The sequence below is a fragment of the Escherichia sp. WS1118 genome, assembly GCF_046487695.1.
In the GTDB taxonomy this organism is placed as follows: Bacteria; Pseudomonadota; Gammaproteobacteria; order Enterobacterales; family Enterobacteriaceae; genus Escherichia; species Escherichia coli.
Window position 1 is genome coordinate 115,344 of the sequence record NZ_JBJQIZ010000008.1, and the last position, 57,671, is coordinate 173,014.

The window sequence follows — 57,671 nt, forward strand, 5'->3', positions numbered from 1 at the left end:
GGCTCCTCTGACTGGACTCGAACCAGTGACATACGGATTAACAGTCCGCCGTTCTACCGACTGAACTACAGAGGAATTGTGTGAACGGGGCGCATATTAATGGCAGTGCATGGTGATGTCAAAGGGTGAAATGCATTTTTTTGTTTGTTTGCTGCCAATTTCAACAAAGTGGTGAGCTTTCAATCTTATTGGTAATGAACCATCGTGGTGCATACCCTCCTTTTATAGGGCAGGTGAATGCGACTGCTGATAAAAAGAGCCAATGACGAATCTATCATAATCTCTTATTTGACAGTTGGTTAGCTTGCGTATCAACGCCAAAATAGAACTGGCAAGCATCTTGCACTCTGGTTGTAAGTAATGGCGGCACTTGGGCCGACTCTTAAAAACCGGAGGCAACATGAACTTCAGACGCCTGAAATACTTCGTAAAAATTGTAGATATTGGTAGCCTGACCCAGGCTGCTGAAGTATTGCATATCGCACAACCAGCGCTCAGCCAGCAGGTTGCCACACTGGAAGGTGAGTTAAATCAACAGCTTTTGATTCGCACAAAACGGGGCGTTACGCCAACAGACGCCGGAAAAATTCTCTATACCCATGCACGGGCCATTTTACGTCAGTGTGAGCAGGCCCAACTGGCGGTGCATAACGTTGGTCAGTCATTATCGGGGCAAGTCTCGATTGGCTTTGCGCCAGGAACCGCTGCGTCATCCATCACCATGCCCTTATTACAGGCGGTTCGCGCTGAATTCCCGGAGGTCGTTATCTATCTTCATGAAAATAGTGGTGCAGTGCTTAACGAAAAACTGATAAATCACCAACTCGATATGGCGGTGATTTATGAGCATTCCCCTGTGGCTGGGGTATCCAGTCAGGCTTTGCTGAAAGAAGATCTTTTCCTGGTAGGAACTCAAGATTGCCCGGGGCAAAGCGTTGATGTTAATGCTATTGCGCAAATGAACCTTTTTCTCCCCAGTGATTACAGCGCTGTTAGACTTCGTGTTGATGAGGCTTTTTCCCTACGGCGGCTCACGGCAAAAGTCATTGGTGAAATTGAGTCTATTGCCACGCTTACCGCAGCGATTGCCAGCGGCATGGGCGTTGCAGTATTACCTGAATCGGCTGCGCGTTCGTTATGTGGCGCAGTAAATGGGTGGATGTCACGCATTACCACTCCTTCAATGAGTCTCTCTTTGTCCTTAAATTTACCCGCCAGAGCAAACTTGTCACCACAGGCACAGGCAGTGAAAGAGTTGTTAATGTCAGTGATTAGTTCTCCAGTGATGGAAAAAAGGCAGTGGCAATTGGTGAGCTAAGCGTTATATCGGGATGGAATAAGATGCGGGTTTTTATTATTTGTTATGCCGGGCATTAGACTTTAACAATAACGGGATATCTGAACTGCCCGGAGTTTACCGTGAATTTCCAACAACTAAAGATAATCCGCGAGGCTGCACGTCAGGATTACAACCTGACAGAGGTTGCGAATATGCTTTTTACCTCACAGTCAGGCGTTAGCCGTCATATTCGGGAACTGGAGGATGAACTTGGCATCGAAATATTTGTTCGACGAGGTAAGCGACTGCTGGGCATGACTGAACCGGGCAAAGCATTACTGGTCATTGCAGAACGCATTCTGAATGAAGCCAGTAATGTTCGTCGGCTCGCAGACCTGTTTACCAACGATACGTCTGGCGTTCTCACTATTGCAACGACGCATACTCAGGCACGTTATAGCTTGCCAGAGGTCATTAAAGCTTTTCGCGAACTTTTCCCGGAGGTTAGGCTCGAGCTAATCCAGGGTACGCCACAGGAAATTGCGACGTTGTTGCAAAATGGCGAAGCTGATATTGGTATCGCCAGCGAGCGTTTGAGTAATGACCCGCAGCTCGTCGCCTTCCCGTGGTTTCGCTGGCACCATAGTTTGCTTGTTCCACTCGATCATCCCTTAACGCAAATTACACCATTGACGCTGGAATCAATAGCGAAGTGGCCGTTAATTACTTACCGACAGGGAATTACGGGGCGCTCACGCATTGATGACGCATTTGCCCGCAAAGGTTTGCCGGCAGATATTGTATTAAGTGCACAGGATTCTGATGTCATTAAAACCTATGTTGCTCTTGGGCTTGGGATCGGATTAGTTGCCGAACAATCCAGCGGCGAACAAGAGGAAAAGAATTTAATTCGCCTGGATACGCGGCATCTTTTCGATGCTAATACTGTCTGGTTGGGACTGAAGCGAGGGCAACTTCAGCGTAACTATGTCTGGCGCTTTCTGGAACTTTGTAATGCAGGACTGTCAGTTGAGGATATCAAGCGCCAGGTGATGGAAAACAGTGAAGAGGAAATTGATTATCAGATATAGCAAAAAGCCCGCTATAAAAGCGGGCTTTTCAGAAATTTGGCTCCTCTGACTGGACTCGAACCAGTGACATACGGATTAACAGTCCGCCGTTCTACCGACTGAACTACAGAGGAATCGCTGTTGAGGCACATCTTAACGGCGAAAAATATTTTGTCAAACCCGATTTTTAAATTTCCCAACTGTTTGCCGTTTCTATCAACAGTTTGTTGCATTTGCAGACAATTTGTTGGCGAAAATCTTTGCAGCTTTGCTGATTCTCCCTCATCATTTGAAATGTGGTTTCACTTTCTGCAATTAAGGTCGGCTTTGAATATCTCCTCTGCTTTACGCCAGGTTGTTCACGGCACTCGCTGGCACTCTAAACGCAAGAGCTACAAAGTGTTGTTCTGGCGCGAGATAACCCCGCTTGCTGTTCCTATCTTCATGGAGAACGCCTGTGTCCTGTTGATGGGGGTCCTGAGCACTTTTCTGGTCAGCTGGCTGGGAAAAGATGCGATGGCCGGCGTGGGGTTGGCGGACAGCTTCAATATGGTCATTATGGCTTTTTTTGCAGCTATCGATCTTGGTACTACTGTCGTTGTAGCATTTAGTCTCGGTAAGCGAGATCGACGACGAGCGAGGGTGGCGACGCGGCAGTCATTGGTGATCATGACGTTGTTTGCCGTACTGTTGGCAACGCTAATTCATCATTTTGGCGAACAAATTATTGATTTCGTCGCGGGTGATGCCACGACAGAAGTTAAAGCACTGGCGTTGACTTATCTGGAGCTGACCGTACTCAGTTATCCAGCAGCTGCCATCACTCTTATTGGTAGCGGGGCACTTCGTGGTGCAGGGAATACGAAAATACCGCTACTGATTAACGGTAGCCTGAATATTCTTAATATTATTATTAGCGGCATATTGATTTACGGCCTTTTCTCCTGGCCGGGACTGGGATTTGTCGGGGCTGGGTTGGGTTTAACCATTTCTCGTTATATTGGCGCAGTTGCAATTTTGTGGGTGCTGGCGATTGGTTTTAATCCTGCGCTAAGGATTTCGTTAAAGAGCTATTTTAAACCGCTGAATTTTAGCATTATCTGGGAAGTCATGGGGATTGGTATTCCAGCGAGTGTCGAATCAGTGTTATTTACCAGTGGTCGGTTATTAACCCAAATGTTCGTTGCCGGGATGGGGACCAGCGTTATTGCCGGAAATTTTATCGCGTTCTCAATTGCGGCTCTTATCAACTTACCCGGAAGTGCGCTCGGTTCTGCTTCTACGATCATTACAGGCCGAAGGTTGGGGGTAGGGCAGATAGCGCAAGCAGAGATTCAGTTGCGGCATGTGTTCTGGCTGTCCACTCTTGGATTAACGGCCATCGCCTGGCTAACGGCTCCCTTTGCCGGGGTTATGGCATCGTTTTACACCCAGGATCCACAGGTTAAACACGTCGTTGTGATTCTGATTTGGCTAAATGCTTTATTTATGCCTATTTGGTCCGCCTCATGGGTGCTACCCGCTGGATTTAAGGGGGCTCGTGATGCCCGTTACGCCATGTGGGTTTCTATGTTGAGCATGTGGGGTTGCCGGGTTGTAGTCGGTTATGTGCTGGGAATCATGCTTGGCTGGGGTGTGGTTGGTGTCTGGATGGGAATGTTTGCCGACTGGGCTGTGCGGGCCGTGCTGTTTTACTGGCGAATGGTTACTGGACGTTGGCTGTGGAAATACCCTCGATCCGAGCCGCAAAAGTGTGAAAAAAAGCCAGTTGTGTCGGAATAAACGACAAAATGCAGATTATTTCAGCAAACGATTTCAAATTTAAAAAACAGGCTTTGACATTGTGGGTGGGCATCGCTAATATTCGCCTCGTTCTCACGATTCCTCTGTAGTTCAGTCGGTAGAACGGCGGACTGTTAATCCGTATGTCACTGGTTCGAGTCCAGTCAGAGGAGCCAAATTTTAGTTTTGAGACATCTCTATGAGTCTCAGGACAGTTAAAAAAATAAAAATTATTTTTACCCGGTCACTTTGTAAAAAAAGTGACCGGGTTTTTTGATTTCTGTGTTTCGTTCGTTTAATCGAGTCTCACGCTTCAGTGAGCAAATTGCCCCCCAACAGACATCACGATTCGCAAGGTCAAAAACTCTGTTCCATGAAGCACCGTACAAAGATAAAGAGAAAAATGCCTTATGCGGGATGTTGCTGTCACGTCTTTATCGGGAAACTATACGTAATTGCCACTTTGCCTTCTGTAATCAGAAAAAGAAGGCCTGGAATTTTAATAAATATTATTTCTCTGGGAGCGTGGGTTTTATAATCAATATGACGAGCTGGATATTATATTCTTTATAAGAATTATATGAGATTAAAGAAATCTGCCATAAAGACAGATTTCTTTAAAATATCATTAGAGATTTGCGACGTTATGATAAACTTTTTGTACATCGTCGTCATCTTCAAGGGCATCAACAAGCCCTTCAAAGATTTCTAAATCTTCTGGGGAAAGCTCAACTTCAGATTGAGCAATCATTTCTAATTCTGTTGTTGAGAACTCAGTGATTCCAGCTGCTTTTAGAGCCGCGATTCCTTTATGAAGGTCGGTAGGTTCAGTATAAATAACAATGTTACCTTCTTCTTCAGTCACATCACGAACATCAACTTCAGCTTCAAGTAAAATTTCAAAAATATGGTCAGGGTCTGTTCCTTTAAATACAATCACACCCGTATTGTCAAACATATAGCTGACAGAACCTGCCGCTCCGATATTGCCGCCTTTTTTATTGAAAATTGTGCGAACGTTAGCAATCGTACGGTTAACATTTGAAGTCAATGTCTCAGCAATAATCATTGAGCCATTAGGACCAAAGCCTTCATAACGTCCCTGTACGAACGTTTCATCTCCGCCGCCTTTGGCTTTATCAATTGCTTTATCAATAACGTGCTTTGGAACTTGTGCCTGCTTTGCACGTTCAATAACGAATTTTAAAGATGTGTTTAATTCTGGATCGGGTTCACCTTGTTTGGCAGCAGCATAGATTTCTACACCGAATTTTGCATAAATTTTAGACGTTGCACCGTCTTTAGCCGTTTTTTTAGCAACAATATTGGCCCATTTACGTCCCACTGGAATGATCTCCTCGAAAATTTATTTACATTACTGGTAAATCGTTAACATGTGTTAATTCGGCATATTATATCATAACAGGAAAAATCTCGTCTATTAGAAATAAAAATATTCTAAATCCATAATTTTATATTTAATTTTATAAAAAATAATGTTGTTGGCGGGATTTTTTATAATTGTGTTTTGAAAGCATACTTGCTTTTAATATGTGGAAATCATTAAGACGATAATAAAACTCGCATCTGCCCAAGGAAGCAAACAGCCCGCGTTTATTGCAGGCTATTTGCCAGATGTCTTACTTAATCCTTCACATCTATTTCTGATAAGAAGGTTCATAACTTATTATCGGAACGGCGGCTCATTAAAGGTTCGTAATTTACGTGAATGCAGTCGGTCGCCTTCTGCGCGCAGCAAATCGATCGCCCGAATGCCAATTTGCAGGTGTTCGGAAATAGCGCCTTCATAAAAACGGTTAGCCTGGCCGGGAAGCTTAATCTCACCATGTAACGGTTTATCTGAAACACACAGTAGTGTCCCGTATGGCACGCGGAAACGATATCCTTGCGCGGCAATGGTTGCACTTTCCATATCAATTGCTACGGCCCGGCTTAAGTTAAAACGAAGTGCAGAAGCTGAGTAACGTAACTCCCAGTTCCTGTCATCTGTGGTTACCACAGTACCTGTACGCAGCCGCTGTTTGACTTCCTCACCAGGCCTGCCGCTGACTAACTTGGTAGCGTCATAAAGCGCACGTTGCACTTCAGCAATGCTCGGAATAGGAATATCGGGCGGCAGAACCGCATCAAGAACGTGGTCATCGCGTAAATAAGCGTGTGCAAGGACATAATCTCCAATGGCCTGGCTTTCACGTAATCCGCCACAGTGACCAATCATCAACCAGACATCCGGGCGTAGCACTGCCAGATGATCGCAGATGGTTTTAGCATTGGACGGTCCCACGCCAATATTCACCAGAGTAATACCCTGACCATCAGCGGTAATTAAATGCCATGCTGGCATCTGGTGTTTTTTCCATGCAAGGTCGGAAATGGCTTCTTCTGGCGCTTCGGTTTCGGCAGTGATCCAGTTCCCGCCAGCACAAGAAAGGGCAATGTAGGGACTATCAGGATCGAGGATCTGGCTGCATCCCCAACGAACGAATTCATCCACATAACGTGTGTAGTTGGTAAACAAGACGAACGGTTGAAAATGTTCTACTGGCGTACCGGTATAATGGCGCAACCGTGCGAGGGAAAAATCAACCCGGCGAGCATCAAAATGCGATAGCGGGGAGAATTCCGTTGGATGATAAATGCCGTCTGCAGTTTCATCGCCAATTTGCGCCAGTTCTGTTGTCGGAAAGTAGCGAGTTAAACCAGCGCTCATTGAGCGATCAAGTGTCAATCCAGAGCCATCGATGACATAAGGATAAGGGATTTCATGCTGCGAGGGTTGCACAGAGATATGCGCACCATAATCCTGATACAGCAACGTAAGTTGTTCATTGAGATACGAACGAAAGAGAGTAGGGCGAGTAATCGTGGTGGTGTAGCTGCCTGCGTGAGTAAAACGACCAAATGCGCGCGTTTTGGGGGGATTAGTTGTGCTACCGTCCCAGGTTACGGTCAGTGATGGATAGACAAAAAGACCTTGTTTGCGGGCGTTTTCATCAGGTAATTCGCCACTTGTAATATATTTGCCAATGGCGTTGCGTAAAGCAACTACAGATTGCTCATACAGCGCGTCGAGTTTATCCAGTGCCTGAGCTGGGGTCAGACCGGAGCCCTTATTATTCATGTGTGTCTCCTGTTCCATACAATTACCGCACATCCGATAGTATGTCACAGGAATGTGAAACAAAAGTATAAGGCGAAGATCGGATGATCTTCGCCAGGCTATCACGAGCGTTGATTGTCTTTCATCAATAAAGCGGTCATTGCAGAAATCAGGCATCCAGCCAGCAAATAAATGGCGACGCTATGCCAGTTCCCGGCAAAGTAAGTGATGAGTGCAGCGGCAATAAAAGGTGTAAATCCACCGCCAACCACACTGGCAACCTGATAACCGACTCCAGCACCACTGTAGCGATAACTGGCACCAAACATTTCGGTAAACATCGGTTGTTGCACACACACCACCATGTCATGCGCAATGTTTGCCAGCATTATGGAGAAGAAAACTATCCAGAAAATAGATTGTGCTTCAAGCGCCATAAAGAAAGGAAATGCGCTCAACGTTCCGATCAACGCGCCTGTAATATAAACCCTGCGCCGACCAAAACGATCGGCAAGCCAGGCAAAACAGGGAATTGTCAGGCAGCTTAATCCACCTACCAGCAAACCAATATTAAGGAAAAGTTCGCGCGGTAACCCCATATTCTGGGTTGAATAATTAAGTGCAAAGGCAGTAACAATGTACATCGTCAGCAACTCGCACAGTCGTAGTGCAATAATCTTCAGGAAAGCACCGGGATGTCGTAACAGAGCTTCGATAACCGGGATGCGTTTTTTCGCGGCCGCTTGATTATGTTGCTGTTGTTCAAATTCCGCGGACTCCTCCATGCCATTGCGCACCCACAATGCTCCCAGTACCAGTACGATGCTAAACAGGAAAGGAATGCGCCAGCCCCAGCTTAAAAACTGTTCGTCAGTCGTCATCATACTGATCAATGAAACCAGTCCGGTTGAAAGCAGTAAACCTACACCGTAGCCAACTTGTACACCGCTACTGTAAAAGGCTTTTTTATTTTTCGGCGCACTTTCAACGGAAAGCAACGCTGCGCCTCCCCATTCGCCGCCGACGGCAAATCCCTGAATGGCACGCAGTGTCACCAGCAAAATAGGTGCCCACCACCCAATGGTCGAGAATGAAGGAAGAATACCAATTAAGGCTGTCGCGATGCCCATCATCCAGACGGTCAGCATTAACATGCGCTTACGTCCCAGTCGGTCGCCAAAGTGACCGAAAATGACACCGCCGAGCGGTCGGAAAAGGAAGCCGACACCAAAGGTGGCAAATGCGGCGAGCGTTCCCATCGCCGGGCTTACTTGCGGGAAAAACTCGCGATTAAACACCAGTGCGGCGGTAATGCCATAGAGTAGAAAATCATACCAGTCGACGACGGCACCAGCGAAACTGCCTAACGCAGCTCGTCGGGCGCGACTTAACGAAAGCGTCCCTTCATCGGGACGAGTGGAGATGAGCGTGGAGTCCATAATGATCCTGTTTGTACTGTCTTTTTATAATTAGTATGGAAAAGGTAACTCACATTGCCGTCGATCTATAAACGAACCTTATGAGACTACCTCGACAGAGCGCATCTGCAAATGATTTTATGGTTGATTAACGGCAACATGAAAAATTCGATGGAAGATGAAAGCGCAGGAGTTGCTGGTGTTGTTTAAGGATTAAGCAGAGGGCCCACAGGTTCGAGATATGAAACATAAAAGTCCGCATATGCACAAAATTGCACCCTGATGATTCTGATAGACTGCATTGCATTATAACCAGTAGGGAGGCGAGGTTAGTTATGTTTTTAGTATCATTGTTGAGACGTATTGCATTTAGTTACTACGATTATAAAGCTTATAATTTTAATATTGAAAAAACAGACTTTGTTGTCATACATATTCCCGATCAGATTGGCGATGCTATGGCCATCTTTCCTGTTATTCGGGCGCTTGAATTGCATAAAATTAAGCATCTATTAATTGTTACGTCGACAATTAATTTAGAAGTCTTTAATGCGCTCAAACTTGAACAGACTAAATTAACATTAGTCACAATGACTATGCAGGATCACGCAACATTAAAAGAAATAAAAGATTTAGCGAAGAACATAACACTGCAATACGGTACGCCGGATCTTTGTATAGAGGCGATGCGTAAAAAGAACCTGAAAACGATGATATTTATCAGTCAGTTGAAAGCAAAAACGAATTTCCAGGTCGTCGATTTAACCATGAAGTGCTATTCCCCTTTGTGTAAGAACGCGTCCCGGATGGATCAGAATCTCCGGGCTCCTGTACCCATGACATGGGCATTTATGATGCGTGAGGCGGGTTTTCCGGCAGTCAGGTCAATATATGAATTGCCATTAAGCGATGATGTACTCGATGAGGTACGCGAGGAAATGCGATCGTTAGGATCTTACATTGCGCTCAATTTAGAAGGTAGCTCGCAGGAACGTACATTTTCATTATCGATTGCAGAAAATCTAATAGCAAAAATTCAAAGTGAAACAGATATGCCAATAGTGATCGTTTATGGACCCAAAGGGGAAGATAAAGCCAGGGCATTAGTGGATTGTTATAATAATGTCTACCGTTTATCCTTATCACCCTCGATTAAACGTTCAGCAGCAATCATAAAAGATGCTTATATTGCAATAACTCCTGACACCTCAATATTACATATGGCAAGTGCCTATAATACCCCTGTTGTTGCAATTTATGCTGATTACAAAACGCGATGGCCCGCAATGGCCGATGTTTCGGAGTCAGTCGTCGTTGGGCAAAAAATTGACAATATAAGTCTGGATGAATTCGCAAAGGCATTAAAAAGTGTTTTGGCGAGAATTTGAGGCAGTACTTATGCATAGTAATGCCGATCTGTTATGAACGGTGGTGTCATCAATACTCTGAGGCTGGTCAATCATCACAGAAAACCAGCCTTTGGATCAAAGCAATACTCACCGAAAATGATCATAGTCACACCGAACGCGATTCAGGAGGAACTGTTTGGTAAATAGCACCACCGGATCTTGGGGGCGCTGTGATTATTACAGTATTGCTATCACCGTCATTTTTGAATGTCACTTTACCAGTAGCATCAACGCCTACCCAGGAGGCCGAGCTTGAAAACGAATAATCAGCCGCCGTTTTTCCTGGTGCAAAGTTGTCATTATTCAACTGATAATACGCCCCGGTAAATCCCTGCGAAGGGAATGAAGCTGTCGGTAGGTTTGCACCATTCACTGACACTGTACCGGTCATTGGTCTGGTTTCCGCGCTAATGAATTCTATCGTGGTACTCAGGCCCGCCTGATGAACACCATTCAATACGGGGATCAGCGTTGCGATACCCTCTCCGTCTCCTGTAACAGTAGCTTTGTAATCACCGTTGATATTTTGACTGTAATCAATTGCGCTAATTTTCATATAGGGCACGTTTGTACCTGATTGCACAAATTCCATCCCTTCAGAAACTTTGATCGGATTGCCTGATATATCGTGCAGAACAAGATGTAGCTCAGCACTATCGGTAAAGTCCCCTTTCAGTGATGACTGGTTGTTCTTAAGGATGGACTGCGAGGCGTCTGCTGGGCCTGCCACTAGCGATATATCTACTGTTTGCATTCCACCTGCGCTTGTGACTGTGCTTACAGTGACGCTCCCCGTTATCGCTCCTTTCACGCTTGTTGTCGCGATTCCGTTTTGATCGATCACTGCTGTTAATGACGTTAATGTGGTGGAGCCGCTTTTTAAGGCGAAGTACACAGTGAGACCTTCGATCAGGTTACCACTGCCATCCTCAACCGTTGCCTTTAAGGTACTTAAATCACTGTTGGTGGCGGCGATAGTCGACGGATCAGCGATAAAGCTAGCAACATGTGCGGTGCTTGGGTTGCCAGTAACCTTCACGGTTGTCTGTGTCTGTATTGTGACGCCGTTATGGAACGATGCAGTCACCGTATATGTACCGACTTTATTGCTGGTCAGAACGACTGGAGCCTGACCTGAAGAGTTGGTTCTCACTTTTCCGCCACTTAACGTCGCACCTTCTAGCGTTACGCTAAAGTTGATGACCTGACCCTCCACTGGAGTGCCATTTGCAGAGGTTAGCGTTGCCGTCAGAGTAGCGCCTTTAGGAGCATTGACACCGATAAGCGGACTGGACGTGAGTGTTAGTTTTTCATCAATAGCCTCCAGTTGTTTCTCAAGTGAAGCTCCATTCGCTAGGGATGCTTTTACAGTATACGAGCCGTTTCTTTCAGGCGTTATGGTGACCTCGGCTACTCCCTGCGTATTAGTAGAGACCGTATTCTGGCTGATGATCATTTGCGAGGATGGCGCTGCACTGAATGTCGCGGGTTGATGCGTCACCGGGTTGCCAAACTGGTCGTTAACGTGAGCTTTAACTGCTATGTCTTGTGCGACCATGACCTGACCTTCAGGTATCTCCTGACTGGTAATCGTCGCAGAATTAACATCTACCTTGGCATTCAGTAATCGCGAGATGACTTCAGTAGGTTTATCTGCCAGAGAGGCTGAAACTGTTTTTAGTCCGACCTCGGTGCTTGTCACAAGAATTTCAGCGAAAACCTGATCATCCGTTTCAACGCTGGTGCTGCTTAGCGTGACGGAGGTTCCGCGGAAATTAACTTTTATACCTTCTACTGGGTTGCCGTTTCCATCAGTCACTGTTGCCTGTAGCCTGGTCATTCCAATGTTATTGGCGATGAAATTGTCCTCGGTAACGTTAAGATTAACCTGCGCAGTGAGCGTATCCGCAGTAAAGTTCACCACCAACTGCTCACTCTTACCGCCAACCATCGATGCTGTCACGGTATGAGCGCCTGCTTTTGTACCTTTCAGCGTGACTTTCGCTTTGCCATCGGCATCAGTAACCGCTTTGTCGCCATCGCTCAGCGTGAAGTTCGCCTTCACATCTTCCGGTAGAGTAAATGTTACCTCAGTGTTGGCTATCGCATTGCCCTCTGTATCAGCGACGGTGCTGTTAGTGTCGTGAGATCGTTATTGTCGGCAATCACCGGATCCTTCGAGGCTGCCAGCGTGATTTCAGCATTCGTGACGTTCGGCACATAGTTCACTGTTTGTTGCATCGAATCGCCATTTTCGAGGGTTGCCGTCACGGGAGTTCTTCAGGCTGAAATCTTCATCCACGCCCAGCGTGATTCTTGCGGTACCGAAGCGGCTTAACCAGTCTGTCATTACCCCTGAAGCCTGAGAAGAGGCCCATCCACGTGCTATGTTTGCCGCTTGCTCGCTGTTCATATCTTCGGCGAGCAGAGATCCAATTAGCTGTGAAGTACTGGCTATCTGTTGCTCAAGGTTGCCACTGCTGTTACCCGGCGGCGGGGTTAAATTTTTTTCACTAACTTGTGCCTGGACATCCAGTTCATCACCCGGGCGGACATTACGAACAAACGTACGAAACTGGTTGAGTTTGCGTAACAGGGGGGTATCTATAATTTGTTGCACAGGACAAATATATCTGGCTTCTGTACAGAGTCTTAAATTTTGACCATAAATAAAACCGTCCCTGTCAAGCATGCATAGTTTATCAAGTAGGTCTCCCACAAACTGCCTGAATTTTATTTTTCCATTAAAAGTTTGTATCTTCTTAAGTATCACAGGAGACTGGAAATAGACCGATAGTAGGATGTTGCCACTCAAGGCATGACGATAAATATCGCTAGGAGTAATTTTTTGTTTTATGGCTTTGGTAGTGATCTCAACTGCTTCCGTTATAGTGACCCATGTTGACATATAATGAGTTATAAGCAATGGCTGATATTTTTTTGACATAATATTATCTCCTTCTACACAACAATTCGTTCCGTTAAGGAAAAAGATTGGTGTCACAAGTATTTATTTATGATTAATCAGAGGGTTTATGACAGAGAAAAGGATGTATATTTCTGAGTAAACATGTACAGGCCTATGGGGTGACTATTTAATGAGTAAATGCCGAATGATTTTCGGGGTGATGATTATAACTTGAGGAAAAATCCCAGCGTGGTTTGAGTAGTGTACCTGAGTGATATTTGTGTTATGTATGCATTGATTGCAGCAGAATAAATATAGTTCAGGCTAGTATAGTTTATGGTAGCTATGAGAAGATATAATCTATTTTACCTATAAAATAATTTATATGTATGGGGTTGTTTTTTTAGGTTGTTTGTCTGTGCTTTTATATTCTGGAGATGTGCCTTGTATATAGGATTGTTTGTTGGTTGTATTTTTTAATGTTGCACTGTTGTGAATTTTTATTTTGATATGATTATTTCTTTAGTATAAGGAGAGAAAGGAACGAGAAAGTTAAATCTATTTATCCTAATCGCAATTTCATTGTTTAAATAATCACTATGGATTAATATTTTTTGCGACTCTGCTGAGTTACTGGTTTTAACTAGTGGTGTAAAAGGGATACCTTTTCGGTATCCCTTTTACAATAATCAGAAGAAATCAATTCGCGTATTGATACCGACGGTGCGACCCATATTGACCTGTGCGACGGCGCTGCTGCCGTTCATGTAGCCATAGGTACGGTAACGACGGTCGAACAGGTTATCGACATAGACGGAAATGTTCATCCGTTCAGTCGCCTGCCAGCCCAGGCTGCTGTCCAGGGTGGCATAGGTGCCTTGCCGCAACTGGTTGTCGCCATCGAAATAATGCGGCCCGACCAGATTAACCGCCAGTCGGGGCATCAGTGCGCCATAGCGCGTATCAATCACGCCGTTCACGCTGCTTCCCGCGCCATAACGTGGTACGAACGGCACCCGGTTACCGTGATACAACTCACTGTCATTGGTGAATTCGGAACGGATCACGTTGCCATTGATATCCCATGACCAGCCTGGCGCAAACCGCCACTTCGCTTCAAGCTCAACGCCGGTGGCGTCGGCTTTACCCGCATTGCTTAATGTCTGCATCCCGACCGGGCCAGAGTAAAGCTGCATGTCTTTGGTGTGGGTATAAAACGTCGCGGCTTGCAGCGTGACGTCAGCGGTTTCGTAGCGGGTGCCAAGTTCATAGTTGATGGATTTCTCGGCGACGAACGGTTTGGCATCAAGACCCGCAGTAGGCACGATGTTGTACCCGGAAGGTTTATATCCCTGGGCTACACGGGTATACACTCTCCAGTCATCGGTCAGCATATAGCCTGCGGATAGCTGCCCGAGCACCTGATCGTCATTGCTCTTACCCTGGTCGCCAAACGGGTTGCCGAGCATGCTCCCGTGATATTGTGTACTGGATTTATCATGCGAGAAGCGCACGCCGCCGCCGATATCAAAACGATCGGTTAAATGCCAGGTCAGGTCACTGTATGCGGCCAGCGTTTCAGCGGTGGTATAGCCGGTACTGCTTAAATAAGGCATTGTCGGCATGTCGTAGGCTGAATTTAACTTCTCGCGGGTGTTCTGCCGGTACAGCCCAAACACCATATCAACGGTACGCGCATCGCCCAGGGTTGCGGCGCGCAGCTCCTGCACATCCTGATTCCAGCGCTGAGGCATATTGACGATTAACGAACCGGAAGGGAAGGTGCGCGAATAATGCTGCTGCTGCCAGGCGCTGATCAGGTTGAAAACCCAGTCATCGGTGGTGTATTTCCCACTCAGGGTTTGGCTGTCAGTGCAGCGCCGCATGTACGGGTCTGGTGAACCATCGCTGATCGACAGCTTACGGCCCTTAATATCATTCCATCCCACATAGGCATCCTGGGTGGCGCGGGTACATTCGCGTGAGGCGGCAAAGCCCATTTCCCAGGGCTGATCGTCCGGCGCCAGACGCAGTTTCACATTCCCTATGCTGGCGCGGGTGCCGCCTAAGTCATCGCTTCCCGTCGCGGGGTTAATCATGTCGCCGTCATCAACCTGGCGTAACAGGGTGACGCTGCCGTACAGCAGGCCATCCTGAATGGGGCCGCTCAGGTTGAACTTACTTCGATAACTGTCGCGGCTACTGACGCCGCCTTCAATATAGCCGCGCGGCGTGCTGTCCGGCTGCTGGGTGACGATGTTGATGATCCCGCCCTGAGCGCTTTTGCCATATAACGTTCCCTGTGGGCCTCGCAGCAACTCCACGCTTTGCACATCGGTAAGCGCCTGGATGGTGTTGGTGGAAAGCTGAGGGACGCCATCGACATACAGGGTGACGGCGGGATTATAGAAGTCCTGCGCTGAAGAGACGCCGCGTAGCGAGATCGTCGAAAAAAGCATGTTGCCGCTATTTTCAATATTGAGCCCGGGCAAGACTCTGGGGAGTTTGTCGCTGGCGGTGACGCCGGCGTCGCTTAATTCCGGCGCGCTGACAACAGTAGACGAGACGTTGTTGGCTGATGCCGAGCGGGAAGATTGTTTACTGGCGGTAACCACCAGCGTGCTTTCGTCTTGCTGTGAAGTCTGGGCATTAGCAATGGCGGGGAGCAATAATCCCCCCAAGGCCAGAGGATAAAGCCGTGTCATTTTCATTGTTGTGAGTCCCTGTAAGACGGCGAAACGCCAAAAATACCGACAATGGTGAATTGAAAATGATAACTATTTCTAATAGTAGTGCTACCCGAAACGGGTTTATTTCAACCTGTTTCGGGTCGGTTTGCGCTTATTGGGCAGAATGGCGATAACGGTCGACGGCGAGAGCCGTCAGGCGTTTTTTGTCTATCTTGCCGACGGCGGTGAGCGGCCAGTGGTCAAGAAACTCGATTTGGTCAGGAATTTTCCACGCGCTGAGCCCCATACGGGTCAGTTGTTGACGCAACTGCTGATAGTCAGTTGGCACCTGCTGCGCGATGATAAACGCGCAAATCCGCTCGCCAAGCAGCGTGTCCGGCGCGGCGACCACCGCGCAATCTTGCACTTCCGCTAAACGCAGCAGTGCCGATTCCACTTCAGCCGCGGCTATTTTTTCTCCGGCGCGGTTGATCTGCTCTTTTATGCGTCCCTCAACGTGCAGGTTCCCCACCTCATCCAGCCTGACATTGTCGCCTGTGCGGTAAAACCCTTGCGCGGTAAAGGCCTGCGCGTTGTGGGCAGGGGCGCGGTAATAGCCCGAAATGGTATAAGGGCCGCGCGTTAACAATTGCCCGGTTTCGCCCGGCGCGACGTCGTTCTCGTCTTGATCAACGATGCGGATTTCATCCAGAGGGGACAACGGGCGCCCCTGGCTGTGGAGAATGGTGGCATGCGGATCGTCCAGCCGGGTAAAACAGAGCAGGCCTTCCGCCATACCGAAAACCTGTTGCAGGGTACAGTCAAAGGTGGCGATAACCTGCTCAGCAAGCGTCGGGTCGAGCCGGGCGCCGCCTGCCTGAATGACGCGCAGCGACGAAAGGTCGCTGTCTTCCCACTCCCTGGCCTGCACCCATAATTGCGCCAGCGCCGGAACCAGGGCGACGTGAGTCACTCTTTCCTGCGCGATTAAAGGCATCACCTCATCACAGCTGGCGCTGTCGGTCAGCACCACTTTTCCGCCGCAGGCAAGCGTTCCCAGAATACCGGGGCAGGCCAGCGGAAAGTTATGCGCCACCGGGAGGACGGCGAGATACACGCTCTGTTGGCTGATGCCGCACAGTTCAGCAGAAGCGCTGAAGTTATAGCTATAGTCGGCATGTCGGCGCGGGATGAGTTTGGGCGTGCCGGTTGTGCCGCCTGAGAGCAACAACAACGCGGTGGCGGAAACATCAGGCTGCGGCCATGCCTGTCGCTCACCGTGAAGGGAGAAGAGCGGCGTAAAATCGTCGCTTACGGTCTCTCCAGCGACCAGAACATGACGCAAGCAGGCGTGTTTGTGCGCCATCTGTCGGGCCAGCTCTGCGTGGTTTTCCCCGTGAATAACGTAAGCGACGGGTTGCGCCAGCTCAATCAGCGCGTCGATATCCAGCGCCCGTTGCGAGGGCATCGCCAGCACGGGGATAACGCCCAGTCTTAACAAGGCGAACAGCAGGGTAACAAACGCGTTGTCGTTGGGAAGCTGCACAATTACATGCTCCCCCGAACGCAAACCCAGTGATGACAGACCTGCGGCAAGTTCGTCAACTTGTGCATCAAGCGCGCTGTAGGTTAACGACCCCTTTGCATCAACGACGGCAATTCGCGAGGCATAACGGGCCGCCCAGTGGCGCAACTGTTCGGCAATGGGTAAGGGATACTGTTCAATCAGAGATTCAAAGGAAGAATTCATGCGTCACCTTTCTGAAGTACTGGGCTGTTTTTGCCACGCGGTCATTGCAGAAAATGCGTGGGGAAAATGGCGGACAATCTGCGTAAAAAAGGACCGGGCTTGTTGAATGGGATAGAAGTGATCGCCGTCAATCACCACCGGGCCTGTAACGTGGCTCAGCCACTGACGCCAGGCATCGACCTGCTGCCAGGAGGCTTCGCGATCGTGGCTGCCGCACAATAACAGCGCAGGCGTGCGCAGCGGCGGACAGACGTCGGGCGAGTCGTAGTGATAGCTCTCGGTGGCGTAAAAATCAGCGCGCAGAAGAGGAAGAAACAGCGACATTAATTCCTGGTTTTCCCGCAGTTCAGGAGAACATCCGCCAATGTCTATCAGCTCAGCGATAAAGTCGGCATCATCGCGATGGCTGAGCTGGCGTTCAGAATGCAGATGCGGGGCATGGCACCCGGAAATAATCAGTCCTTGTGGCGCAAGCCCCCGTTGCTCCAGAAGTCGGCAGGTTTCAAACGCCACCTGCGCCCCCATGCTGTGCCCGGCGAGTAAAAGCGGCGTGTCAGGCGATACGGATGCTTCCAGCTCGTTCGCCAGCAGTGCCGCCAGTTGTGTAATGCTTCTGAGCGGTTCCAGATGGCGAAGGCGATCGCGCCCCGGCCAGGTCACCAGAGAAAGCGCGCAATCAGCCAGTTGCTCAGCTTGCCAGTGGCGAAACGCGCTACTGCTGCCGCCAGCGAAAGGGCACATGACCAGATGCGCAGTATTGCCGTTCCGGGCGGGCCACAGCGGGATGCACATTGCAGATTGCGTCACAGCGCCTCCTTATCATCATCGTTGTAGAAACCGGCTAACCGGTCGTGGTGCGGCGGCGTCAGGCGTCTGATCTCCGCATTGCCGGTCTTACGTAAAATCTGCTGCCATAAACGTGATAACGCGATCTGATGTACGCTTTGGCAGGCCGCTGGTGGATGTTCGCCCGCCAGATGGCTGCGCAACTGGTGTAGCAACCAGCTGACGCCCTCCGGCCCGACGGTTTCGCAGCAGTCGCGCCAGCTCAGGGGCGCCGCGCTGCGCGTCAGACCCGGCAGATCGCGCAGGATCTCCGGTCTGCGGTAGAGGCTGTGGGCGTTCTCCTGATGGTCTGCGACAAACAGGCTGGATGACCAGATGACGGGGCCGTAGCTCGCCTCCAGCGAAAGATGACCTTCCGGCCAGCCCAGCAGCAGGCGGTGCATGATAAGGCTATGCATATCTGGATCGTCAGGATCGAGATAGCGCTGAAGCAGCAGGCAGGCTTCTCCCTCCGGCCAGAAGAGTCTCAGACAGTGAAAATCGCTAAAGCTGCCAACCACGTCGCACTCCACGGCGGCGGCATCAACGCCCAGAGCCAGCAACAACAAATCCAGAGTGGAGTAGAGCAACTGTCGGCTGGTGGTGGCGTGGACTACCGGCGGCGTCTTAGCCAGGCAGCGACGCAGCTGCTGCGCATCGCGAAGCCATGTGCGTCCCGCGCGCGTATGCGGATAAAACGTGTTTACCCAATAGCAGCAGCCCTGTTCCTGCGCCAGCGTTTGTAAGGAACTGATGTCATCCGGGTGGAGGGGATGCTCCTGAATGACGTGTACGCCGCGCGTCAGAAAGTGTCTGGCAAGCTGCGTACCGGTTCCTCCGGCGACGGTCGAACGCACGACAATACAGGCGATATCCGGCATCCTGGTTATCTGTTCCGGCGAGGTATACAGCGGAATGCCAAACGCATGAGCCAGCTCTCTTGAACGGGCGCTTCCCTGCGCCAGCAGGCCGACCAGTTCCAGCCCCTCCGGGGGCTGCATAAAGGCATTCAGGTACATTTCGCCAAATTTGGCGCCCACAATCAGTACGCGTTGTTTTGGGGAGGCGGACGGCATCATAACGTGTTCTCCGGTTGCGTTGAGGTTGCGCAAAGCCAGCGCGTAATGTGTTGCGCACAAGCCTTAACGTGGGGGGCTTCCATCATGATTTGCCAGTGGCTGGCTTCAATCACAGCGTCGTCGGCGTTGTTTATCCAGCCCTGCCACTCGGTTTCTGCTGGCGTCCAGCGCGCGGGTCTCCCGGCGGCATACACCATGAGACAGGGGACCGGAACGCTTTCGCCCGGCGTATGCTCAGTCAGTAAACGCAGCAGATGCGCGATGTTGTCGAGCCACGTTTCTGCCGCTTGCAGCGTCAGGTTTTGCGACACCATACCGGCCGTTTTAGCGTGGCTGATAAAGTCGGCAAGCTGGCTGTCGGGCGTCTGCTGGTCGAAATGTTCGGGCAGTGCCAGAGGCGTTTGTCCTTCGGCTAACAGGCGCAGCAGGGCCGCCCGGTTTTCGCAACAGAAATCCTGTCGGCACACGGGATCGATTAACACCATCCGAACCTGCTCGCCTTTGGCGTACAGGCGTTGTGCGGCGCCCGCCGCAAGAAACGCGCCATACGACCAACCCGCCAGCACATAAGGGCCGTGAGGCTGCTGACGACGGATGCACCCGACATACTCATCGATCATCTGGTCGAGCGTGGCAAAGCGCTGCGGCGATTTTGCTTGCAGGCCGAAAACGCGCCTGTTCAACGCGCTAGCGAGCGGCAGCCAGGCGCTGATATCGCCGTCTGAAGCGTGGAAGACAAACAGGGTTTCCTCACCGTCGCCCTGGCAAAGGGGTATCGGGTTGTCCTCTCCTGACGTAGCCGCCTGTAGATGGGCGCAGAAGTCGCTCAGCGTCGAATGGTTGAACAGATCCTGAAGGTTAGCCCTGGCAATCCCTCTCCGGTTTAGCTGCGCGACCATCCTTGTCGCCATCAGGCTGTCGCCGCCCAGTTCGAAAAAGTCGTGATGCCTTGCCACGGGGCGAGACAGCAGCGATTGCCAGAGTTCAGCCACCTGTTTTTCCAGCGCCGGATTCCCCCCGGCAACTGGCGTGGGTTTGGCTGGCTCAGTCGGCGCATCAGACGGGGCATGCAGCGGCGTAAATAACGCTTCTCTTTGCCGGATCTGTAAAATGGGCAGACCGGTGCCAAAGCGCTGCTGTAAATAGCGGCTCACGGCTTTTTTATCCGGGCGATTTACGCCAGGCGAACGTGCTACCAGCAGATGCTGGCGCAGCGGCGACGATTCCTGCGCGGGCCACGCCAGCTCGTTTGCAAACCCGGCCTGAACGAGAACCTCCTGCCATGCGGAGCGGGTGAGCATCGGTTTCTCATCCCGGCGGCGGAAATCGCGGTATCCGCTTAATCCCTCAATAAAGCCCACGCTCGCCAGCTGGAATACGCTGTTTCGCTCCGTCGCTTCAACGATCAGCAAACGTCCGCCGGCTTTCAGCAACAGTTTTAATCTGCGCAACGTCTGGACGACATGGCTGGCGTCGTGGAGCACATTGACGGCAACGATCAGGTCGTAACCCGCCTCCGGGTGGGCGGTGAAATCCAGCGGCTGGTTGATGTCGAACAAGGCATAAGACACCTGCGATTCATCATGGAAACGGGCTCTGGCGTCATTGAGGAACTGCGCGGAGACGTCCGTGAAGTGGTACGACTGCCGCGTGTTCCGCGTGGCCTTCAGCACCGGCGCGGTAGTGGCTGCGGTTCCGGCGCCAACCTCCAGAATCCGTTCTGCGCTGCACAAGGCGGCAATCTGCGCGGTATAGCGATTCAGACAGGCGCTGGCGGGGTTGTCGCGATACAGCGCGTCGGTAACGCGATGCTGCTCGTTGAACAGCAATTCCAGCGGAGAACACTGCCCGGAGAAGAGGGCGTCGTGCCGGGCGATGCAGGTTTCCAGATACTGCGCCAGCGCCTGGCTCCATTGGCTTTGCGGGCACGCTTCCTGAGGCTCAGGAATCTCGCTGAGCGGAATGCGGCAGCGCCAGCTTTCACCTTCGCGGATTAACCACTCTCTTTCCGTCAGACACTGTAGCCACTGGCGCAGCAGACGCTGGTGAGACGCTTGCGCGGACAGCGCCTGTACTACTGCGCTAAAGCGATGGGCGATCTCCGGCGTGGTAAACAGGCCGTGACGATTTAGCGTAGCCGCGATCCCCTGTAGCGCACGCGCCTCCAGCCAGCGCCAGGTCGCCTCCAGCTCATCAAGCTGCGCCTGCTCAGGCAACGGCAGCGCCAGTTGGGTAAGTTCGTGCTCATCAGGCATCGCCGCTGATGGCGAAGGATCGTCGGCCATCACGATATCCAGCGTCAACGCGCCCTGTTCGGTTATTTCCGCTCTGGCCTGCCGGATGCCGGGGTATTCGAGCGTCGCCTGCTCAATATCCCGCAGGTCGTAGTCCGCCTGCGCGTTCAGCGGCCAGCGTCGGCGGGGAATGTGCCCGGCGATGCCGCTGGCGAGAGTCTTCAGGCTTTCAGGGGCGGCGATGACGGCTTGCAGGATGGCGCAATAGTCATTAAACATCGCCTCGGCAGCGCCGGGTTCCAGCACGTTGTCCATGCAGTACCAGCTAAACATCAACTCGCCGTCGCTCTCCATGACCTGATGATCCAGCCAGACCTGCGGCGTTTGCGTGAATACATAGCAGGGTTCGCCGAACAGATGGCTCATCGCCTGATCGATAGTCATGCCTTCCAGCGTCATCCCCAACATACTGGTAAACACTACCGGCATCAGCGGTTGACGTTGTGATCCGCGCAGGCGGCCCAGCTCACGGATCACCTCAACACCGTTCATTTCACTGTGCGCCATGTTTTGCCAGAGGCGCTGTTGGGTCTGTTGCATCTGCTCTTGCAACGTCACCGGCGCTGAGAAGTTAAAATCAACCAGCGTGACGGAGGTAAAATCACCAATCAACTGGTTGATTTGCGGATGGATCGGCTGGCGATTGAAGAACGTCAGGTTCAGCGTAAATGTTGTGGTACGGCTCCAGCGCTCAAGGGTGGCGGCAAACAGCGTGAGCAGCGCGGCAGACGGTGTGACGCCTTGCTGCTGCCAGCGCTGTTTCACGGCCTGCCATTCTGTCTTGCCGATCGTTGATTTGAAGGTGGTGAAGTGTGGCGTTTCCGGGGGCGTCTCAACCACCGGCAGCTCTGGCGCTAAGGGCAGTTGCGGCAGTTTTTCCTGCCAGTAATCCCAGGCATCGTGCCATGCCGATGTCTGTCGGCGCGCCTGTTCAGCCATCACATAATCACGGAAGGTAATAGCGAGCGGCGCCAGCGTTTCACCGCGCCAGACCTGCGCCAGGTCGTCCATCATGACTTTAAAACTCTGCACATCAAACTGCAAAAGGTCGAGGTTCATATGCAGACGGTAATGGCAATCGTCGATTTCGCTGACCACCAGCTCAAAAAGAGGCCACTGGTCGGCAGGCAAAACGCGATAGCTCAGTTCATGCCGCCGTTTTTCCAGCGCGATGCGCTGTTCTTCCGGGGAAAGCGCGCGCAGATCGTCACGCGGGATGTGATACTCCGGCGTTGTCGCCAGGATTCGCTGCTGCCCGTCGGCATCAACCACCATACGCAACATATCGTGGCGTGCGATGAGCTGGTTCCATGCTTTCTCCAGTATGGCGAGATCGAACTCATCGTGGCGTTTATCCCACTCAAACAGGACGTGACAGGCGACGCCGCCATAGCCAATGAGGTGGGTTCGCCCCAGCCAGTAGGCGTGCTGAATGGGCGTCAAAGGGAAGGGCGCATAACGCTCGTCGGCGTCGTGCCGCAACACTTCCGGCTGCGAAGCGGCAGGCGTCGCCTCTGGCTTAGAACAGATAAGCTGCGTGAGTCCATGAGGAGACAGATCCTGCCACGCCCGTTCCGCATTGATGCGTACGCCCAGGTAGTGCTGAATATCGCTACTGAGTTCAAGGAAGAGCAGCGAGTCCATGCCGAGTTGCAACAGATCCTGGTTTGGATGCAGTGACGCCGGATCGCTCAGCCTTAGCTGAACCGCAATCCGCTTTTTCAGCCATGCCATCACCGCTGTTTCATCGCTCAGGCTGCCGTTAAAGGCGTTGTCATCAGCAGGAGGAATGACCGGCGTTGCGGCTTTTTCTGTGGCGCTGATGTTAAACAGAGCCTGTTGTAACGGGGGCATTTTGTCGGTAAAAACGCGCATCGCCAGTCGCCACGGGGCGCCGCGCATCACCGCCTGTTCCAGGTGCCAGCAGCCTTCGGCATCGCTTAACGCGCCCATACCTCGGCTGGCGAGCGTCGCCAGCATTTCCGGCGTGGCCGCCCGACCGCTTTCTCCCCATGCGCCCCAGGCGACAGAGAGCGTTTTCGGCGCATCAAGGGTGGAAAACTGCTGGGCCAGCCCGTCCAGGTAGCCGCAGGCCAGCGCATGGGCGCTCTGACCCGGCGCGCCGAGGGTGGCGGCAGCGGAAGAGTAGAGAATAAGATAGCGTCCGTCGTGGTTGCGCAGGGTTTGCAACAGCTGGCTTGCCGCCTGCGCTTTTACCGCGAAAACGGCAGCCAGCTGGTGGTCATCAAGCTCCTGCAAGGGCGCGTCAGCCAATACGCCAGCGGCATGAATTGCTCCGGCAATGCCGCCGTTGGCCGCCAGATCGTCAAGAACCGTGGCCAGTTGCCCGGCATCGCCCACATCACAACGGCAGACGCGCGTCTGCCCGCCCTCCACGTCGCGTAGCCATGACTCATCCACGCGCGGCGCCAGCAGGGCGATGCGTCGCGCCCCTTTTTCTCTGAGCCAGTTCACGGCAAGGCGGCCTAATCCGCCAAACGCTCCGGTCACCAGATGCCAGCGGCTATCGCCGGTAAACACGTTTGCCGGTAATTCAGCGGCGCATCCCGTATTGGGCGACAGTGAAGGAAGCCAAAGGGTGTCACCCCGTGCGGCGAGCCAGCGCTGTGATAGTGAGACTGCGCTCAACCCTTGATGCAGCGTTTCCCACGGGGTGTTTTCGGCGAGATCGATGGCGGCAAGCAACCGTTCCGGCTGTTCGTTGGCCGCGACGCGAAGCAAGGCCCATAGCGCGTGATGGGATGCAGAGAGTGCTTCATTTTCCTCGACTCGCCACGCGCGGCGAGTAACCACAATCAATCCGGCTGCGCTGGCGGTGAGCGCTGCTATCACTTTCTCCGCTAAGGCCAGCGTATCCTCGCTCTCCTCAACAATCATCAGTCGTGAAGAGGCGTGCGGATCGTGAATGATGCCGTATTGCGCCAGCTCGTCGCTGCGCGCAAGCGTACCGGCGCTGAAGCTAAAGGTAAGCGGATGGTCAATGCTGGCGACGTTGAGGGGCGTCCAGCGCCATTGATAATGCGTTTGCGGCGCAGGAAGAGGCGCGGCGGGCGATAGCGGCAGCCACTCGCCAGCAGGATGACGGGCTTCAACGCGCATCTGACCGCGGGAAAAGGCTTCGTTTTGCCAGCTTAAGCGAACCTTCCCCAGCCACTCCGGGGCGGCGACGGGGGGCGGTTCCACAGGCAGAGCGTCGCCATGACGCTGTGAAAGCAGACGCCATGCCTCCTGCCAGCGGGCGTTAAACTGTTCGGGCTGACCTGCGCAATCAGACCAGTCGGCGAGATAATCACCGTTATCCGTCAGCGCCTGCCCCAACACGGGTTCTGATGGCGCGGTGAATGTTACGGCGCTAACCGCCTGACCGGGCAGCGTGGCGAGAATGATATGTTCGCTCATCCCGGCGGTCGGGCTGCCATCCTGCGGTAGCCACGCCACTTTGCTGAATCCGGCGTGGCGGCACTGTTGTTGCCACTGAGCGGTGGTGAGGAATAACTCACCTTCGCGGGCGTCGAGATCCTGTAGCGGAAGAACCAGCGGGCCGAAAACGAAGTCAAACAGACGCATTGGCTGGGTGATTTCGCGCATCAGCAGGCGCCCGCCCGGCTTGAGCAGGGGGCGCAGATTATCGAGCGTGCGGCCAATATGGCGGGTGGCGTGAATCACGTTCGCTGCCACGATAAGATCGTAAGACTGTGCCTGGAAACCCTGAGACTGCGCCTCTTTTTCGAGATCCAGCTCGCTATACTTCACAAAATCGTAGTCGGCGAATTTCTGCTGGGCGCGACGGGTGAACAGCGCCGAGATATCGGTGAAATGGTACTCCAGTGCCGGAACGCCGTTGAGTTCCGGCAGCAGCCACGCGGTGGTGCCGCCGGTTCCGCCGCCAACTTCAAGAATACGCAACGGCTGGCGGGGCTGACGCGTCTGGACAATGCCGCGTAATACCCCGGCGGCGATTTGGTTGAAATAGCGGCCAAAGCTGAATTCCTGATACAGCACTTCCACGCCGTCGGAGGCGCTTTGCGGGAAGATAATCGCCACCGGTTCTTCCGCGCCGTTCATCATTTCATATAACCGATCGCCGGCACGGGCGATGGTGTCGGGAATAGCCTGAAAACCTTCACAATAACCGGCAAGTTCCGTCAGCAGTGATTCCCGCTGTTGATGTTCAATGGGGCGGGCGCGGACGTATCGCCCGTCGGTGCAGCGGTAATCGCCGTCGACCACGCAGTTATTCAGCAGGCGCTGGAGTAGCTGCTGGTAGCGGGGCAGCAGACGTCCACGGCGCATGATGGTCATGGCGTCCACGCCGTTCTCAATGGCATCGCCGGTACAGCGTTGTACCAGTTGATCGACGTAGATGGCGTGCAGTCGCGTGGCGCACTGTTTAAGCGCTTCCAGGCGAGGGAGATCGAGCGCTGTCGCGGCGCGACTCGCCACCTCCAGCCCGGCAGACAGCGCTGCGTCGGCAGGCTCGCAGGCCGGGGAGACGCGCTCTTTCCAGTAACGCTCAGTATCAAACGGATAACATGGCGCAGCGATACGTTGTCCATCGCCCGCCAGCAGGTCGGCCCACGGTAGGGCGACGCCGGCAGCGTAAAGCTGGAGCAGGGCCTGATTGAGGACATCGCTCGCCTCTTTGTTACGCCGGGCGCTGGCTATCCAGTATGCGTTATCGCGGTATTCGCGCTGCCCGCAAGCAACCAACTGGGCATCGGGCCCCATCTCCAGAAAAACGCGGGCGCCGAGCTGATGCGCCACCTGAATACTCTGGATAAAACGCACCGGCTGGCGCATGTGTCGGCGCCAGTAATCCGCCTGGTTGAGCGTTGACTCATCAATGACGTCGGCGGTGAGCGTGGAAATAATCGGTATTTGCCCCGGCTCCGCGTGCAGTCCCGCGCAGGCGTACTGGAACCGATCGAGTATCGGCTCCAGTAAAGCGGAGTGCGCCGCACCGGTTACGCTCAGGCGACGATAGTTAATGTCATGCTGCGAGAGCGTGGCGCAAAATACCGCGAGACGGGCTTCCGGCCCGGAAAATACCGTATGTTGCGTACCGTTGTTGGCGGCGAGATCCAGCTCAAACTGGCGAGCCAGCGGCATCAGCGTGTCTTCGTCTGCAAATACCGCCACCATCGCGCCGCTTGCGCACTGCTGCATTAGCGCGCCGCGCCGACAAACCAGTGGCATGACCTGTTCAATCGTATAGTGTCCGCAGACAACGGCAGCGGCAAATTCACCGACGGAATGCCCAATGGCGAAGTCTGGCTTCAGTCCTTCAGCACGCCAGTGCGCCGCCATCGCGATTTCAAACGCGACAATCGCCGGCTGCGCCCAGGCCATATTGTCCAGCTGCGCCGAATCGGGGTTAAACATCGCTTCGCGCAGTGACGGCGTGAGCATTTCGCTACAGGCGGAAAAACAGCGATCCAGCGTGTCGGCAAACGCCGTTGAGTGCTGGTACATCGTTTGACCCATAGTGCGCCAGTGCGAGCCCTGGCCGGTAAACAGCCACACCTGCTTGCCGCTGGCGCCGTGGCCGCTGTAAACCAGCGCCCCCGATTTCTCACCGGCCCAGGCGCTGAGCGCCTCGGCGGTTTCACGGTTTAATGGCGCCGCCAGGCGGAAGGGGAGATCGAGACGGCGCGCGTGCAGGGCTGTGAAGGCCAGAGAGCTGGCATCCGCATTCTCTCTCAGCGCCCCGGCATAATCCGTCGCCAGCCGCCGCAACGCGCTGTCGCTGGCGGCGCTGAGCAGCAGCGCGGTACTTTTTCTGCCGCTATCCGTATTGGGGAGGCGCGCGTTGAGCGCGTCGGGCAGCGAGGCGACGATCATATGGCAGTTGGTGCCGCCAATACCAAAGGAGGAGACGCCCGCATAGCGCATTTCGTCCTGCCATGCCTGTGCCGACACCGGTATGGTAAAGGGGCTCTCTTCAAGTTTCAGCGCCGGGTTGGGGGTGTGAAAATTCAGTAAGGGAGGAATTTGCCCGCGACTGACTGCCAGAACGGTTTTCAGCAGTCCGGCAATGCCCGCCGCGGTATCCAGATGGCCCATGTTACTTTTCACGGAACCGAGCGCACAGCGCTGATCCTGCGGGCGAGGCGCATAGACGTTGCGTAACGCTTCAATTTCAATCGCGTCGCCCAGCGGTGTGCCGGTGCCGTGGGTTTCAATGTAACCTACCTGCCTGTCGTCGATGGCCGCCAGCATTAACGCCTCTTCGATGACTGCCTGTTGCCCTGCGACGGAAGGGGCGGTATAGCCGACCTTTCTGTTGCCGTCGTTGTTGACCGCGCTGGAGAGGATCACCGAGATAATCGGATCGCCTGACAGCAGCGCGTCTCTCAGGCGACGCAGCACCACGCAGCCGAGACCGTTACCGGCCCAGGTGCCCTCAGCCGAGGCGTCAAAGGGACGACAGTGACCATCAGGAGAGAAAATCATTCCGGGCTGGTAGCGGTAGCCTGCCTGCTGGGGGAAAGAGAGCGCCACGCCGCCGGCAACCGCCATATCGGATTCGCCTGCGCGCAGGCTTTCACAGGCCAGATGCACGGCAACCAGCGAGCTGGAGCAGGCGGTCTGTACCGATAACGCCGGGCCGTGCAGGTTGAGTTTGTACGCGGCGCGGGTGGCAATATAGTCTTTATCATTGCCCATCAGAGATTGCAGACCTTTTACCTGCGCGACTTCTGTCACGTTCAATGCTTCGCGACCGGGGTAGGTACTCATCCGGGAAGAGGCGAAAACGCCGGTCTTATGGGGGACGGCGCCGGGGGCATAACCGGCATGTTCCAGCGCATGCCAGACCGCCTGCAAAAACAGGCGCTGCTGCGGGTCCATCGACTCCGCTTCCTGTCGCGAATAGCCAAACAGGGTGGCGTCGAAGCAGTCGGCGTTGTCTAACACCGTACCGATATTGACATAATGAGGATCGTCAATGATGGCGGCATCCAGACCGACGGCCAGAAGCTCTTCGCGCGTAAAGCGTCGGCTGCATTCACGACCTTCCAGCAGATTTTGCCAGAACGTTTCGCCATCCGGCGATTCAGGAAAATGGCAGGCGTAGCCGATAACCGCGACAGGTTCGCAGTCCGGGTAGTGTTGAGCGATCGATGCATCAATGGAATCTGCTGTCGGCGCAGAAGAGAAGCGCAAGTTATCCATAATCGGTCCCGTTTCCTAAGATTCACAAAGTCAATGGAACGCCATGCGTTCGCGATGGCGTTCCGGGGAAAATCAGTTTGCTTCGCGCTATATCCGCCGCTGACGACGGCGAACAGGGCGAGGTCGTTTTGTTTTCTCCACCGTGACGACGCCGGCCAGATAATCGGCCAGGGCAGCAGGAGAAGGGTGGGTGAAGAGGTCAAGCAACGTCAGGGTGGAAAATTCGTGACGTTGTAACAAAACGTGCAGTTGCACCAGATTCAGCGACGTTGCGCCCGCCTCAAAGAAGTTTTCTGCGGGCGTGACAGACTCGCCAACCACCTCGCGGAAGGCGTCGCAAATCAGGCTGACGGTGCTCTCGTCCGCCGCAATGTGTGGCTGAGAGTGCTCAGGGCATACGCGCGGTGAGCGCTCTGCGCATTGCCCTGCGTGTTTAACGGGAGGCACCAGCGCGGCGAGCGGCAGTTGCCAGCCGCTTTCATCCTCGGCCATTCGGTTTAGCAATGCGCAATACTGTTCAAACTGGCGCTCCACCTGCCCGGCAGGAAACAGCGCGGCGACAAAATCCCAGTTAAAGCGCAGTTCGCCTTCGGATTCATAAATCTGGTGATCGAGCCAGACCTGCGGCGTCTGGGAGATGCCCCAGACCGGTTTGAGCAGATTACGCCGGGCGAGGAAGTTATCCTGCTCAAAGCCCAGCGCGCTGGTAAAGACGACGGGCATCGGAACGGCAGGCACGTTTTGCCGTTGCGCCAGTTGACGCATCACGCGGATGGCTGACACATCGCGGTGGTTGAGGTTCTGGCTCAGCCGCTGCTGTAGTGACTGCGCGCTGTGCAGCCAGCTTTCGCCGGGATGCCAGCTCAGCAGCATCAGCGAGGTGAAATCGCCCAGAATCTGGTTGATTTGCGGGTGCAGCGGTCGCCTGTCGAAAAGCGTAAGGTTAAGCGTGAACTCAGGCTGTGCACTCCATGCAGAGAGAACCGTTGACCACACCGACAACAGTACGGCCGACGGGGTGAGATGGGCGTCAGCCGCCCGTTTTTTCAGCCGATGCCAGCGCGTGCTGTCCAGTGCGCCGTTCAGGCGGGCGAAGCGCGGTGTTTCAACCTCCTGAGGCAAGCAGCGCAGCGGCAACGCAGGCGCCGGAGGAATATCATCAAGCTGCGCCTGCCACCATGCCAGAGAATCTGGATTGGGCGACTGTAGCGAGGGTTGTTGCAGATAATCCCTGAAGGTGACGGGCAGCGGCGGAAGCAGCTGTTGCGGGTAGCGGTAGCCGTGCTCCAGCTCCGCCAGCAGGATCTGCATGCTCAGACCGTCAAGCAACAGGTTATCCAGACACAGCCACAGGCGGGCGGGCATCCCGTCAACGTAACCGACCTGGAGATCGAATACCGGCCAGACTTCGGGGTTGAGTACCTGATGGGCCAGTTTTTCGCGCACCTGCAACGCCTCTTCAGGCGTATGGAGGATGTGTGCGGGTATTACCCAGCGAGGCGTCTGTTCGAGCACCTGTTGCTGTCCATCACGCACGACGGCTCGTAGCATATCGTGGCGGGCGATTAATCGGTTCCAGACCGTCTCCAGCCGGGTGAGATCCAGATCGGCAATTTCAAATTCAACAAAGAAATGTGAGCCGACGCCGCCCAGGGCAAAGCCCGGCTGACGCCCCACCAGGTAAGCCTGCTGCACGTCGGTAAGCGCAAAGGGCTGGTAGCGATCTTCAGGGGAGTGGACGAATGGTTGTTCGACCGGGACGTCGGTTTTCCGCAGCGTGGCGGCAAAATCCGCCAGCCGGGGATGATTAAACAGGTCGCTTAATTGCGCTTCATAACCTGCCTGATGAAGTTGCCCGGTCAGACGGGTCGCCAGCAGGCTATCGCCGCCTTGCTGGAAGAAGTCGGTTTCTCTGGTGACATTGCCAGTTGATAAGAGTTGCTGCCAGAGGGCGGCAACCTGTTTTTCAATGTCGCCCTGGGGTAAATCCGCTTCGGCCGGGTTTTCCGCTTCAGGGGTATGACGACGCTTCAGCGCCTGGTAGTCAATTTTCCCGTTAGCCGTCAGCGGTAAGGCGTCGAGGAAGACGATCCGTTGCGGCACCATCCACCCCGGCAGACGCCCGGCGAGGGCGGCCTGAAGTTGACGGGGATCGCGGCGCACCTGCCTGTCAGGACATTGTACGAGGAAGCGTTGTAACCCCGCGACCTCATCGCCATGCTGACAGTTGAAGCCGGCCGCGCTAAATAATGCCGCCCAGTCGGCGCTGTTATGCAGCAAGGCCTCCGGCTGCCCATTGGTTAACAGGAGCGTGCTGAGTAGGGCGGACGGCGTTAACTGGCGAAACTCCATCACGTAGAGCAGCGCGCCGGGAACGGCAAGCTGTTGTAATGTCGCAAGGAGCCCGGGATCTTCCGGCAGCAGACGATGCAGGGCGTTATTAAGCCAGATAATGTCCGCCGAGTGAGCGTGCGCCGCCAGCGTGTCTGCATTCCAGAGGGACAGACGGGCGCCAGGCCAGGGGGCGAGCCTCTGCCGGGCGCTCAGCAGCATCTCCTGGCTCTGCTCAAGCCCGACATACTCAATCTGTCCGGCGTTGAGCTGTGCTAACAGCGATTCTGCGGCGCGGCCAGTGCGGGTTCCCACCTCAAGCAGGCGCACCGGGCGCTGTAAGCGCTGTGCAAGCTGTTGGCAAATTGTCGCCAGTTCCTGAATATACGGGGCGCTGGCCGGATGGTTAAAGGCCAGGCTTTCCGGCGACCACTGCGCGTCGTTCAGTAACGACAGTTCGTTACGGGCACCGCGAAGAATTTGCGATAACGTTAAATCATGTCCGCTGAAGTGCGGGTGCTCATCCTCGCGTTCTTCACCAGCGCAGACCTGATAACCTTCAGCAGCGGGCTTCAGTCGCCGTTGTGTCACCAGAAATGCTAACCAGCGTTCCACCACGGCCTGCCAGCGCGGCTGGATAGCGAGTGAGTTCATCAGGGGGAGAGGATCGGCGCCAGCGGTGTGACCCGGCTTCAGTTTTAGCAGGCGATGCTGAAGGAAATCGGCTACCTGTTCTGCGGAGATCTCTGGCGAGATGGCGCAACAGGGCAACGTTCCCGCAAGCGTGTGCCACGCCTGCGGCAGTGCCGGGTTCCGATGATCGGTAACGCAAAAAGCCTCGCCCTGAGGAACAACGTATGCCGCCAGCGTTTTTTCTTTTTCGCCGATCGCCAGAACGGTTGCTTGTTTCACCCCCGCCAGCTGGCTGAGCGCGCTTTCGATTTCGCCCAGCTCGATGCGATATCCTCCGACTTTGACCTGCTTGTCGCGACGACCGAGGAACTCGATTGTGCCATCTGGCCAGTAGCAGCCGAGATCGCCGGTGCGATACCAGCGCTCGTCCGGGAGCGTCAAAAATTGCTGCTCGCTACGCAGGGGATCGTTGAAATAGCCTTCCGCGACCCCAATGCCGCCAATCCATAATTCACCCGGCACCCAGTCAGGGCAGTCCCGGCCCTGTTCATCCACCACCCGGTAGCGTTGGTTGGTTAGCGGAAAACCGTAAGGGATGGAGCGCCAGTGGGCGGGGACGTCGTGAATTTCGCAGGCGTTAGACCAGATAGACGCCTCGGTGGCACCGCCCATCGCGATAAATTGTCCTTGTGGCCGGAAGGCCCGATAACGGGCGGGGAGGTCAAGCCCGATCCAGTCGCCGGAAAGCATCACTGCGCGCAGGTTTTCCGGCGTGGCGTCGGCGAAACCTTCACACCAGGTCAGCAGCATATCGAACAGCGCCGGGACGCTGTTCCAGAGCGTGACCTGATGGCGCTGGATCAGCTCACACCATGCGTGAGGATCGCGCCGTTGATTTTCCATCACCATCACCAGCGCGCCGCCCGCGCGCAGTACGCCAAAAATGTCGTAAACCGATAAATCAAAATGTAGGGCGGAGAGGGCCAGCACCCTGTCATGCGGGCCAACCTGATAGCGGGTATTGATATCGCAACAGGTGTTAAGCGCTCCCCGGTGAGAAATGACTACCCCTTTCGGCGTACCGGTAGAGCCGGAGGTGTAGATAATGTAGGCCGGTTGCGTGGGGGCGCGTACTACCGGGTTGGCGATCGGCTCCGCCTCAATGGCCTGCTGCCAGGCAAGGACGGGAATATCGTCTGACCCGGCGCTGGCGTCGTGCTGACAAATGAGCACCAGCCGGATGCTGGCGTCAGCGTAGATTTTCTCGCGCCGTGCGGCAGGCTGATCCAGCGAAACCGGAACGTAAACCGCCCCAGCCAGCAGGACGGCCAGAACCGCAACAAGTTGTCCTGCGCCTTTCGACATCGTGATAGCCACATTATCGCCGGGCTGAACCCCGCACTCGATTAACCTGCCCGCGCAACGGCGGGCATAGTCTGTCAGCTCATGATAATTCCACTGATAACGCATGTCCGTTACCGCCAGCGCCTGCGGCTGTTGCAGAGCGATACGGAAAATGCCTTCATGCAGCAAGCCTTCGGGAATGGGGGCGCCGGTGGCGTTGACCCGTTCGCGTATCGCGCGCTGGCTGGCGGGCATCATATCTGCGAACGGCTTTTGCCAGGCGCTTTCGTCATCGCAGAGTTGGTTAATCAACTGGCAGTAGGCGTCGAACAATGTTTCGACTAACGCCGGAGGGAACAGCGCGTCGTTGCTGTCCCATTGTAGCCAGACCTCGCCGTGATGCTCGAACGCCAGATGATCTATCCAGACCTGCGGCGTTTGCGAGATGCCCCATTCCGGCTCGCCCAACGGCGATTCTGCGCGGCTGCTGTAGAGGGAACGCCCCAGATTGCTGGTAAATACCACCGGGGCGCCGTGGGGGTAGCGCTGCTGGCGTTTGAGTTCACGGAGTAATTCGACGCCGGACCAGTGGCGATGCTCCCAGTCCTCCGTAAACGTGAGCTGGTTTTTACGCGCCAGGTTGCTGACGGTATCGCCATCGCAGGCGGTATCCAGCAGAAGAATATTGGTGAAGTCGGCAAGCATCGCGCCAACCGCCGGGTGCAGCGGCTGGCGGTCGAATAAGGTGATGTTAAGCAGCAGACGCGTCAGGCCGCCCCAGCGAGCCAGCACGGCAGAAAAACAGGTCGCCAGTGCCATTGTCGGCGTCACGCCATACTCGCCGGCCCGGTTGCTAAAGGCGTGCCAGCGTGTTGCCGGGACAATCATGCGGCGTCGGGTATTACGGACTTCACGTAGCGTGGCGGGTTCGCAGGCCAGCGGCAAGACGGGCGCGGGGGGAAGCGTCGATGCTTTCGCCAGCCAGTAAGCGCGCGCGTCGTCTCTCAGTGGTTGATTGATCTTCTGCTGGTGCAGCAAATACGAGCGGAAATCATAGCGGGTGTCGATAGCCGGCAGCGATTCTCCGGCCAGCAGGGCGTTAAGCTCATCGAAGAAAAGCGTAAAGCTGGAGGCATCCATAATCAGCAGGTCAATATTGACATGGAGGCGGTGGCGATTGTCCGGCAAGAGCGTCAGCTGAAAATCAAACGTTTCGCCGATTTCCACGCGTAAAAGACGGTGGCTCAGGCGCTGGCGCAGTGCGTCCAGATAGGCCTGGCGGCTTTCAGCGTCGTTATGGCGTAAATCATGAACGGTGACGCCGTTCCAGTAAGGTTGCGGTAGCCAGACCTGCTGCCCGTCGGGGCGAAAGGCGATATGCAGCATTGGGTGGCGTTGCAGCAAGGTCGTGATGGCCTGCTCCAGCTGCGACGCCGTCAGACAATGGCCTTCAAACTCCTGATACAGGTGGCAACCCACGCCGCCAAGCGTCTGCCCCGGCATGCGGCCCGTCAGGTAGGCGTGCTGTACTGGCGTCAATGGGAAGGGGGTACTTTCGGTCATGTTCGGCCAGGATGATTCGTCGGGCGGCGTTTCTTCTTCCGCGTTCTCCGGCGACCGGCTGAGCATTAACTGGTTCCATGCCGCCAGCGTGGGGGCGGCATACAGCTCGCGAAGGGTAAGGCGGTAGCCATTTTTACGAAACCAGTGTAACCATCTCATCAATCTTATGGAATCCAGGCCGGCCTGGATCAGGTTGCTCTCTTCATGTAACTGCTGCGGCGTTAAATTCAGTTCCTGTATGAGCCGCTCGCGTAATTGTTGGTAATCAGCCGCGTGGCGGTTGTCCGGTAACAGCGAATCCTGAGATGGTGCGCCAGAAATCATTCTTCCTCCTGATGGCACGTCTTACCGAAAAGCATTACTTATATGAGAATAATAATTATTAACAACTGGATGCTACCCGAAACGGGTTTATTTATGCCCGTTTCGGGTTGGTAACAGGCGGAAAGAACAGAGGCCCGGATGGGGTATCCGGGCCTCTGTCAGGGAGGAGTTTAGGGGGGCGCGACCCCGGTTACATCCCGCGTTTAAAGGTCGAAGGAGTTACGCCAAACTGTTTCTGGAAGGCGGCAGAGAAATGGCTGGCGTTGGCATAGCCCAGATCGGCCGCCACCGTCATGACGGAGGTATTGCCGTTGGCCAGGCGTCTTCTGGCTTCCTGCATTCGTTCAGCCTGAAACAGGCCATAGACGCTGTTGTTGAACAGAACGCGGAAGCCTCGCTTAATTTTGAGAACGCTCAGACCGGACTCTCTGGCCAGCTCCGCGACGCCCGGCGCTTGCGTCAGATCAGCCAGCAGCAGATCCTTCGCCCGCAGCAGTTTCTGGCGTTCCATCGGGTTGAAGTGGCAGGAGAGGCAACTGGCGTCTTCGCGATGTTCATCCAGCACCAGACTGAGCATGACCAGACTTTGCCCCTGCAACCATAGCGTCGACGGCTTTTGTTCATGACTGAAGCCGCCGTGCATGCGCATCAGCGCGTGACGCAAGGCCTGAGCCGTTAAGTGGGTTTCAGCATTACAACGGTGCTGCTGGCAACAGCAGTGGGAGTCGATCTTATTCTTAATGACCGCGCTAATATCCGGCACCCACAGCGCGAGGGTTTCAGGGCTGAAGGAGAGGGTAATGCTCTCGAATCGGCCACAATAGGAGGCGCTGCCGCGACAGTCTGGCGTATGGGTAATGTAATGGCGATTGCGCGCAAGCTCCCAGTCGGTGTGACGCCGGAGTCCCTGAATCGCAAAGCGCGATGTGCCTTCCAGGATGCACGAGAAGTTAATCCTGCCCAGATCGTCGTGTAGCTGCAACGTCTCAGGCCGCGCAAAATGGCCCCTCCAGAGCAAAATATCCATACCTTCCTGCAACGAACAGCGCAGCAGTTCACACTGAGCAGGAATATTGCCATCGTTTGCAGGTTTCCCGACCACCAACTGGTGAATAGAGATTTCAGATTGCGTTTGCGGTGACTCCATCATGACCTGGTTATCTCCCTGTGGCTTAGACCAATGCGGGTATAAATAGAACCGAATGGGGTAGATGAGTTATTGATAATGGTTATTATTCACATTAATTCTCAGAACGCCACCCTGAATTGTCGTTTTTGGCGTCCGTAAAAATTCATCAGGAAATTCAGTTACTCCCATGTCATCTCAATCATCCAATACTGAATCGCTGTCCCGATTTCCTCTCTGGCAGGTGATTACACCGGTTCGCAGGAAGGTTATTTTAGCTATGGCGCTGGCGGGGCTGGCGGCATTAACCAGCCTGGGGGCGCTCCTTTTTCTGGCGTGGAGCCTGCGTGACATTCGCGCGACGCCTGACGCTATTCCGGCCTGGCCGCTGGGCGGCGTGATCGGCTGCGTGGTCTTAACTTTTGTTCTGCGCTTACAGGCGTTCAACACCTCTCATTACGCGGCTTTTCATCTGGAGAACATTCTGCGCAGCAGGTTAGTCCGTAAAGCATTGCAGCTTCCGCCTGGCGTGTTACAGCAAATGGGCAGCGGGTCAGTGGCGAAAGTGATGCTGGATGACGTGAAGTCGTTACATATTTTTGTGGCCGACAGCACGCCGCTCTATGCCCGCGCGATCATCATGCCGCTGGCGACAATCGTTATCTTGTTCTGGCTGGACTGGCGGCTGGCAATCGCGACGCTGGGGGTACTGGCGTTTGGATCGATTGTTCTCGTGCTCGCCCGCCAGCGTTCGGAAGATATGGCTCAGCGTTATCATAAGGCGCGCGAGCAGGTTAGCGCGGCGGTTATTGAGTTCGTGCAGGCCATGCCCGTGGTGAGAACGTTTGATAGCGGCAGCACCAGTTTTTTGCGCTATCAACGCGCCCTTGAAGAGTGGGTCGATGTGCTCAAAACCTGGTATCGCAAAGCCGGTTTTTCAGCGCGTTTTTCCTTCTCGATTCTGAATCCTCTCCCGACCCTGTTTGTCCTGATCTGGTCGGGATACGGCCTGTTGCACTATGGCAGTTTCGATTTTATCGCGTGGGTGGCCGTTTTACTGCTGGGCAGCGGAATGGCCGAAGCCGTAATGCCAATGATGATGCTCAATAACCTGGTCGCGCAAACGCGTTTAAGCATTCAGCGTATTTATCAGGTTCTCGCGATGCCGGAGTTATCGCTGCCGCAGTCTGACCAGCAGCCGCAAGAGGCGAGCATTACCTTTGAGCAGGTGAGCTTTCATTATCCGCAAGCGCGTACTGGCGCCGCGTTGCAGGAGGTGAGCTTTCATGTGCCTGCCGGGCAAATTGTGGCGCTGGTCGGGCCAAGCGGCGCCGGAAAAAGCACCGTGGCGCGCTTGCTGCTGCGTTACGCCGACCCGGACAAAGGCCATATCCGTATTGGCGGCGTGGATCTGCGTGATATGCAGACGGACACCCTGATGAAGCAACTCTCGTTTGTGTTTCAGGACAACTTCCTTTTTGCCGACACGATAGCCAATAACATTCGTCTGGGCGCGCCGGATACGCCGCTGGAGGCGGTTATAGCGGCGGCCAGAGTGGCGCAGGCCCATGATTTTATTAGCGCTCTGCCAGAAGGTTACAACACTCGAGTCGGGGAACGTGGGGTATTTCTCTCCGGCGGCCAGCGGCAGCGCATTACTATCGCCCGGGCGCTTTTGCAGGATCGCCCCATCCTGGTGCTCGATGAGGCGACGGCGTTTGCTGACCCGGAAAACGAAGCGGCGCTTATCAAGGCGCTCGCGGCGGCCATGCGTGGCCGGACGGTCATCATGGTCGCGCATCGTCTCTCAATGGTGACTCAGGCCGATGTGATATTGCTGTTTTCCGACGGACAGCTCAGGGAAATGGGGAACCATACGCAACTGTTGGCGCAGGGCGGCCTGTATCAACGGCTCTGGCAACACTATCAGCAGGCGCAGCATTGGGTGCCGGGTGGAACACAGGAAGAGGTGGTGGAAAATGAAAGACAATAATCCTGCGGATAACCTGGCCTGGCGCGTCATCTGGCGCCAGCTTATCTCCAGCGTTGGCAGTCAGGCCAGGATGCTGCGACGCAGTATGCTGGCGCTGTTGCTGGCGGCATTCATGCAGGGGATCGCCTTTGCCTGTCTTTATCCGATCATTGATGCGCTGTTACGGGGAGACGCGCCGCAACTTCTTAACTGGGCTATGGCCTTCAGCGTCGCCGCAATTGTGACGCTGGTGCTACGCTGGTATGGCCTGGGCTTTGAATACCGTGGTCATCTGGCGCAGGCTACCCATGAGTTGCGCCTGCGACTTGGCGAGCAGTTACGCCGCGTGCCGCTGGAGAAGCTCCAGCGCGGCAGGGCGGGTGAAATGAACGCCTTGCTGCTGGGCAGCGTGGATGAAAACCTCAATTATGTTATTGCGATAGCCAATATTTTGCTGCTCACCATTGTCACGCCGCTGACGGCGTCGCTGGCGACATTGTGGATAGACTGGCGGCTGGGGCTGGTGATGTTGCTGATCTTCCCTCTGCTGGTGCCGTTTTATTACTGGCGCCGCCCGGCGATGCGGCGACAAATGCAGACGCTGGGGGAAGCGCACCAGCGTCTGAGCGGCGATATCGTTGAATTTGCTCAGGGGATGATGGTATTGCGCACCTGCGGCAGCGATGCCGATAAAAGCCGGGCGCTGCTGGCGCATTTCAATGCGCTGGAAAACTTACAGACCCGCACTCACCGTCAGGGCGCTGGCGCGACGATGCTGATCGCCAGCGTCGTGGAGTTGGGCCTACAGGTGGTGGTGTTATCCGGGATCGTCTGGGTAGTGACGGGCACTCTGAACCTCGCCTTTTTGATTGCCGCCGTCGCGATGATTATGCGCTTCGCAGAACCGATGGCGATGTTTATCAGCTACACCTCGGTTGTGGAACTGATCGCCAGCGCCCTGCAACGGATTGAGCAGTTTATGGCGATAGCACCGCTTCCCGTCGCAGAGCAAAGCGAGATGCCGGAACGTTACGATATCCGCTTTGACAACGTCAGCTATCGCTACGAAGAAGGCGACGGCCACGCGCTTAATCATGTTTCTTTGACGTTCCCGGCAGCCAGTATGAGCGCGCTGGTGGGTGCCTCCGGCGCAGGCAAAACTACCGTCACCAAACTGTTAATGCGCTATGCCGATCCGCAGCAAGGGCAGATTTCTATTGGCGGCGTCGATATTCGCCGCCTGACGCCGGAACAGCTCAATAGCCTAATTTCTGTTGTTTTCCAGGATGTCTGGCTGTTTGATGACACGCTGCTGGCGAATATCCGTATCGCGCGCCCACAGGCGACGCGGCAGGAGGTAGAAGAGGCCGCCCGCGCGGCGCAGTGCCTTGAGTTTATTTCCCGTCTTCCGCAAGGCTGGCTGACGCCAATGGGAGAGATGGGCGGCCAGCTATCGGGCGGCGAGCGCCAGCGGATTTCCATTGCCAGAGCGTTATTGAAAAACGCGCCGGTCGTCATTCTCGATGAACCGACTGCCGCGCTGGATATTGAAAGCGAGCTGGCGGTGCAAAAAGCGATCGATAACCTGGTTCACAACCGGACGGTGATTATCATCGCTCACCGTTTATCCACCATCGCCGGGGCCGGAAACATTCTGGTGATGGAAGAGGGACAGGTGGTTGAGCAGGGTACTCATGCGCAATTGCTCTCACATCATGGACGTTATCAGGCGCTGTGGCAGGCGCAAATGGCCGCGCGCGTGTGGCGCGACGACGGGGGGGCCGCGTCTGGAGAGTGGGTGCATGAGTGATGTTCAGTCGAATGTGAAACCTCTGACGTTGACGACCGGGCGGGTGATTTTTGCTATTGCCGGCGTCTATGTGACGCAGAGTCTGGTATCGGCGCTGTCTATGCAGTCCTTACCCGCGCTGGTGCGCGCTGCTGGCGGTTCGCTGGCGCTTGCCGGTGCGACAACCCTGTTTATGCTGCCCTGGGCGCTGAAGTTTATTTGGGCGCCGTGGATCGAGCGCTGGCGGCTTCCGCCCGGTAGCCAGGAACGCCGTTCCCGCATGTTAATCCTGCGTGGTCAGGTCGCGCTAGCGGCGATCCTGACTATTGCCGCAGCGATTGGCTGGTTTGGGCGAGAAGGGGGATTCCCCGATACGCAAATCGTCGCGTTATTTGTTCTGTTTATGGTGGCAGGCACGGTCGCCTCCACCATTGATATCGCCAGCGACGGCTTTTGTGTCGATCAACTGACCCGCACGGGTTACGGCTGGGGAAACAGCGTGCAGGTCGGCGGCAGCTATCTGGGAATGATGTGCGGCGGCGGGGTGTTCCTGATGCTGTCGGCGGCATCCGGCTGGCCTGTCGCCATGCTGATGATGGCGGTGCTGATTATGGCGCTGTCACTCCCGCTGTGGCGCATTACGGAGCCGACGCGAACAGCGACTATCCCGCATGTTCCGGCGTTAGGTTATGCGCTAAGGAGGAAGCAGGCGCGCCTGGGCTTACTGCTGGTATTGATGCTGAATTCAGGCATGCGGTTTGTGCTGCCTCTTCTGGCACCGCTGTTGTTGGATCATGGGTTGAGCATGTCCGCATTGGGCGCGCTGTTCAGCGGCGGCAATATTGCAGCGGGCATAGCAGGAACGCTGGCCGGCGGATTGCTGATGAAATACACCTCACCCGGCAGAGCGCTGTTGACGGCTTATGGCGTCCAGGGGATCGCGCTGCTGGCGGTGGTGATGACGCTCATGATGGCGCCGGGTCATCTGCTGCTGCAGATTCTCCAGTGTCTGGTCATTGTCCAGTCCATTTCGCTGGCCTGCGCGCTGGTCTGTCTTTACGCCACGCTGATGTCGCTTTCATCGCCTTTGCAGGCCGGTGTCGACTTCACCCTCTTTCAATGTACTGATGCGGCAATCGCCATTCTGGCAGGCGTTATCGGTGGCGTTGTTGCTCAACATTTTGGCTATGCAGCCTGCTTCCTGTTTGCCGGGGCATTCACGTTGCTGGCGGCGTGGGTTGCTTATATCCGGCTGCATTCGGCAAGAGAACTGATGACAAGCGCAATTGATTGATCCGCGAATAACACAGAGAGGTAAGGGATGAAAATCAGTGAATTTCTACATCTGGCGTTACCAGAGGAACAATGGCTACCGACGATTTCTGGCGTTTTACGCCAGTTCGCAGAAGAAGAGTGTTATGTCTATGAGCGTCAACCCTGTTGGTATTTAGGCAAAGGGTGCCAGGCACGGCTGCACATTAATGCCGACGGAACGCAGGCGACATTTATTGATGATGCCGGGGAGCAAAAATGGGCGGTGGATTCCATTGCCGACTGCGCGCGTCGTTTTATGGCGCATCCTCAGGTGAAAGGACGTCGGGTATATGGACAGGTTGGGTTCAACTTTGCGGCGCATGCGCGGGGGATTGCCTTTAACGCCGGGGAGTGGCCGCTGCTGACGTTAACCGTTCCCCGTGAAGAACTTATTTTTGAAAAGGGAAATGTCACCGTTTATGCGGACTCCGCCGACGGGTGCCGACGTTTGTGCGAGTGGGTAAAAGAGGCCGGTACAACGACGCAGAACGCACCACTGGCGGTGGATACCGCCCTCAATGGTGAGGCATATAAACAACAGGTTGCGCGCGCCGTTGCGGAGATCCGCCGTGGCGAGTATGTCAAAGTGATTGTCTCGCGCGCCATTCCCCTGCCATCGCGGATTGATATGCCCGCCACGCTGTTATACGGGCGGCAGGCAAACACGCCTGTGCGCTCGTTTATGTTCCGTCAGGAAGGACGCGAAGCGCTGGGCTTTAGCCCGGAACTGGTGATGTCAGTGACGGGCAATAAAGTGGTCACTGAACCGCTTGCGGGCACCCGCGATCGCATGGGAAACCCGGAGCATAATAAGGCGAAAGAGGCAGAACTGCTGCACGACAGTAAAGAGGTGCTTGAGCATATCCTTTCTGTCAAAGAAGCTATTGCTGAACTGGAGGCCGTTTGCCAGCCGGGCAGCGTGGTGGTTGAAGATTTAATGTCGGTTCGCCAGCGCGGCAGCGTTCAGCATCTGGGGTCTGGCGTGAGCGGTCAGCTTGCGGAAAACAAGGATGCCTGGGATGCGTTTACCGTGCTGTTTCCGTCGATTACCGCCTCAGGTATCCCTAAAAATGCTGCTCTGAACGCGATTATGCAAATTGAGAAGACGCCGCGAGAGCTTTATTCCGGCGCAATCCTGCTGCTGGACGATACGCGCTTTGATGCGGCGCTAGTTCTGCGTTCCGTATTTCAGGATAGCCAGCGCTGCTGGATACAGGCGGGGGCGGGAATCATCGCGCAATCTACGCCGGAACGCGAACTGACAGAAACCCGGGAGAAATTAGCGAGCATTGCGCCCTATTTAATGGTGTAGGAGTAACTGTTTTCTAACCTCACAACCAGACTGTCCAAAGACAATTGAGTCGCTCTTTGATTCCTCTGTGACTCTATTGTCTTCTTTTGGGATAAAATAGGTGTTTTTCGTCATGAAGTTGATAAAAGTCTATATAGAACCACCTCTTGTGGAGGTGGTGGTAATTTGCCAGAGTGTGGGATTCGTTAGTATACTATGGGATAAACTTATTTTTACCAATTGTATAAGGCGGTGCATAAGATTCTCGGCATGCTTCCAGATAATCCGACCACCACTGCATCATCGTTTTGCGGGCTTCCAGGTGCTCTGCCTTATGAATATAAGCCATGCGCACGGTATTGCGCTCCTGATGACTCATCTGGCGTTCTACTGCGTCCTTTGCCCATAAACCCGATTCCATCAGCGCACTGCATGCCATTGCCCGGAAGCCGTGACCGCAGATATCCTTTTTCGTGTCGTAACCCATCACCCGCAGTGCCTTATTGACCGTGTTTTCACACATTGGCTTATACGGGTTATGGTCGCCGGGGAAGATCAGTTCATTATTACCGGTGATATCCTTAATCTGTTTCAGAATGGCGATGGACTGTTCTGAGAGGGGGACGATATGCGACATTCGCATTTTTGCCCCGCGGCCGGAATAACGCACGCCAATAATGGGTTCTCGCGTCGCGGGTATCGTCCAGACTCGGTTTGTGAAATCAATCTCTGACCAGCGGGCGAAACGCAGTTCACTGGAGCGAATGAACACATGCAGCATCAGCAGAACGGCATGCCGGGTCAGTTCACGGCCCTGATGATATGCCCCAATACGTTCAAGCAGTTCAGGCAGCCGCTCCAGCGGCAGGGCAGGATAGTGCCGTCTGACAGGAGGTGTGGTCACGCCGCCAAGGTTTGCTGCAGGGTTCGTATCGATTAACTCCTGATGGACCGCATGGCGCATTATGTTACTCAGGTGCTGCCGTGTGCGGGACGCAACCTCCAGCAGACCTTTTTCCTCGATCCCTTTCAGCAGGTCAATGAAATGACGGGGTTTAAGTTCTGATACAGGTAGGTTCCCGATGACCGGAAAGATGTGATTGTTCAGGCTGGCAAGCAGACGGTCGGCGGTGTTCTGCGACCATTTCCTGTTACTTTTATGCCACGCCAGCGCCACGTTTTTAAAAACTTTCTCCGGTGTTCGTGAGCCACGTACAGCAGCCCGCTGCTGTACCGGGTTGATATTCAGCGCCAGCATTTTACGGATACCTTCACGTTGCTGTCGCGCATCAGACAGGGAGATGGCTGGATAGGCGCCCAGCGCAATGCGGGATTCTTTACCGCTAATACGGTATTTGAGATACCAGTGGCGGGAGCCACCCGGCTTGACCCGCAGATACAGACCGTGAGAATCGGAGACTTTAAAGGGTTTATCAGAAGGCTTGAGGGTGCGGATTTTTGCGTCGGTAAGGGATATATGGGGGTCACTCCATTATCGAACTAACCTGACCCCAGATTTGACCACCAATTTTTCCCGATGCGTAGGGTAAAATCAAAATGCACCGAGAAGAGTTTTCACACTAACCTGTTGAATCAACATCAGATAAAGATTCGCAAGGATGCATGAAAACAGAAAATTGGCTCCTCTGACTGGACTCGAACCAGTGACATACGGATTAACAGTCCGCCGTTCTACCGACTGAACTACAGAGGAATCGTGAGAACGGGGCGCATATTACTTAGCGGTACCTTGTCTGTCAACACTAAATTTCATAAGCCATTTCAATTGGTTAATTAATCTGCAAAGTTGTTAATTAATGAACATTCGTCGCCGAAAACGGGTCTGTATCATTAGCGTGATGCAGTCTCTGCAAAGGATCTTGTTGATAAAATTGACAGAAACGTTGCCACAATGAAGGGAAACGAGGAGCAAAAAGTTCTGGGGCGCTAAAGAAATATTCAGAAAGTACGGCAAAACATTCAGCAGGATCACTGGCAGCATAAGCATCAATGCTCGCCGCATTCTCACCAACTAATTCGATTTCTTCCTGAATGTTGTTCATTGCAGCATGAAGATCGTGTTCCCAGCCAGCAACCTCACGCAACGAAATAAAGGGAACTCCGCTGGCGCGATCGCCGTTACGGGTGTCCAGCTTATGAGCGACTTCATGAATAATCAGGTTAAAACCAGAAGCATCAAAAGAATCTTGTATATCCAACCAGTTCAAAACGATAGGCCCTTGCTGCCAGCTCTGACCTGACTGAACAATACGTTGGTTATGCACCAGACCGATATCGTCTTCCCATTCATCATCGACCACAAATGGCGCAGGATAAATTAAGACTTCATGAAAACCATCCAGCCATTCCAGTCCTAACTCCAGAACGGGCAGGCAAAATAGAAGTGCTATCCGGCAGCTTCTTAATGAATTCAGCTCAAAGCCCTGTAAAGGAACAAGCCGTTTTTGCTGTAAAAAACGTTCGGCAATAGCGACCAATTTGCTTTGTTCCTGTTCTGTCAGACACGTTAAAAGGGGGATCGATAGTGCTTCCTGCCAGGGAAGGGCAGTTTGATGTGCTGATTCTTGTACTTTCCAGGGCCACTTAATCATCGTTTTGCTCGCAAACTCGTCACTTGAACAAAATTGCACGGACAGGGACTGTTAAAATGCCAAATTTCCTGGCATCATGGCAACCATCTGAACGGAGAGATGCCGGAGCGGCTGAACGGACCGGTCTCGAAAACCGGAGTAGGGGCAACTCTACCGGGGGTTCAAATCCCCCTCTCTCCGCCAATCATTCAACAAAATCAATCACTTACAAAGCATTTTTGATTTTGTCGTGCATAAATCCCTGCATTAAAATTCCTTTCTCTCGCTCAATTTTTCTTACTACTGATGCTGTTTTTTACCATTTTGCCGCGCGTCGGGCATCCACTTTTATGCTCTCGAGTTCACACTCTTAACAACAACTTAGCCATTCCCCCGTCTCTGATGACAAAACAGTTGAACTTCAATTGTTCCAAACGGATCCTGTGAAGATATATCAAAGGAAATGGATTGTTGGAGGATGGATGAAAAGAAGTGAAATCAGGAAAGCACTGGAAGCATGGTTTGATGTGGAACGCTATGAGGCGATAGAGAAACTCACCTTACAGCAGTTTTATGTTGAGGTTGAGCGGCGCATCTTGGCTTACAGAATGTTGTTGAGCCGGAACACCATACCTACCTTTAACCGATTAATGCTGGATGATTACCGCAACAAGATCCTCAGCGGTGAAATCTTTTTCAGTGGTGATACCGCTACTCTTGGACATGAGCTTGCCAGAACCTACGCGGTAAACCCTACGACACGAAGCCATGCGCAATTTTATGCGAAAACGCTGGCATTAACCGAAGCCACACCTGAACTCTCTGGGTTAAGCCAGTCTGAATTTCTGTCTGAGTATCTAAAAGAGACATCACTTAATAATCTTTCACGTATTACTGTCGATATTCATCTGGAAGAGGCATCAACTGAAGAAATCATTGAACATCTGAAAGTGCTGATCCCTCAATGGAAGAGACAGCTAAAGATGACGTCTCCAGCTCCAAGAGAGTATCGTTTCGGCAAAAGCACGTTCAGAAAAATCATTGAATATCGTCTTATCCCGATGATGGACCTGATCTTCTGGGGAGAAGATAACGGCATTAAAATCCCGCTTTCACTGATTTCCTCGCTGCTTCACGAGGACAGCGACAACGATCGTGATGAAGGAATGCTAAAGGCAACGGACTACCCGTTAGCAATGGCTTTTCTGACGGATGCGAGCTATCTGAAATCGCTTGAAGATTACATGATGGAAAACAACCACTTGAAAGACTCCCCTGTTGAAAAGCATGTAGAAGATGACAGGAATAAGAAAAAATAAGCCAAGTAAAAAGGGTTACGTTCGCTCCGTGCGAACGTGATCGCATTCAGCATTAACGAATCTTTTTCCATTCACCTCCCTTCTATTTTTTCATAAAACTCTTTTATGAACGCCCCTAAATTACCATAAGCAAAATCGCTATCATTGTTCACGTCGAAACAACATAGAGAAAAGCGAAATCTCATAGAGATTACTTACAATAATAGAGGACAGACAATGAAAGAAAATAGTGAAACCAGTGTAAAACGATTTATCCGCGTTCCTGATGTTTTAAATCGAGTGGGATTTAGTCGCACGACTTTATATGAACGTATTAAGGAAGGAAACTTTCCAGACAGAGTAAAAATAGGTCCGAGGTGTGTCGCTTTTGTTGAAAGTGAGATTGATGAATGGATTGAAGCGACTATTCGACACTCACGCCAGAACGCAGCATAAAAACAGAAACAAGATCTCGTGTCGAATAGATATCTGTTCGCTCAGGGCATCCTATTATCCTAAGCAATAATGGAGAAAAATATGAAGATAGAACTTATTACGACAAAACTGTTTATTGAACAAGCCGAATGTTATTTCAGGAACTATATGGACGGATTGCGAAGTAATGCACCAGATGATTTTTATTATTTTATCAACAATAAATATAATATGAATGACATTATGGAAAGTATCATTAAAAAAACGAGATATCATTTTTATGATGACACCGAAGAAGGTAAAAGGAATCGGATTTATGGAGAAGTAAGCCACAGTAAGGTAAAGAAACACCTTCGTCAGCTTTGGATTATCTATAAGTGTGTATACCGCTAATACTACAGCATTTCATTTTTAATATTAACCAAAAGGAAAATCCAATGAATACATTTAAAAATAAAAACACTGAAATCTTTTATGTTGTGTCCTTGCATATCTATGCGGAGCTTTTTAACTCAAAGGATAAAACGACCAGCAATATGATTATAACGCATGTAATGGATCATGAGTTTGTTTGTAAGCTAATCGATCTGGCGATGAGAAATGCTGAAAAGCATCTTCTGAAAAAAGCATGGAAAAAGAACGCGGCTGAAAAACTATCTGAGGTGGATTTTAAAGAGGTTAGGCAGGCATTAGCCAAAATGCACTACACTGTTCTGGCGGAATCAATATGCTGATATATTCTGACGTCTATCGGCCCCTTCTTGGGGCTGATAACAAATATTATTTGTCTATTCAAGGAGCTAAAAAATGATCGATGAATTTCATGTGATGTATATGTATAAAAAAATCCAAGCGGAAGCCGCAACTACTGACATCAAAACACTTGAACAGCTTTTGAAAAATTTTAGGAGCGTGGTCAAAGAACGTCGTGAAGAATACTATCAGGAGATTGGTGAGAAAAAAGCGCGTAAGTTGAAAATGAAAAGATTACAAAGAATGCTTGAGAAAATGGCATGTGACCGGGTTTCGCCAGAAGATCTAAAGGAATGACTATTTGAGTTATTTTCGACTTACATACATGGAATTGATAATCATTATTGTCTATTGTGGCTTTTTATCGATAGATAGATGAGTAAAGGTGGAGCTGGAGGGAACCGTATGGGCTTTGAAGCTAAAAAGAAACACGCTATTGCCATCATGGAAAGCAAGAGGATGTGGCGAAGTAATTATGCCCCTCCTTTGCTACACCTCGCATGGAAAGCTGGACTCAAGATACCACCGCTACCTTTTGCCTCATTCTGGCAAATCACTTTGTTGATGGGTGGATGGTTTGGTCCGGCATGGGGGATCTGTATGTGGTTTTTTACTTGGAAGGATACAGGGATACAACCGGGCACTGCATTTGTCTCAAGCGTCGTCGCAGGTATTTGTTTTGGTGTTCTTATGGCTGCGTATCATTGGTGGCGAAAGGTCGTTAACAACCTGCCTGACTGGGATAGTCTTGGATGAATATTCGAATATTTTCCGGGCCTGTTATCTTGAGAACAAGTGAAGCCCGGATATGCTGTAGCGGTTAGATTGCAAAGTCTTCCAGCGTTTTACCAGCTTCGATAGCAGCGGCGATTGCTTTAGGAGTACGGCCCTGACCCGTCCAAGTCTGCTCATTACCGTTTTCATCTGTATATTTGTATTTAGCAGGACGAGGAGCACGAGTTGATTTGGTTTTAGGCTGGGATGAACCAACGGAAGCGAGTAGTTCTGTAGGATCGATACCGTCTTCTAACAGTTTCTGGCGGAAGGCTTCCAGTTTAGCCTGACGTTCTTCTTGTTCTTTACGGGCTGAATTTTCTTCCTCACGGCGATCTTCAACGATTGTGGTGAGTTTTTCCAGCATCTCTTCCAGAGTTGCCAGATCTGTTTCACGAGCCTGTGCGCGAAGTGTACGAATATTGTTCAGTGCCTTAAGAGCTTCACTCATAGTATGTTATCCGGTGTTTTAAAAGGGGCGATTAATAAAAATAATGCTTACGGTGCTGTTGGAAAAATCAAAAAAAACAGTCAGTAAATAATATAGTAAACATTATTGCATAAGCAATCTAATACATCACATTTCACACGAATAGCATAGAGTCGTTTTAAAGAGACATTTTCCTGCGCTTTTGGTTTGATGGTTCGAACTCTGACGAGATACGAGATAGTTGCTCAAGACTCTGTTCAATTGAACGTTGGAACTCAACAGCGGCTTCTGTGCGTTGTTTTATGACCAAGGCTATTATTTCTTCATCACTTTTTTCTGAAATAGCCTTACGGTATAACACGCGTTCGTTAAATAAATCGAGATTACCAGTTGATCTTGCTGATGTGTTAGCTTTTGAACTGCTGATGGGATTTAACTCGTCAATAAAGTATTCAATAAGAGACTCTCTCTTTTTTTCCAGCCTGCGAAGTTCGGTATGGGCAGACTTAAATTTCTGAGCTTTAACCAATGGAATATCATCGGAACGCAGCTTGCGATATTCATTTCTGTATTCTTCTATCGAAATATGATTTTTTAGCTCTTTGATTGTATTTACGTATTCGATTAAATCACTGTTGTCTGTTTTTACTTTTCTCATAAGAAATACCTCGTAGATAAAATAGTGGATATATTTATATTACGAGATATGGTGTAAGTGTCAAATTGGCGTAGGTATAAAAATATTACTTGGATTTATACTGTTCAAAAATAAGTTCACCTGTATCTGTATAAATTTCTATTTTACCTACTTTACCATCAGTGCCTTTTATCGAGAAACGAATTAATCTTTCATTATAATATTTTTCTAATAAGTCCGGTCGTTCAGTAAAGTATCTTGATTTTGTGGCGCGATCTTTCAGATAGTCGCAGCTTGAACAAACCTGCTTTTTGAAATCCTTCTCAGATAAACCACTTTCTTTTATTTTTGAAGAAATAAAAGCCTTTAAAGGTCGTTCATACTCCTCTCTTTCTTTCGCTTTGCGTATTTGTTCTTCTTTCTTGAGCTGTTCTTCAATACGATAAAGTCTGCCTTGTTCTTCCTGCGCGCGTATTATATCCACTTCAATTATTTTACTAATGATTGAGGCAGGAACAACACTGATACCTTCAGACCACCCACGATAAGGATTATTGTTTTGTATATTTTGGACTGTAGCAGATATTCTGTCTATATCCAGTTCTTTAGCAAAGGAAACAATACGTTGTCCGTTTTCTTTTGATATGAGTTTAGCCGTGTTTACAGGGGATTCAAGACCCTTTAATTTGAATGTGGCTACAGAACTATTGCGACTTCTGTAATATAATGCTTGTTTCTTATCTCCAATATAGCATTCAAGATAAGAGAAAATCTTAAACTCCTGAATGCCAAATGTTTCCTCAAGCATGGTCATCTGCTCAGCCAATATATTTAGTATATCACTCTTGGATAGTTTTTTGTGGAGCTTAATCTCAAGCGAACCGGGTAGTTTTTTCATTGTTATTTCCTTGTTGTTGTTATTTTATCAGGATACTTTCTGCATATGAGAGTCTGCGTCAACAGCGTTTCTTCTTGCTTCCTCATTTTCCTTTGTTCTTTTATATACTTTTCGTGGTTTATCAATATGTAGGCTGTTATTGGGATTAGGAACAGCGTTATTCTTTTTCTTCTTACTGAAAACAAATGCGTCAGAATAGATTTCTTTTGTTTCAGTTTCTAAGGATAGGGTTCTTCTTTCACTTTTTGACATAGCTGAATAACTTTCTGGATACTGTTCTATTTCTGCACAAAGATTGCGAGCGTTGCTTAACTGTTCTTTACGTTTCTGATCCAGTTGATGACTCATCCCTTTTGCGAAAATGTTAGAGTTGATATAGAGATGACCATGATGCTCTACAAGTATTCCTTTCTGTCTGAGTTTTTTAAAAATGTTAGACATATTACCGGAGGCGATATTCAATGCTTTACACAGCGATGATTGTGAAAGATTGATCAGATTTCCAAACTCCATATACTCCAAAATATAGGTTAATACACGGAATTCATTCTTGGATATATCAAGATCAGAGAAAACACGAAAGTTGGAAGTAAAAGCAAATACATAAGGTTGTGAAAACGAAATAGCTTTATCTTCCTCAGAAGAAATAACTGTTGTTGATTTTATTTCTTTGTTTTGTAGTAAGCGTCTTGCGATATCAATCTTTTGCTCGGTAGTTAATGATTCAAATAAGTGTAATAGATCAGCATCTGGTGTATTCATATTATTCCCTCTTATTATTTTTGTTATATCTATTTTAATACTATGCAAAAAAATGAAAGTCAATAGTAGAACTATAAATAAAATAGAAAGTATATTCTTATGACAATGTTATATGTTAAAAAAACTATGTTCGAACATAGATCTTGCTATGTTCGAACATAGGACGGATCTATGTTTGAACATAGGAGTTTGCTATGTTCGAACATAGGAAAAAAAGTTGTGAAGCCGCGATTTTACTGGTCCGGGACTATGCTTATAATTAAATAATTAGTAAGAAGTTAAGAGAGTCCAGTTTTACTTTTGCGTTATGTTTTAGTGGTTTTACAGGGGCTATTGTATTCCTTAATAACTGCTATCAGCGAAGTGATTGTTTCGAACAATCACGAACCGCTGCTTTTATTGTGAGAGCGTAATTAAGATTTCTTTTGTTTTATTAGCGTCTACGACGCGATCTTTTTTTGGATAAATCCATCATTATCGGAGACAAGCTCCTTTACAGCAGAGTGATTGTTGCCAACAATCACGAAGTGCTGCTATTAATGATATAGTTTTCCTATGCGTTTAAGAGCAAATGCTATATGTCAGAGGGAAGATTTTATGTTCGCATAGGATCTGAATTCTAATGTGGTGGAGGGAATGATCTTTATACTGGTCGCTTTGTTTTCCATTGAAAAAAAATTAATAAATTATAAAAGAACAAGTGAAATAGTTTCAAACCAGTGTCAGGGGCGTAGCCGTGCGCCAGCACAATGTATGTATTTTCAAAAAAATAATTGAATGTATCAGGTAAGAATAAATATCAATAAATATAAGTAATAGTGTTCTATAAACTGTTAATAAACCGCACAGGAAGCGTGGTAAGGCTTTGGGATCTGAAAGATAACACATATAACCATCTTCACGCTTAAAGCTCTTATAACTGATTACAGACAGTAATTTATATGGGAAAAATTATCAATTGAAAAATCCATCTTTAACAGGGGCAAGCCCTGTCCAGCAAAGTGATTGTTGCCAACAATCACGAAGTGCTGCTACTAAAGATATAGTATTCCTATACATTTAAGAGCAAATGCTATATGTCAGAGGGGAATGCTATGTTCAAACATAGGATCCGAATTAAAAGTTAAAAGGAAAATAGATCTGACTATGATCGAATACATTCGCTTATTACCCATAATAGTAAAATAAAATACAAAATGTCAGTTTTAGGGCGTAGCCGTGCGTAAGCACAGAGATAAAGATCTTTTCAATAAGAAGTTAAATAATTATTGGTAAAATCATAAATAAAAATATATTTGATTTTTACGCTTGCGATAGAGTATTAAACAGTAATAAATAAAAAAAGGAAAATATAATGAATAATATCAAAATGATCACACTCTTTCATCCACATGACAAAACACCATTTATGATCTGTATTGTAAGCAAAGTAGAAGATACAGAACACGGATTGAAATTAACCCTAGAAAACGGCAACAACATTTGTGTCAATAATTATAGTCATTATCTGTTATCAGAGTCTGCAAGTCGTTGCGATAAACACAGGTTAAAGAATATTTATATTCGATTGGTTTCAGAACTCACGCAGATGAGTGAAGAAACTATAAAATCACAGATGTTATAAAACACCTATAAAATATAATAAATATTTTTGATATTATTATTAGTTGCATGGTATTAAATAAAAACAATAACAGGAAAAATATCATGCGAAAAATAAAAACAAAAATCTACTTGCCTACAGCTTTGACAGGAAACATGGATAAACACTATATCCCTGTTTTAGAGGATTTAAGAAAAGCGATATACAGCGACAGAATGTTATCAAGGCTTGCAGATAGCGGTAGTATTGTTATCCATAGTTCAGTTGGGTATCCGGTTGCTAAATACAAAAATACGGGGATTAGCATAGGTATAGAACCATTGAATCCAATGATAAGACAAGATCTGACTCTTGGATATATCGTGGTCGTCAGAAACGGAAAAGCATCACAGGAGATTAATGGTTTACTTAACAGATCATTGCCAAAAGCGATAGGCATCTTTAAAATTCATATTAAGGAGCATGAGGAATATTGAGGTGGAATATGATAAAATACCTTTTCTGTGAAATTGGTAAGATAAATATTTTTATTATTTTAACAAGGAATATGTATATTGTTTTAATATAATGAACTTAACTTTATCTTAGCGAATTAAGTTCATTAGAAAAACTATTAATACTATTTATTTATTTGGTTAGGGTATATAAAAATTTTAGCATCCAATGAACAGGTTTATCAACAGGATAAATACCAAAAAGGAGTCCATCTTGTGTCATCCAGATAGGGTTAATCAGTAATAACGCTAGGGAGAATACACTGGCGAGTAACAAGCTTAAAAACCATTTACTACGCAAAATTCCTTTATCAAGGCTCCACATTAATAATTGTTTATTCAAGCGCCATCTTACCCATAAGCGTCGCCAAGCATACCCCAACGCGGGTATTATTATTGCTATAATTATAATTAATACTCCACAATGCTGTATAATCAATTTAAGAGAAGATAATAACTCTTGTTGAGTATTCCATTTGCTAATAGGTGTCATATAAATGTTTTTTGCATCTTGCTCCCAATAGCGATTAAACGCGGTATAGATCGGCATAACCATGTACATTATAAATGAACTGATAATAGCCCATTTAAAAACTGACCAGCGTTGAATTGCGGACATTATAGCCTTAAGACTGTTTAAGGTTTCATCAAGATATGTTGTAGTAAATCCCCGGTTCAGTTCTTCACGTAGTGTTTCCCCGGATTTTCCACTTCTGTTAGCTTCTAACATGTCTTGATGAGCTTCGGAAGCCATGAAGGTACGGATTGTTTTTCGGCTAAATGATGCGACAAAAGGATTAAGCAATTTATTTTTTGTTGCGCTATAGACAAGATTATGTAAATCGCTTTTAAGCAATAGCTCAATTACATGTCCGGCATCGAGTATCTGTGGTTTTACACCATAAATGATCCAGTGGATTTGCTGATTTCCCGCTTGAGGTAGCGAGCTGTTAAATCGAGCGAAAGGAACGGAAGCATTATAGAGAAAATTTACGTGGTATCCTTCGTCATTCACACTGTCCTTCAGCAGCTTAACCTCACCAAATTGAGCAAGTTTGGGAATACCTGCTTTGTAAAGGCCATCTTTAATAAACGTTGGCACGTCATGTTTGAAAAATACCAACTGATACTTTGGTACAGCTATACTATTCAATTGTGTAATCTGTGTTATCTCTCCGGTGCCTTTACATGGAGAACACTGTTGATTCCCGGAACCACTACAATGATTACACCTTCTCCGTCCACTGGAACCGCAAGATGAGCAGCCTTCATAATAGCTCTCAGTGCGTGTTTGCTTAGAGTAATGATCATAATAGCTACGTTGAGCCATTACCTGACCACTACCACCACAACTAAAGCATGTAGTCTTTCCTGAGCCATGACAACTGGAACAATTGACCTGCCCGCGACCATTGCAGCCAGAGCAGTTTTCCGTGAGGCAAAGGTGTTGAGGATGGGAATATATTTTGGTTTCATCACAAATCTGTCCATAAGAATGCGAAAGGAGTAATGAACGAGCCTCCCTCAACGTTTCTTGCCGTGAAAGTACAGCACGGGTCTCTGCTTTGAGCGCTTCGGCGTATTGAAGCAGATTGAAAAAGATAAGCTTATTTCGTGTTGCTGTAACCCGTCCTGCTTGACTGTGCCTTATAGCTTCAACGCGAAAATCAAGCCGTAAATTAATCTGATAGTCGAAATCAATTTGTTCCTGAAGTGTTAAAACCAGTTTATCATGATGTAGCCGTGTAGATGTTTCGACGAAGTTTTGTATGGTGGAAGTACAGGATGATAGCCAAGCTGCTGTCATAATTTTTCCCTAAATGAAACAAGTAGCAATAGAGCAAATATTACAGAGTTATTTTTTGTAATCAATAAAATAATTCATTGAGATAATGAATGTTTGTTAATGATGAAATAAAAAGAGACCTGATTTCGTATTCAGGTCTCTTTACAGAGTATAAATAAAATATCTTGGAGTAATTATTTATTTACTCTTTAATATTAACTATAAAATAAAGTGATTGTCAAATTTAAAGTTGCTGTTCTATTGATTATTTTTACAATATTTAATATATATTGAATAAGCCCTTTTATTTACAACCAATTAAATATATGAGGTGGCGAGAAATAAAATCAATAAAGGAGTAAAAATGAATAGAAGAAAATATGTTTTATTTTCACTGTGTTCCATCGTATTTATGGCGACAACAGCCAACGCTGCTGTTTGCTCACCCGCTATGGAAACCGCAGTAAAACAAGCTCAATATAACGCGATGAAAATCGATGCAGCTCAACTGGAACCCATAGCCGAAGGGTTTATGGCAAACATAAATAGTTCCTTAGATACTATTGGTTGCACCGATGTATGGCCTACTGGAAGTATCGGCATAAACCTGCCAAGTTTCGATACTATAATCAGAAAAGCAAAAGAAGCAGCAATAAGTAAAGCCTGTTCGATTGCCAGAGAAAAAATGAATTCTGTAATGGGGAATATATCGGAAAGTGTTTCTTTTGATGTTCCGGGTATGGGGAATATTGCAGGGGGTAGCATTTCAACAGGAACAGGATCAACTGCGGGAGGAAGCATTAATGTTAATGGAAACCCCACAACAGGTTCTGATGTATGGAACAGTATCAGTGATGTGATGAAGTAAAATATAAAAAATGTAACTCACTTGGTGCGTTGCATAAAAAAGGGAGAAAAAATGAAAATAAAAATGGAGCAATGCTCTTTGAATATCATGAGGACAGGATACATCGCGGTAGCTATTCTTTTTATGTGTTTGCTGATTACGCAAAATGCATACGCAGCAGATTTATTTACGGTTCCTGATACGGATAAATCAAAGCTATGGTTCTTGGATGTTTTATTTCCTGAGAATTTAGCCCAAAGCCCGTTAGCCAGCACAATGACAATCCTCAACAGTGCCGTTTTATTGGTTGGAGGGATTTTGGCAGCATACACGCTAATAGCCGGAACGATGTCAACGGCGCATGATGGCGAAATGCTGGGTAAGAAATGGTCCTCTATGTGGCTTCCTGTCAGGACAGCGTTAGGAACCGCAATGATACTTCCCGCAGCCGGTGGGTTCTGTGCAGCTCAGGTTATGGTGTTATGGCTGATAAATCAGGGTGTAGGTCTTGCCGATACGGTCTGGAATACGTATGCCGCAAATCCATCAGATGGTGCTGTTATCACCACGTCAGCGTCCTATCAGGAACTTGACCGCATAGCAAAGACGGCATTCATAAATAATGTTTGTATGTTGAAGGCAGGCCAGCTATGGAAAAAATCGCATGAGAGTGCGTTGTTTCCCGGTGTTATGCCTGTGTTTGAAATGACATCGGAAAAAGGAAAATATTTATACCGATACAATTACGGTGCTAATAATGTTGGTAATGAAATGAATAAAAACTTACTGGTATCCAAATCAGCGTGTGGAAGCATCACATTGACAGACCCAGAGGCTAAAGCGTCTTACGATGAACAGGTTCAAGCTCACGCTCAGGCGACTATCGCATCAGGTGGAATGTATATGAGCTACATGCCGCAGGAAATCAAAACCAATATATCAGCCGTTGTTGAAGCTCATAATACAGCTTTTATTGCCCTGAATAACAATATGATGACACTGGCAGAAAAATATGTCGCTGATAATAACATCGATATTCAGTCTGATATAAACAGTGCAACTGCTACCTACGTTTCTGTTATCGATACGGCGGTCAGAACTGCATTTTCTACAGGCAACCAGTGGGATGACTTCAAGGATAACGTCCAGAAAGACGGATGGTTCATGGCAGGGGCATGGAGTATGAAGTTGATCCGCATTCAGGATGCGATTAATGGTGCTGCTCACAATCTTCCTGTCGCGGGACAACAGAGTATGGAATATGGCGATATTTTTAATAGCCTGAATGCTGTAATGGCAAAGGTGTCTCACGACATGGCGAGATCGACGACGGCCTCTAGATACGCGAATGGTATTGATGCGCAAAACCGAACAGAAGCCAATACCGCTGGTAAGGGGGGTCAGGGGTCTAAAACAGATGATGCCAGTAAAATAATCACTTCACTCAAGAGTGAAGCAGATAAGAGTATTTCTGGCGCAATGGCTGGTTTCCTGAGTTCAAGCGTAATCAATGGCAGAAAACAAGGAAAACTCGTCGCATTTTCAACAGATACAACGGCAGCAAATTTACAGGCTATCAACCCCCTGTTAGCCGTTAAAGGCCTTGGCGATACACTCAGTACCGCCGGGTGGAGTTTATTAGGTGGCTCTGCTGTTGTTGGTGCAGGTCTTGGGATATGGACGTCGTTTACTGCAAACTGGTTGTCTGGAGCCTTTGGTGCAATTGGCGTGGTTATGCCACTGGTGATCCCGCTATGGGTTGCTGGTGCTACATTAGCTGTTGTTATTCCAATGCTGCCATACGTCATGTGGTTTGGCGTCTGTGTGGGCTGGATGATTCTGTGCCTTGAAGCAATGGTGGCAGCACCATTATGGGTA

36 protein-coding genes, 5 tRNA genes and 1 pseudogene (2 of these 42 cut by a window edge) are annotated in these 57,671 nt (G+C 50.7%); 20 read left to right on the forward strand and 22 right to left on the reverse strand.

Going from position 1 to position 57,671, the window contains the following annotated elements; translation table 11 throughout:
- Positions 1-75, reverse strand: a tRNA-Asn gene (locus tag ACJHYO_RS15045) (it extends 1 nt beyond the left edge of the window).
- A gap of 325 nt (positions 76-400) precedes the next feature.
- On the opposite strand from ACJHYO_RS15045, the gene nac reads away from it, so the two are divergent.
- Positions 401-1,318, forward strand: a complete 918-nt coding sequence (gene nac, locus ACJHYO_RS15050) for a nitrogen assimilation transcriptional regulator NAC (RefSeq protein ID WP_001011482.1) — start codon at positions 401-403, stop codon at positions 1,316-1,318.
- A gap of 101 nt (positions 1,319-1,419) precedes the next feature.
- Positions 1,420-2,370 carry an HTH-type transcriptional regulator Cbl gene (gene cbl, locus ACJHYO_RS15055; RefSeq protein WP_001011024.1) on the forward strand — a complete coding sequence of 317 codons (951 nt, stop codon included), beginning with the start codon at positions 1,420-1,422 and terminating at the stop codon, positions 2,368-2,370.
- Positions 2,371-2,407: 37 nt separating this feature from the next.
- On the opposite strand, the gene ACJHYO_RS15060 is transcribed toward cbl, so the two are convergent.
- Positions 2,408-2,483, reverse strand: a tRNA-Asn gene (locus ACJHYO_RS15060).
- Between the two features lie 160 nt (positions 2,484-2,643).
- Here ACJHYO_RS15060 and yeeO point away from each other — a divergent pair.
- A complete protein-coding gene (gene yeeO, locus ACJHYO_RS15065) occupies positions 2,644-4,131 on the forward strand; it encodes a toxic metabolite efflux MATE transporter YeeO (protein WP_001346891.1) in 1,488 nt (495 codons plus the stop codon).
- Positions 4,132-4,231: 100 nt separating this feature from the next.
- Positions 4,232-4,307: transfer RNA gene (locus tag ACJHYO_RS15070), tRNA-Asn, on the forward strand.
- A gap of 452 nt (positions 4,308-4,759) precedes the next feature.
- On the opposite strand, the gene ACJHYO_RS15075 is transcribed toward ACJHYO_RS15070, so the two are convergent.
- From ACJHYO_RS15075 to shiA, 3 genes are all read right to left on the reverse strand, one after another.
- Positions 4,760-5,476 (reverse strand): YebC/PmpR family DNA-binding transcriptional regulator, encoded by a 717-nt coding sequence (locus tag ACJHYO_RS15075; RefSeq protein ID WP_000532923.1) that lies wholly within the window; start codon positions 5,474-5,476, stop codon positions 4,760-4,762.
- A gap of 342 nt (positions 5,477-5,818) precedes the next feature.
- Complete coding sequence (gene amn / locus ACJHYO_RS15080; RefSeq protein WP_085455411.1) at positions 5,819-7,273, reverse strand: AMP nucleosidase; 1,455 nt, start codon at positions 7,271-7,273, stop codon at positions 5,819-5,821.
- Positions 7,274-7,374: 101 nt separating this feature from the next.
- Positions 7,375-8,691, reverse strand: coding sequence for a shikimate transporter (shiA, locus tag ACJHYO_RS15085; protein WP_000378563.1), 1,317 nt, complete (start codon positions 8,689-8,691; stop codon positions 7,375-7,377).
- A 314-nt stretch (positions 8,692-9,005) separates the two neighbouring features.
- Here shiA and ACJHYO_RS15090 point away from each other — a divergent pair, with 314 nt between their 5' ends.
- The gene (locus tag ACJHYO_RS15090; protein ID WP_085455410.1) at positions 9,006-10,058 is read left to right on the forward strand and encodes a glycosyltransferase family 9 protein; all 1,053 of its coding nucleotides are present in this window, start codon (positions 9,006-9,008) and stop codon (positions 10,056-10,058) included.
- Positions 10,059-10,218: 160 nt separating this feature from the next.
- Here ACJHYO_RS15090 and ACJHYO_RS15095 read toward each other — a convergent pair.
- From ACJHYO_RS15095 to ybtA, 9 genes and pseudogenes are all read right to left on the reverse strand, one after another.
- Positions 10,219-12,350, reverse strand: a pseudogene (locus ACJHYO_RS15095) (Ig-like domain-containing protein); the annotation flags it as partial.
- On the reverse strand, positions 12,277-13,026 hold the full coding sequence (locus ACJHYO_RS15100; RefSeq protein WP_000039788.1) for an inverse autotransporter beta domain-containing protein: 750 nt from the start codon (positions 13,024-13,026) through the stop codon (positions 12,277-12,279). The pseudogene ACJHYO_RS15095 and the gene ACJHYO_RS15100, both read right to left, overlap by 74 nt.
- A 650-nt stretch (positions 13,027-13,676) precedes the next feature.
- On the reverse strand, positions 13,677-15,698 hold the full coding sequence (gene fyuA, locus ACJHYO_RS15105; RefSeq protein WP_000784549.1) for a siderophore yersiniabactin receptor FyuA: 2,022 nt from the start codon (positions 15,696-15,698) through the stop codon (positions 13,677-13,679).
- Positions 15,699-15,828: 130 nt separating this feature from the next.
- Complete coding sequence (ybtE, locus tag ACJHYO_RS15110; protein WP_001088826.1) at positions 15,829-17,406, reverse strand: yersiniabactin biosynthesis salycil-AMP ligase YbtE; 1,578 nt, start codon at positions 17,404-17,406, stop codon at positions 15,829-15,831.
- 3 nt (positions 17,407-17,409) lie between these two features.
- Positions 17,410-18,213, reverse strand: a complete 804-nt coding sequence (gene ybtT / locus ACJHYO_RS15115; protein ID WP_000194283.1) for a yersiniabactin biosynthesis thioesterase YbtT — start codon at positions 18,211-18,213, stop codon at positions 17,410-17,412.
- Positions 18,210-19,310 (reverse strand): yersiniabactin biosynthesis oxidoreductase YbtU, encoded by a 1,101-nt coding sequence (gene ybtU / locus ACJHYO_RS15120; RefSeq protein WP_000982866.1) that lies wholly within the window; start codon positions 19,308-19,310, stop codon positions 18,210-18,212. Before ybtU ends, ybtT begins: the two co-directional genes overlap by 4 nt.
- The gene (irp1, locus tag ACJHYO_RS15125; RefSeq protein WP_085455409.1) at positions 19,307-28,798 is read right to left on the reverse strand and encodes a yersiniabactin polyketide synthase HMWP1; all 9,492 of its coding nucleotides are present in this window, start codon (positions 28,796-28,798) and stop codon (positions 19,307-19,309) included. Before irp1 ends, ybtU begins: the two co-directional genes overlap by 4 nt.
- An 87-nt stretch (positions 28,799-28,885) precedes the next feature.
- Positions 28,886-34,993, reverse strand: coding sequence for a yersiniabactin non-ribosomal peptide synthetase HMWP2 (irp2, locus tag ACJHYO_RS15130; protein WP_094258954.1), 6,108 nt, complete (start codon positions 34,991-34,993; stop codon positions 28,886-28,888).
- 190 nt (positions 34,994-35,183) lie between these two features.
- Complete coding sequence (gene ybtA / locus ACJHYO_RS15135; protein ID WP_000970687.1) at positions 35,184-36,143, reverse strand: yersiniabactin transcriptional regulator YbtA; 960 nt, start codon at positions 36,141-36,143, stop codon at positions 35,184-35,186.
- Between the two features lie 256 nt (positions 36,144-36,399).
- On the opposite strand from ybtA, the gene ybtP reads away from it, so the two are divergent.
- Genes ybtP through ybtS form a run of 4 tightly spaced genes read left to right on the forward strand, consistent with a single transcriptional unit; the run spans position 36,400 to position 42,506 of the window.
- The gene (ybtP, locus tag ACJHYO_RS15140; protein WP_014640167.1) at positions 36,400-38,112 is read left to right on the forward strand and encodes a yersiniabactin ABC transporter ATP-binding/permease protein YbtP; all 1,713 of its coding nucleotides are present in this window, start codon (positions 36,400-36,402) and stop codon (positions 38,110-38,112) included.
- Positions 38,099-39,901 (forward strand): yersiniabactin ABC transporter ATP-binding/permease protein YbtQ, encoded by a 1,803-nt coding sequence (gene ybtQ / locus ACJHYO_RS15145; protein WP_001608389.1) that lies wholly within the window; start codon positions 38,099-38,101, stop codon positions 39,899-39,901. The genes ybtP and ybtQ overlap by 14 nt, the downstream gene beginning before the upstream one ends.
- Entirely contained in the window at positions 39,894-41,174 is a 1,281-nt protein-coding gene (gene ybtX / locus ACJHYO_RS15150) for a yersiniabactin-associated zinc MFS transporter YbtX (protein ID WP_001286281.1), read from the forward strand. Before ybtQ ends, ybtX begins: the two co-directional genes overlap by 8 nt.
- 27 nt (positions 41,175-41,201) lie before the next feature.
- Positions 41,202-42,506, forward strand: a complete 1,305-nt coding sequence (gene ybtS / locus ACJHYO_RS15155) for a yersiniabactin biosynthesis salicylate synthase Irp9/YbtS (RefSeq protein WP_000703040.1) — start codon at positions 41,202-41,204, stop codon at positions 42,504-42,506.
- 193 nt (positions 42,507-42,699) lie between these two features.
- On the opposite strand, the gene ACJHYO_RS15160 is transcribed toward ybtS, so the two are convergent.
- The 3 genes from ACJHYO_RS15160 to mtfA all read right to left on the reverse strand — a co-directional run bounded on the left by ACJHYO_RS15160 (position 42,700) and on the right by mtfA (position 45,097).
- On the reverse strand, positions 42,700-43,962 hold the full coding sequence (locus ACJHYO_RS15160) for a tyrosine-type recombinase/integrase (protein WP_085455407.1): 1,263 nt from the start codon (positions 43,960-43,962) through the stop codon (positions 42,700-42,702).
- Positions 43,963-44,123: 161 nt separating this feature from the next.
- Positions 44,124-44,199 (reverse strand) — tRNA-Asn (locus ACJHYO_RS15165).
- A gap of 100 nt (positions 44,200-44,299) precedes the next feature.
- The gene (mtfA, locus tag ACJHYO_RS15170; protein WP_001560529.1) at positions 44,300-45,097 is read right to left on the reverse strand and encodes a DgsA anti-repressor MtfA; all 798 of its coding nucleotides are present in this window, start codon (positions 45,095-45,097) and stop codon (positions 44,300-44,302) included.
- Positions 45,098-45,190: 93 nt separating this feature from the next.
- Between mtfA and ACJHYO_RS15175 the strand changes: the two genes are divergently transcribed.
- The 7 genes from ACJHYO_RS15175 (at position 45,191) to ACJHYO_RS15205 (ending at position 48,318) form a co-directional block, all read left to right on the forward strand.
- Positions 45,191-45,280: transfer RNA gene (locus tag ACJHYO_RS15175), tRNA-Ser, on the forward strand.
- Between the two features lie 278 nt (positions 45,281-45,558).
- On the forward strand, positions 45,559-46,395 hold the full coding sequence (locus tag ACJHYO_RS15180) for a DUF6387 family protein (protein WP_085455406.1): 837 nt from the start codon (positions 45,559-45,561) through the stop codon (positions 46,393-46,395).
- Between the two features lie 216 nt (positions 46,396-46,611).
- Positions 46,612-46,830: a helix-turn-helix transcriptional regulator gene (locus ACJHYO_RS15185; RefSeq protein ID WP_085455405.1), complete on the forward strand. Its 219-nt coding sequence runs from the start codon at positions 46,612-46,614 to the stop codon at positions 46,828-46,830.
- 81 nt (positions 46,831-46,911) lie between these two features.
- Positions 46,912-47,202, forward strand: coding sequence for a hypothetical protein (locus ACJHYO_RS15190; protein WP_085455404.1), 291 nt, complete (start codon positions 46,912-46,914; stop codon positions 47,200-47,202).
- Positions 47,203-47,246: 44 nt separating this feature from the next.
- The gene (locus ACJHYO_RS15195; protein WP_001091319.1) at positions 47,247-47,543 is read left to right on the forward strand and encodes a hypothetical protein; all 297 of its coding nucleotides are present in this window, start codon (positions 47,247-47,249) and stop codon (positions 47,541-47,543) included.
- A gap of 73 nt (positions 47,544-47,616) precedes the next feature.
- Complete coding sequence (locus ACJHYO_RS15200) at positions 47,617-47,859, forward strand: DNA-binding protein (RefSeq protein ID WP_085455403.1); 243 nt, start codon at positions 47,617-47,619, stop codon at positions 47,857-47,859.
- Positions 47,860-47,967: 108 nt separating this feature from the next.
- Positions 47,968-48,318 (forward strand): DUF6404 family protein, encoded by a 351-nt coding sequence (locus ACJHYO_RS15205; protein ID WP_000505229.1) that lies wholly within the window; start codon positions 47,968-47,970, stop codon positions 48,316-48,318.
- A 64-nt stretch (positions 48,319-48,382) separates the two neighbouring features.
- Here ACJHYO_RS15205 and ACJHYO_RS15210 read toward each other — a convergent pair whose 3' ends face one another.
- The 4 genes from ACJHYO_RS15210 to ACJHYO_RS15225 form a co-directional block, all read right to left on the reverse strand.
- Positions 48,383-48,787, reverse strand: a complete 405-nt coding sequence (locus ACJHYO_RS15210; protein ID WP_001287374.1) for an H-NS family nucleoid-associated regulatory protein — start codon at positions 48,785-48,787, stop codon at positions 48,383-48,385.
- A 157-nt stretch (positions 48,788-48,944) separates the two neighbouring features.
- Complete coding sequence (locus tag ACJHYO_RS15215) at positions 48,945-49,424, reverse strand: DUF4756 family protein (protein WP_085455402.1); 480 nt, start codon at positions 49,422-49,424, stop codon at positions 48,945-48,947.
- An 85-nt stretch (positions 49,425-49,509) separates the two neighbouring features.
- A complete protein-coding gene (locus tag ACJHYO_RS15220) occupies positions 49,510-50,301 on the reverse strand; it encodes a hypothetical protein (protein ID WP_085455401.1) in 792 nt (263 codons plus the stop codon).
- A gap of 27 nt (positions 50,302-50,328) precedes the next feature.
- Entirely contained in the window at positions 50,329-51,063 is a 735-nt protein-coding gene (locus tag ACJHYO_RS15225) for a replication/maintenance protein RepL (protein ID WP_085455400.1), read from the reverse strand.
- A 1,354-nt stretch (positions 51,064-52,417) separates the two neighbouring features.
- Here ACJHYO_RS15225 and ACJHYO_RS15230 point away from each other — a divergent pair.
- Together ACJHYO_RS15230 and ACJHYO_RS15235 are read left to right on the forward strand one after the other, a co-directional pair.
- A complete protein-coding gene (locus ACJHYO_RS15230; protein WP_085455399.1) occupies positions 52,418-52,687 on the forward strand; it encodes a hypothetical protein in 270 nt (89 codons plus the stop codon).
- 83 nt (positions 52,688-52,770) lie between these two features.
- Positions 52,771-53,142 (forward strand): hypothetical protein, encoded by a 372-nt coding sequence (locus tag ACJHYO_RS15235; protein ID WP_085455398.1) that lies wholly within the window; start codon positions 52,771-52,773, stop codon positions 53,140-53,142.
- A gap of 151 nt (positions 53,143-53,293) precedes the next feature.
- On the opposite strand, the gene ACJHYO_RS15240 is transcribed toward ACJHYO_RS15235, so the two are convergent.
- Positions 53,294-54,967, reverse strand: coding sequence for a hypothetical protein (locus tag ACJHYO_RS15240; RefSeq protein ID WP_137569846.1), 1,674 nt, complete (start codon positions 54,965-54,967; stop codon positions 53,294-53,296).
- A gap of 343 nt (positions 54,968-55,310) precedes the next feature.
- On the opposite strand from ACJHYO_RS15240, the gene ACJHYO_RS15245 reads away from it, so the two are divergent.
- Complete coding sequence (locus ACJHYO_RS15245; protein WP_085455396.1) at positions 55,311-55,814, forward strand: hypothetical protein; 504 nt, start codon at positions 55,311-55,313, stop codon at positions 55,812-55,814.
- An 87-nt stretch (positions 55,815-55,901) separates the two neighbouring features.
- On the forward strand, positions 55,902-57,671 hold the 5' portion of the coding sequence (locus ACJHYO_RS15250) for a DotA/TraY family protein (RefSeq protein ID WP_170988207.1). The gene runs 864 nt beyond the window's last position; only the first 1,770 of its 2,634 coding nucleotides appear in the window; the start codon lies at positions 55,902-55,904; its stop codon lies off the right edge, out of view.

Excerpts from the sequence above, each read along its gene's own strand:
- nac (WP_001011482.1), top strand. The coding sequence starts at position 401 with ATGAACTTCAGACGCCTGAAATACTTCGTAAAAATTGTAGATATTGGT.
- yeeO (WP_001346891.1), top strand. The coding sequence starts at position 2,644 with ATGTGGTTTCACTTTCTGCAATTAAGGTCGGCTTTGAATATCTCCTCT.
- amn (WP_085455411.1), bottom strand. The coding sequence starts at position 7,273 with ATGAATAATAAGGGCTCCGGTCTGACCCCAGCTCAGGCACTGGATAAA.
- shiA (WP_000378563.1), bottom strand. The coding sequence starts at position 8,691 with ATGGACTCCACGCTCATCTCCACTCGTCCCGATGAAGGGACGCTTTCG.
- ACJHYO_RS15090 (WP_085455410.1), top strand. The coding sequence starts at position 9,006 with ATGTTTTTAGTATCATTGTTGAGACGTATTGCATTTAGTTACTACGAT.
- ACJHYO_RS15100 (WP_000039788.1), bottom strand. The coding sequence starts at position 13,026 with ATGTCAAAAAAATATCAGCCATTGCTTATAACTCATTATATGTCAACA.
- fyuA (WP_000784549.1), bottom strand. The coding sequence starts at position 15,698 with ATGAAAATGACACGGCTTTATCCTCTGGCCTTGGGGGGATTATTGCTC.
- ybtE (WP_001088826.1), bottom strand. The coding sequence starts at position 17,406 with ATGAATTCTTCCTTTGAATCTCTGATTGAACAGTATCCCTTACCCATT.
- ybtU (WP_000982866.1), bottom strand. The coding sequence starts at position 19,310 with ATGATGCCGTCCGCCTCCCCAAAACAACGCGTACTGATTGTGGGCGCC.
- irp1 (WP_085455409.1), bottom strand. The coding sequence starts at position 28,798 with ATGGATAACTTGCGCTTCTCTTCTGCGCCGACAGCAGATTCCATTGAT.
- irp2 (WP_094258954.1), bottom strand. The coding sequence starts at position 34,993 with ATGATTTCTGGCGCACCATCTCAGGATTCGCTGTTACCGGACAACCGC.
- ybtA (WP_000970687.1), bottom strand. The coding sequence starts at position 36,143 with ATGATGGAGTCACCGCAAACGCAATCTGAAATCTCTATTCACCAGTTG.
- ybtP (WP_014640167.1), top strand. The coding sequence starts at position 36,400 with ATGGCGCTGGCGGGGCTGGCGGCATTAACCAGCCTGGGGGCGCTCCTT.
- ybtQ (WP_001608389.1), top strand. The coding sequence starts at position 38,099 with ATGAAAGACAATAATCCTGCGGATAACCTGGCCTGGCGCGTCATCTGG.
- ybtX (WP_001286281.1), top strand. The coding sequence starts at position 39,894 with ATGAGTGATGTTCAGTCGAATGTGAAACCTCTGACGTTGACGACCGGG.
- ybtS (WP_000703040.1), top strand. The coding sequence starts at position 41,202 with ATGAAAATCAGTGAATTTCTACATCTGGCGTTACCAGAGGAACAATGG.
- mtfA (WP_001560529.1), bottom strand. The coding sequence starts at position 45,097 with ATGATTAAGTGGCCCTGGAAAGTACAAGAATCAGCACATCAAACTGCC.
- ACJHYO_RS15180 (WP_085455406.1), top strand. The coding sequence starts at position 45,559 with ATGAAAAGAAGTGAAATCAGGAAAGCACTGGAAGCATGGTTTGATGTG.
- ACJHYO_RS15185 (WP_085455405.1), top strand. The coding sequence starts at position 46,612 with ATGAAAGAAAATAGTGAAACCAGTGTAAAACGATTTATCCGCGTTCCT.
- ACJHYO_RS15190 (WP_085455404.1), top strand. The coding sequence starts at position 46,912 with ATGAAGATAGAACTTATTACGACAAAACTGTTTATTGAACAAGCCGAA.
- ACJHYO_RS15195 (WP_001091319.1), top strand. The coding sequence starts at position 47,247 with ATGAATACATTTAAAAATAAAAACACTGAAATCTTTTATGTTGTGTCC.
- ACJHYO_RS15200 (WP_085455403.1), top strand. The coding sequence starts at position 47,617 with ATGATCGATGAATTTCATGTGATGTATATGTATAAAAAAATCCAAGCG.
- ACJHYO_RS15205 (WP_000505229.1), top strand. The coding sequence starts at position 47,968 with ATGGGCTTTGAAGCTAAAAAGAAACACGCTATTGCCATCATGGAAAGC.
- ACJHYO_RS15210 (WP_001287374.1), bottom strand. The coding sequence starts at position 48,787 with ATGAGTGAAGCTCTTAAGGCACTGAACAATATTCGTACACTTCGCGCA.
- ACJHYO_RS15215 (WP_085455402.1), bottom strand. The coding sequence starts at position 49,424 with ATGAGAAAAGTAAAAACAGACAACAGTGATTTAATCGAATACGTAAAT.
- ACJHYO_RS15220 (WP_085455401.1), bottom strand. The coding sequence starts at position 50,301 with ATGAAAAAACTACCCGGTTCGCTTGAGATTAAGCTCCACAAAAAACTA.
- ACJHYO_RS15225 (WP_085455400.1), bottom strand. The coding sequence starts at position 51,063 with ATGAATACACCAGATGCTGATCTATTACACTTATTTGAATCATTAACT.
- ACJHYO_RS15230 (WP_085455399.1), top strand. The coding sequence starts at position 52,418 with ATGAATAATATCAAAATGATCACACTCTTTCATCCACATGACAAAACA.
- ACJHYO_RS15235 (WP_085455398.1), top strand. The coding sequence starts at position 52,771 with ATGCGAAAAATAAAAACAAAAATCTACTTGCCTACAGCTTTGACAGGA.
- ACJHYO_RS15240 (WP_137569846.1), bottom strand. The coding sequence starts at position 54,967 with ATGACAGCAGCTTGGCTATCATCCTGTACTTCCACCATACAAAACTTC.
- ACJHYO_RS15245 (WP_085455396.1), top strand. The coding sequence starts at position 55,311 with ATGAATAGAAGAAAATATGTTTTATTTTCACTGTGTTCCATCGTATTT.